General features: G+C 35.3%; 53 protein-coding genes and 1 riboswitch (1 of these 54 running past the window's edge). Of the genes, 26 read left to right on the top strand and 27 right to left on the bottom strand.

Annotated features, from left to right (window positions below; genetic code table 11):
* Positions 1–211, top strand: partial view of an outer membrane beta-barrel family protein gene (locus tag EHC72_RS14640; protein ID WP_131538462.1) — the 3' portion only. 2,168 nt of this gene lie to the left of the window's left edge; 211 of the gene's 2,379 nt are visible here — the last part of the coding sequence; its start codon lies off the left edge, out of view; the stop codon is at positions 209–211.
* Between the two features lie 7 nt (positions 212–218).
* Here EHC72_RS14640 and EHC72_RS14635 read toward each other — a convergent pair whose 3' ends face one another.
* From EHC72_RS14635 to panC, 3 genes are all read right to left on the bottom strand, one after another.
* Complete coding sequence (locus EHC72_RS14635) at positions 219–1,199, bottom strand: lysylphosphatidylglycerol synthase transmembrane domain-containing protein (RefSeq protein ID WP_165585836.1); 981 nt, start codon at positions 1,197–1,199, stop codon at positions 219–221.
* A gap of 4 nt (positions 1,200–1,203) precedes the next feature.
* A complete protein-coding gene (gene panD, locus EHC72_RS14630; protein WP_131538460.1) occupies positions 1,204–1,554 on the bottom strand; it encodes an aspartate 1-decarboxylase in 351 nt (116 codons plus the stop codon).
* 105 nt (positions 1,555–1,659) lie between these two features.
* Positions 1,660–2,502 carry a pantoate--beta-alanine ligase gene (gene panC / locus EHC72_RS14625; RefSeq protein WP_131538459.1) on the bottom strand — a complete coding sequence of 281 codons (843 nt, stop codon included), beginning with the start codon at positions 2,500–2,502 and terminating at the stop codon, positions 1,660–1,662.
* Positions 2,503–2,651: 149 nt separating this feature from the next.
* On the opposite strand from panC, the gene EHC72_RS14620 reads away from it, so the two are divergent.
* The 3 genes from EHC72_RS14620 to glmS all read left to right on the top strand — a co-directional run bounded on the left by EHC72_RS14620 (position 2,652) and on the right by glmS (position 6,898).
* Positions 2,652–3,476, top strand: a complete 825-nt coding sequence (locus EHC72_RS14620) for a glycogen/starch synthase (RefSeq protein ID WP_233167046.1) — start codon at positions 2,652–2,654, stop codon at positions 3,474–3,476.
* 22 nt (positions 3,477–3,498) lie between these two features.
* Positions 3,499–4,914 (top strand): DUF4270 family protein, encoded by a 1,416-nt coding sequence (locus EHC72_RS14615; protein ID WP_131538457.1) that lies wholly within the window; start codon positions 3,499–3,501, stop codon positions 4,912–4,914.
* Positions 4,915–5,059: 145 nt separating this feature from the next.
* A complete protein-coding gene (glmS, locus tag EHC72_RS14610) occupies positions 5,060–6,898 on the top strand; it encodes a glutamine--fructose-6-phosphate transaminase (isomerizing) (RefSeq protein ID WP_131538456.1) in 1,839 nt (612 codons plus the stop codon).
* Between the two features lie 60 nt (positions 6,899–6,958).
* Here glmS and EHC72_RS14605 read toward each other — a convergent pair whose 3' ends face one another.
* Together EHC72_RS14605 and mutY are read right to left on the bottom strand one after the other, a co-directional pair.
* Entirely contained in the window at positions 6,959–7,399 is a 441-nt protein-coding gene (locus EHC72_RS14605) for a single-stranded DNA-binding protein (RefSeq protein WP_131538455.1), read from the bottom strand.
* Positions 7,400–7,459: 60 nt separating this feature from the next.
* Positions 7,460–8,515, bottom strand: coding sequence for an A/G-specific adenine glycosylase (gene mutY / locus EHC72_RS14600; protein ID WP_131538454.1), 1,056 nt, complete (start codon positions 8,513–8,515; stop codon positions 7,460–7,462).
* A gap of 168 nt (positions 8,516–8,683) precedes the next feature.
* Here mutY and EHC72_RS14595 point away from each other — a divergent pair, with 168 nt between their 5' ends.
* The 5 genes from EHC72_RS14595 (at position 8,684) to EHC72_RS14575 (ending at position 14,029) form a co-directional block, all read left to right on the top strand.
* Complete coding sequence (locus EHC72_RS14595; protein WP_131538453.1) at positions 8,684–8,983, top strand: HU family DNA-binding protein; 300 nt, start codon at positions 8,684–8,686, stop codon at positions 8,981–8,983.
* A gap of 11 nt (positions 8,984–8,994) precedes the next feature.
* The gene (locus EHC72_RS14590; protein WP_131538452.1) at positions 8,995–9,870 is read left to right on the top strand and encodes a tetratricopeptide repeat protein; all 876 of its coding nucleotides are present in this window, start codon (positions 8,995–8,997) and stop codon (positions 9,868–9,870) included.
* A gap of 284 nt (positions 9,871–10,154) precedes the next feature.
* Entirely contained in the window at positions 10,155–11,705 is a 1,551-nt protein-coding gene (locus tag EHC72_RS14585; protein WP_131538451.1) for an Rne/Rng family ribonuclease, read from the top strand.
* Positions 11,706–11,856: 151 nt separating this feature from the next.
* Positions 11,857–13,233: a DNA repair protein RadA gene (gene radA / locus EHC72_RS14580; protein WP_131538450.1), complete on the top strand. Its 1,377-nt coding sequence runs from the start codon at positions 11,857–11,859 to the stop codon at positions 13,231–13,233.
* Between the two features lie 331 nt (positions 13,234–13,564).
* Positions 13,565–14,029 (top strand): DUF4920 domain-containing protein, encoded by a 465-nt coding sequence (locus EHC72_RS14575; RefSeq protein WP_131538449.1) that lies wholly within the window; start codon positions 13,565–13,567, stop codon positions 14,027–14,029.
* Between the two features lie 66 nt (positions 14,030–14,095).
* On the opposite strand, the gene EHC72_RS14570 is transcribed toward EHC72_RS14575, so the two are convergent.
* The 3 genes from EHC72_RS14570 to EHC72_RS14560 all read right to left on the bottom strand — a co-directional run bounded on the left by EHC72_RS14570 (position 14,096) and on the right by EHC72_RS14560 (position 18,538).
* On the bottom strand, positions 14,096–16,216 hold the full coding sequence (locus tag EHC72_RS14570; protein WP_131538448.1) for a S9 family peptidase: 2,121 nt from the start codon (positions 16,214–16,216) through the stop codon (positions 14,096–14,098).
* A 143-nt stretch (positions 16,217–16,359) separates the two neighbouring features.
* Positions 16,360–17,424 carry a branched-chain amino acid aminotransferase gene (locus EHC72_RS14565; RefSeq protein ID WP_131538447.1) on the bottom strand — a complete coding sequence of 355 codons (1,065 nt, stop codon included), beginning with the start codon at positions 17,422–17,424 and terminating at the stop codon, positions 16,360–16,362.
* A gap of 148 nt (positions 17,425–17,572) precedes the next feature.
* Positions 17,573–18,538, bottom strand: coding sequence for a tryptophan 2,3-dioxygenase family protein (locus tag EHC72_RS14560; RefSeq protein ID WP_131538446.1), 966 nt, complete (start codon positions 18,536–18,538; stop codon positions 17,573–17,575).
* Between the two features lie 64 nt (positions 18,539–18,602).
* Positions 18,603–18,665, top strand: a riboswitch (Fluoride riboswitch).
* Positions 18,666–18,684: 19 nt separating this feature from the next.
* Here EHC72_RS14560 and EHC72_RS14555 point away from each other — a divergent pair.
* Entirely contained in the window at positions 18,685–19,974 is a 1,290-nt protein-coding gene (locus tag EHC72_RS14555) for a voltage-gated chloride channel family protein (RefSeq protein WP_131538445.1), read from the top strand.
* 977 nt (positions 19,975–20,951) lie between these two features.
* Here the strand turns inward: EHC72_RS14555 and EHC72_RS14550 are convergent.
* Both EHC72_RS14550 and EHC72_RS14545 read right to left on the bottom strand, forming a co-directional pair.
* A complete protein-coding gene (locus EHC72_RS14550) occupies positions 20,952–22,253 on the bottom strand; it encodes an HAD-IB family phosphatase (protein ID WP_131538444.1) in 1,302 nt (433 codons plus the stop codon).
* Positions 22,246–23,214 (bottom strand): NAD-dependent epimerase/dehydratase family protein, encoded by a 969-nt coding sequence (locus EHC72_RS14545; protein WP_131538443.1) that lies wholly within the window; start codon positions 23,212–23,214, stop codon positions 22,246–22,248. The genes EHC72_RS14550 and EHC72_RS14545 overlap by 8 nt, the downstream gene beginning before the upstream one ends.
* A gap of 182 nt (positions 23,215–23,396) precedes the next feature.
* Between EHC72_RS14545 and EHC72_RS14540 the strand changes: the two genes are divergently transcribed.
* Both EHC72_RS14540 and EHC72_RS14535 read left to right on the top strand, forming a co-directional pair.
* Entirely contained in the window at positions 23,397–24,578 is a 1,182-nt protein-coding gene (locus tag EHC72_RS14540) for a formimidoylglutamase (protein WP_131538442.1), read from the top strand.
* 77 nt (positions 24,579–24,655) lie between these two features.
* Complete coding sequence (locus tag EHC72_RS14535) at positions 24,656–25,801, top strand: TlpA disulfide reductase family protein (RefSeq protein ID WP_131538441.1); 1,146 nt, start codon at positions 24,656–24,658, stop codon at positions 25,799–25,801.
* Between the two features lie 109 nt (positions 25,802–25,910).
* Here EHC72_RS14535 and purD read toward each other — a convergent pair whose 3' ends face one another.
* The 5 genes from purD to dcd all read right to left on the bottom strand — a co-directional run bounded on the left by purD (position 25,911) and on the right by dcd (position 33,011).
* On the bottom strand, positions 25,911–27,182 hold the full coding sequence (gene purD, locus EHC72_RS14530) for a phosphoribosylamine--glycine ligase (RefSeq protein ID WP_131538440.1): 1,272 nt from the start codon (positions 27,180–27,182) through the stop codon (positions 25,911–25,913).
* 729 nt (positions 27,183–27,911) lie between these two features.
* A complete protein-coding gene (locus tag EHC72_RS14525) occupies positions 27,912–28,793 on the bottom strand; it encodes an SDR family oxidoreductase (protein ID WP_131538439.1) in 882 nt (293 codons plus the stop codon).
* A 57-nt stretch (positions 28,794–28,850) separates the two neighbouring features.
* On the bottom strand, positions 28,851–29,612 hold the full coding sequence (locus tag EHC72_RS14520) for an enoyl-CoA hydratase/isomerase family protein (protein WP_131538438.1): 762 nt from the start codon (positions 29,610–29,612) through the stop codon (positions 28,851–28,853).
* Between the two features lie 96 nt (positions 29,613–29,708).
* Positions 29,709–32,396 carry a carboxypeptidase-like regulatory domain-containing protein gene (locus tag EHC72_RS14515; RefSeq protein WP_246029433.1) on the bottom strand — a complete coding sequence of 896 codons (2,688 nt, stop codon included), beginning with the start codon at positions 32,394–32,396 and terminating at the stop codon, positions 29,709–29,711.
* A gap of 78 nt (positions 32,397–32,474) precedes the next feature.
* The gene (dcd, locus tag EHC72_RS14510; protein ID WP_131538437.1) at positions 32,475–33,011 is read right to left on the bottom strand and encodes a dCTP deaminase; all 537 of its coding nucleotides are present in this window, start codon (positions 33,009–33,011) and stop codon (positions 32,475–32,477) included.
* A 71-nt stretch (positions 33,012–33,082) separates the two neighbouring features.
* Here dcd and EHC72_RS14505 point away from each other — a divergent pair, with 71 nt between their 5' ends.
* The 5 genes from EHC72_RS14505 (at position 33,083) to EHC72_RS14485 (ending at position 35,951) form a co-directional block, all read left to right on the top strand.
* Positions 33,083–33,724, top strand: a complete 642-nt coding sequence (locus EHC72_RS14505) for a 4'-phosphopantetheinyl transferase family protein (protein ID WP_131538436.1) — start codon at positions 33,083–33,085, stop codon at positions 33,722–33,724.
* A gap of 33 nt (positions 33,725–33,757) precedes the next feature.
* Complete coding sequence (gene lipB / locus EHC72_RS14500; protein ID WP_131538435.1) at positions 33,758–34,480, top strand: lipoyl(octanoyl) transferase LipB; 723 nt, start codon at positions 33,758–33,760, stop codon at positions 34,478–34,480.
* Positions 34,481–34,586: 106 nt separating this feature from the next.
* A complete protein-coding gene (locus EHC72_RS14495) occupies positions 34,587–35,237 on the top strand; it encodes an SGNH/GDSL hydrolase family protein (RefSeq protein WP_246029432.1) in 651 nt (216 codons plus the stop codon).
* A gap of 121 nt (positions 35,238–35,358) precedes the next feature.
* Entirely contained in the window at positions 35,359–35,700 is a 342-nt protein-coding gene (locus tag EHC72_RS23290; RefSeq protein ID WP_131538434.1) for a DUF2752 domain-containing protein, read from the top strand.
* Entirely contained in the window at positions 35,697–35,951 is a 255-nt protein-coding gene (locus tag EHC72_RS14485; protein WP_131538433.1) for a hypothetical protein, read from the top strand. Before EHC72_RS23290 ends, EHC72_RS14485 begins: the two co-directional genes overlap by 4 nt.
* Positions 35,952–36,012: 61 nt before the next feature.
* Here the strand turns inward: EHC72_RS14485 and EHC72_RS14480 are convergent, their stop codons facing one another.
* The gene (locus tag EHC72_RS14480; protein ID WP_131538432.1) at positions 36,013–36,747 is read right to left on the bottom strand and encodes an RDD family protein; all 735 of its coding nucleotides are present in this window, start codon (positions 36,745–36,747) and stop codon (positions 36,013–36,015) included.
* 162 nt (positions 36,748–36,909) lie between these two features.
* On the opposite strand from EHC72_RS14480, the gene EHC72_RS14475 reads away from it, so the two are divergent.
* The 6 genes from EHC72_RS14475 to EHC72_RS14450 are packed head-to-tail and all read left to right on the top strand — an operon-like array spanning position 36,910 to position 42,986.
* Positions 36,910–37,863: a stage II sporulation protein M gene (locus EHC72_RS14475; RefSeq protein ID WP_131538431.1), complete on the top strand. Its 954-nt coding sequence runs from the start codon at positions 36,910–36,912 to the stop codon at positions 37,861–37,863.
* Positions 37,863–38,750 carry a hypothetical protein gene (locus tag EHC72_RS14470; protein ID WP_131538430.1) on the top strand — a complete coding sequence of 296 codons (888 nt, stop codon included), beginning with the start codon at positions 37,863–37,865 and terminating at the stop codon, positions 38,748–38,750. Before EHC72_RS14475 ends, EHC72_RS14470 begins: the two co-directional genes overlap by 1 nt.
* Position 38,751: 1 nt before the next feature.
* Positions 38,752–39,477 (top strand): DUF4129 domain-containing protein, encoded by a 726-nt coding sequence (locus EHC72_RS14465; RefSeq protein WP_131538429.1) that lies wholly within the window; start codon positions 38,752–38,754, stop codon positions 39,475–39,477.
* Positions 39,474–40,655, top strand: a complete 1,182-nt coding sequence (locus EHC72_RS14460; protein ID WP_131538428.1) for a DUF4350 domain-containing protein — start codon at positions 39,474–39,476, stop codon at positions 40,653–40,655. The genes EHC72_RS14465 and EHC72_RS14460 overlap by 4 nt, the downstream gene beginning before the upstream one ends.
* A 2-nt stretch (positions 40,656–40,657) precedes the next feature.
* A complete protein-coding gene (locus EHC72_RS14455) occupies positions 40,658–41,635 on the top strand; it encodes an AAA family ATPase (protein ID WP_131538427.1) in 978 nt (325 codons plus the stop codon).
* A 4-nt stretch (positions 41,636–41,639) separates the two neighbouring features.
* A complete protein-coding gene (locus EHC72_RS14450; RefSeq protein WP_131538426.1) occupies positions 41,640–42,986 on the top strand; it encodes a DUF58 domain-containing protein in 1,347 nt (448 codons plus the stop codon).
* Positions 42,987–43,173: 187 nt separating this feature from the next.
* Here the strand turns inward: EHC72_RS14450 and EHC72_RS14445 are convergent, their stop codons facing one another.
* The 5 genes from EHC72_RS14445 to hutU all read right to left on the bottom strand — a co-directional run bounded on the left by EHC72_RS14445 (position 43,174) and on the right by hutU (position 47,732).
* Positions 43,174–44,232 carry a nucleoid-associated protein gene (locus tag EHC72_RS14445; protein WP_131538425.1) on the bottom strand — a complete coding sequence of 353 codons (1,059 nt, stop codon included), beginning with the start codon at positions 44,230–44,232 and terminating at the stop codon, positions 43,174–43,176.
* A gap of 40 nt (positions 44,233–44,272) precedes the next feature.
* On the bottom strand, positions 44,273–44,776 hold the full coding sequence (locus tag EHC72_RS14440) for a MarR family winged helix-turn-helix transcriptional regulator (RefSeq protein WP_131538424.1): 504 nt from the start codon (positions 44,774–44,776) through the stop codon (positions 44,273–44,275).
* A complete protein-coding gene (locus tag EHC72_RS14435; protein ID WP_131538423.1) occupies positions 44,776–45,282 on the bottom strand; it encodes a GNAT family N-acetyltransferase in 507 nt (168 codons plus the stop codon). The genes EHC72_RS14440 and EHC72_RS14435 overlap by 1 nt, the downstream gene beginning before the upstream one ends.
* Before the next feature lie 206 nt (positions 45,283–45,488).
* Entirely contained in the window at positions 45,489–46,058 is a 570-nt protein-coding gene (locus EHC72_RS14430; protein WP_131538422.1) for a TlpA family protein disulfide reductase, read from the bottom strand.
* 3 nt (positions 46,059–46,061) lie between these two features.
* Positions 46,062–47,732, bottom strand: coding sequence for a urocanate hydratase (gene hutU, locus EHC72_RS14425; RefSeq protein WP_170311731.1), 1,671 nt, complete (start codon positions 47,730–47,732; stop codon positions 46,062–46,064).
* A gap of 68 nt (positions 47,733–47,800) precedes the next feature.
* Here hutU and EHC72_RS14420 point away from each other — a divergent pair, with 68 nt between their 5' ends.
* Together EHC72_RS14420 and EHC72_RS14415 are read left to right on the top strand one after the other, a co-directional pair.
* The gene (locus tag EHC72_RS14420) at positions 47,801–48,133 is read left to right on the top strand and encodes a hypothetical protein (RefSeq protein ID WP_131538421.1); all 333 of its coding nucleotides are present in this window, start codon (positions 47,801–47,803) and stop codon (positions 48,131–48,133) included.
* A 123-nt stretch (positions 48,134–48,256) separates the two neighbouring features.
* Positions 48,257–50,569, top strand: a complete 2,313-nt coding sequence (locus tag EHC72_RS14415; RefSeq protein WP_131538420.1) for a TonB-dependent receptor — start codon at positions 48,257–48,259, stop codon at positions 50,567–50,569.
* A 52-nt stretch (positions 50,570–50,621) separates the two neighbouring features.
* Here the strand turns inward: EHC72_RS14415 and EHC72_RS14410 are convergent, their stop codons facing one another.
* From EHC72_RS14410 to hutH, 6 genes are all read right to left on the bottom strand, one after another.
* Positions 50,622–51,812, bottom strand: a complete 1,191-nt coding sequence (locus EHC72_RS14410; protein ID WP_131538419.1) for a hypothetical protein — start codon at positions 51,810–51,812, stop codon at positions 50,622–50,624.
* A gap of 28 nt (positions 51,813–51,840) precedes the next feature.
* Positions 51,841–52,080, bottom strand: coding sequence for a hypothetical protein (locus tag EHC72_RS14405; RefSeq protein ID WP_131538418.1), 240 nt, complete (start codon positions 52,078–52,080; stop codon positions 51,841–51,843).
* A 13-nt stretch (positions 52,081–52,093) separates the two neighbouring features.
* Positions 52,094–53,095 (bottom strand): SPFH domain-containing protein, encoded by a 1,002-nt coding sequence (locus EHC72_RS14400; protein WP_131538417.1) that lies wholly within the window; start codon positions 53,093–53,095, stop codon positions 52,094–52,096.
* Positions 53,096–53,343: 248 nt separating this feature from the next.
* Positions 53,344–54,408 (bottom strand): NADH:flavin oxidoreductase/NADH oxidase, encoded by a 1,065-nt coding sequence (locus EHC72_RS14395; RefSeq protein WP_131538416.1) that lies wholly within the window; start codon positions 54,406–54,408, stop codon positions 53,344–53,346.
* A gap of 10 nt (positions 54,409–54,418) precedes the next feature.
* Positions 54,419–54,814 (bottom strand): DoxX family protein, encoded by a 396-nt coding sequence (locus EHC72_RS14390; RefSeq protein ID WP_131538415.1) that lies wholly within the window; start codon positions 54,812–54,814, stop codon positions 54,419–54,421.
* A gap of 114 nt (positions 54,815–54,928) precedes the next feature.
* Positions 54,929–56,419, bottom strand: a complete 1,491-nt coding sequence (gene hutH, locus EHC72_RS14385) for a histidine ammonia-lyase (protein ID WP_131538414.1) — start codon at positions 56,417–56,419, stop codon at positions 54,929–54,931.
* A 91-nt stretch (positions 56,420–56,510) separates the two neighbouring features.
* Between hutH and EHC72_RS14380 the strand changes: the two genes are divergently transcribed.
* Positions 56,511–57,497, top strand: a complete 987-nt coding sequence (locus EHC72_RS14380; protein WP_131538413.1) for an alpha/beta fold hydrolase — start codon at positions 56,511–56,513, stop codon at positions 57,495–57,497.
* The last annotated feature ends 174 nt before the right edge of the window (positions 57,498–57,671 follow it).

Here is a 57,671-nt window from a genome sequence, read left to right as displayed (position 1 = left end):
AAATAAGCTTAACACCAAAGTAACGCTTTATGATGCATTTAATACTATAAAAAGAAGAATGATTTTCAGAGAGAAAAGTATTATAAACAATGATTTTTACCACTATTTCGCCAGCCAGCGCTTGGTTTTTAGCCTAACTTATAATTTCGGAAGTTCTACTTATAAAGCTAAAGAAAATAAAAAGAGTGATGAAGAAAGTAGGGCAAATTAAGGGATTATTATCTGATAGGTTTCTTTACTAAAATTCGTGCAAGGCTTAAACTGCCTAATATTAAGATCAATAAAACCTGCGAAGAATGGATAATGGTTGCATAAGCCAAGCCATCTTTAAAACTAATGCCATATAATACTAATGATTGAGCCACCATCCAATGGAAAACACCAATACCACCTTGTACGGGTGCAACCATAGCAAAACCAGAAAACACTACCGCTGTAAAAGCTGCATTTAACTCTAACCCAGCTGTTTTTTGAATGGAGAAAAAGGCGAGGTACATCGAAAAAAAATATAGAAACCAAATACCCAGCGTATAAATTAGAAATAAGCCCTTTTTTTTAAGCTTACTGTAAGAACCGAAACCTTGCCGTAAGCTTACAAATATTCTTAAAAACCTTTTGCTAAATTTCTGTCGGATAAAATAAATTCCTGAAATGCAAACAGCTACAAACCCAACTCCAATAATGATTATCCAGATGTAATTTAAACTTTCAATCTTTTTAACCAAGCTAAGATATATAGTATTATAAAGAAAATCGGAAACAATATGATATTGAAAAACTAGCATAAAAAGCCCGGTAAGGAGCAAAACTAGCACATCAAAAAGTCTTTCGGTAATTACCGTACCTATTGAAGCAAACATGGGCACCTTTTCGGTTTTATGTACAACCGAACAGCGACCTATTTCTCCAAAACGAGGCAACGCCAAATTGGCCAAATAGCCAATTATAACTGCATGATAGGCATTCCAAAAACTAACTTTATATTGGATAGACTGATAAAGCATTTGCCAACGCAAAGCCCTTAGCACGTGCGCAAGCCAAACAGCAAAAGCAGAAGCTATGATCCAAAAGAAATTGGCTGTTTTAATTTCCAGCCAAATCTTATGTATATCTTGTCCCTTAAATGCTAAGTATAAAACCCCGATTCCGATTATTAAAAGGATAAGGTACTTTATTACAGATTTAAGGTCGAATGTCAAAATGCTACTTTAACAAATGATTGTTATCGTCAGGAAAAACCAGGATCGGATTGTATTTTTTAGCTTCTTCGATAGGTAAAGAACCGTAAGACATAATAATTAAAATATCACCCAGTTGAGCTAAGCGAGCCGTAGCGCCATTTAAGCAAATGGTTCCGGTTCCACGTTCGCCTTTTATAACATAAGTTTCAAAGCGAGCGCCATTGTTGTTGTTAACAATTTGCACCTTTTCATTGGCAATAATGTTAGCAGCATCCATTAAATCTTCATCGATTGTAATACTGCCTACATAATTTAATTCGGCTTGTGTTACTCTAACACGGTGTATTTTCGATTTTAATATTGTGATAATCATTTGGCAAAGTTAGTAATAAAGTTATAATGAATTAAAGAATGGTTGAATGAGGGAATGGTTACAAGCATCAGACAACATTCAATTATTTACTCAATCAAAATTCAGTCATTCCTTAATAATTACGTTATCAATCAATCTGGTAGAACCAACTTTGGCCGCCACAAGCGCAACAAGGTTATTTTCATCTTTTGATTTAGCAGGCTCTAAAGTTTCTCCATTGGCAATGGTAAAGTAATCAAGTTCAACTCCTGGTACACCATCATAAAATGATTTTGCTTTATCTTCAAGTTCCTTTAATGAATATTGAGCAAAATGATCCTCAACAAATTTTAAAGATGCACTCAAAACCAGCGCATGAATACGATCATCTGCAGATAAATGTATATTTCTACTGCTCATTGCCAAGCCATCATCTTCTCTAATAATAGGACAAGTGATAATTTTAATTGGCAGTTTGAAATAAGCAAGCATATTTTTAATCATCAGCACCTGCTGGAAGTCTTTTTGACCAAACATTGCAACATCTGGTTCAACGGCATCAAATAGCTTTTTAACAATTTGGGTTACACCTTGATAATGACCTTTTCTAAATTCACCTTCCAGTAAAAATTCGGCATTACCTAGGTCTATATGCCATGATTCCTGCTTAGGGTACATTTCTGTAACATCGGGCATAAAAACAGCACTACATCCTGCTTCGTTAAGCATAGCGAGATCGTGCTCAATAGGGCGGGGGTATTTTTCAAGATCTTTAGGATCTGTGAATTGAGTTGGGTTAACAAATATACTGCATATTATAACATCAGCATTTTGTTGCGCCAATTTTATCAATGATATATGGCCATTGTGTAAAGCACCCATTGTGGGTACAAGCGCAACTTTCTTACCTAAATCTTTTAAAGGTTTAAGATAAGCAGCAAGTTCTGCTTTGGTTTTAAAGATCTCCAATTTCGACAGTCTAAATTAAAGCCGTAAAGGTGTAAATTAATCTAAACGAAACCAAACAAATGCTTGCTATATTGATAAATAGTATTATTATGCTTATCTTTGCAGCTCATTATCTTTTATTTAACTTAATATTTTCTTAAAATATGGAGATGGCAAAAACGAAGCTGCTGATTGTTACACACGAGATGTCGCCTTTCCTCGAGCTTACTAAAATTTCTGAAATCACACGTCAATTACCACAAGCAATGCAGGATAAAGGATTCGAAATCCGTATTCTGATGCCAAAATTTGGTAACATCAATGAAAGAAGAAATCGTTTACACGAAGTAATTAGATTATCGGGAATGAACATTATTATTGATGATAATGATAACCCTTTAATTATTAAAGTAGCCTCCATCCCAGCTGCACGTATGCAAGTTTATTTCTTGGATAACGAAGAGTATTTTCAGCGCAAGCAAGTATTTAGAGATGCTAGCGGTAAATTCTTTGATGACAATGATGAGCGTACAATCTTCTTCTGCAAAGGCGCATTGGAAACTGTTAAAAAATTAGGCTGGGCTCCAGATATCGTTCACTGTCATGGTTGGATGAGCTCTTTAGTACCTGCTTATATTAAAACAACCTATAAAAACGATCCTACATTTAAAAATTCTAAAGTAGTATATTCTATTTACGAGGATTGTTTTACAGAAAAACTACATGCTAATTTTTCTAAAAAGGCTGTAATGGCTAATATGACTGAAGCAGACACAAAAGCTTTTGAAGCTTCTGATTGCAACAGCATGCACATTGGAGCGGTAACACACTCTGACGCAGTTGTTTTAGCAGATGAAAACCTGGATAAAGATGTGTTAAAATTTGTTAAAGATTCTAATAAGCCAACTCTAGCTTATAACTTAACCGAAAATTTTGAAAACTTCTATAATTTTTATGAAGAAATTTCAAATGATGAATTGGTTTCAGTTGCATAATTAGATACTATTAATAATAAATATGAAATTTATAAAACAAGACTTATTAACCCTGTTGATAGGTCTTTTTCTTTTTGCATCATGCAAAAATCCTGACGGTGTTGGTTTAGATGTTGATCCAAATACAGCTATTGTTGGCACCCTGGTAGATAACCAGTTAATTACTTCGCAAACTGTTGAAGAACCAGCATTTAGTACTTTGTCATTAACAAGATATCCATTGGGAAGAATGGTTGATCCAACTTTTGGAACAACGGAATCGAGTTTGGCTATGACGGTAGTACCATATACTACTGGTTATGATTTTGGAACAACTCCTGTTTTGGATTCAGCTATTTTAGTTTTACGTATAGATACCACTAATGTAAATACTAAATTCTATGGAGATACAACAAATTCTGTTTACAATGTTGCCGTTCGTCAGTTAACTAATAAGGTTTCAGACTTTAAAAGTTCTACCGTTCAGCCATATAATAGTCAGCTGCTAGGAACATTTAACAGCAAAATCTATCCAAATACACCAATAAAGATTTATGATATTGTAACTGGCAAGCCAGATACCTTAAAAACAGTTAAGGCGCAACTTAGAATTAAATTAGACAAACAATTTATCCAGAATACAATTGTTAATTTACCGACCACAGGAACATCAACAGATTCAAAATTTATTGAATATTTCAAAGGATTATCTGCAACGGTAACCAATACTAACACTGGTGGGGTTGCGTTTATAAATTTCTCATCTGGTAATTCTTACTTACAATTAGTTTATAAAAAAGTAAACACATCTACAGCAATAGATACTGTAAGTGTTAACTTCCCGATAGTTAACAGCGGTGTAGCAGCAAATGTTAAACATGATTATACAGGAACACCAGTAAAAACACAGTTAACCTCTACAAGTCCAACTACGTTTACAACAACATATTTGCAAGGCTTGGGTGGTGTTAGAACCAAACTTACTTTCCCTAATCTGGCAAACTTTACTTCTACTTATGGCAAATCGATTGTTAATAAAGCAGAATTAGTAGTAGACTTAAGCGCAGGAACTTATGCTTACCCATTCACTCCAGCGCAACGTTTATCTTTATATCGTTGGGATATTGCTCAACAACCTGTAAACGTTCCTGATCATGATCAATCTGGCACAACGGCTTCAGGCACAACTTATACTGGTGATTCAAGAGCTTTAACTGACGCAACATTTGGTGGGTATTTTGATTCACTTAAAAACAGATATGTATTTGTTGTAACTAGTTATATCCAAGATTTAATTGATAAAAAGAAAGAAGATTATGGAACATTCCTTTCTGTAACTCCTTTAACCGAATTTCAATTAACACCAACTGGTGCTTCTGCTGAAAGAGCAATTATAGGTGGAAACGGAAATACAACCAATAAGGTTAAACTGAATATTTATTACACCAAAATAAATTAAAGTAAAAAATTCTTTAAAAAAGCCCTTGTTCATAATTTGAGCAGGGGCTTTTTTTTTATTCACCAAATCTTCATTAAAAAAATACCCTCTAGCTACGCAAACAAACGTTTGTTTATTATATTTGACCCAATTTATTTATAAAAACATGTGTGGAATTGTAGGTTATATTGGCTATAGAGAAGCCTGGCCAATTGTTTTAAAAGGCCTAAAAAGATTAGAATATCGCGGTTATGATAGCGCAGGGATAGCCCTGATGAATGATAGCGGACAACATATTTATAAAAAGGCAGGTAAAGTTGCCGTATTAGAAGAATTTGCTAAAGATCAAGACCTTACCGGATCTATTGGTATGGGGCATACTAGATGGGCAACTCATGGCGTTCCTTCGGATCGTAACTCGCACCCGCATACTTCTAATAATGGCAAACTTTCTATCATCCACAACGGCATTATAGAAAACTATGCTACTTTAAAGGAAGAACTAACCAACCGTGGGCATGAATTTAAAAGTGATACAGATACAGAAGTATTGATTCACCTTATTGAAGAAATTCAAAAGATGGAGCAAATAGACTTACTTGAAGCTGTTCGCTTAGCGCTTAACGAAGTTATAGGCGCTTATGCAATTGTGATTATGGATAAAGAAAATCCTGATCGTTTAATTGCAGCCAGAAAAGGAAGTCCGATGGTTATAGGTGTAGGAGAGGGCGAATATTTTATTGCTTCTGATGCTACTCCAATTATAGAATACACTAAAAATGTAATCTATTTAAATGATAACGAAATTGCTTTAATTACCAAAAATGATCTTCTGGTAAAAAGATTGGATAATGTTATACAAACTCCTTTGGTACAAGAGCTTGAATTAAAGCTTGAGATGCTTGAAAAAGGTGGCTTTGAGCATTTTATGCTTAAAGAAATTTATGAGCAACCTAGATCGATTAAAGATTGTATGCGTGGCCGTATTTACCCAGAAGAAGGTAAGGTACAATTAGGTGGTATTAAAGAATTTGCCGAAAAACTTAAAAATATAGACCGTATTATTATCGTTGCTTGCGGTACTTCATGGCATGCTGGTTTAGTTGGTGAGTATTTAATTGAAGAATATGCACGCATCCCTGTTGAGGTTGAATATGCTTCTGAATTTAGGTACCGTAATCCAATTATTACTGAAAAAGATGTAGTAATTGCAATTTCACAATCTGGAGAAACTGCTGATACTATGGCCGCTATTGAAATGGCTAAGGAAAAAGGCGCTACAATTTTCGGAATTTGTAATGTCGCAGGTGCATCTATCCCTCGTTTAACGCATGCAGGTGTTTACACACACGCAGGACCTGAAATTGGTGTAGCCTCAACTAAGGCTTTCACAGCTCAAGTAACCGTTCTTACTTTGATGGCTTTTTATATGGCACAACAAAAAGGAACAATTACCACTTCAAAAATGATTGAACTTTTAACCGAGCTAGATCATATTCCTGAAAAAATACAATTGGCTTTAGAATCTAATGACCTTATTAAAGAAGTTGCTGCTCAAATTAAAGATTCTACAAATTGTTTATTCTTAGGTAGAGGTAGCGGTTTCCCTGTGGCATTAGAGGGCGCTTTAAAGCTTAAGGAGATTTCATATATTCATGCCGAAGGTTATCCTGCTGCTGAGATGAAACACGGCCCTATCGCTTTAATTGATGAAGAAATGCCTGTTGTATTTATTGCAACCCAAAATTCATCTTATGAAAAAGTGATTAGTAATATCCAAGAGGTAAAAGCTAGAAAAGGTAAAGTAATTGCTATTGTAACTCAAGGAGACACAGAAGTTAAGAAAATGGCAGATTATTGCATCGAAATTCCGGATGCTAATGAAGCATTTTTACCGCTGCTTGCCACTATCCCACTTCAGCTACTTTCATACCACATTGCTGTAATGCGTGGCTGCAATGTAGATCAACCAAGAAATTTGGCTAAATCTGTAACAGTAGAATAGAAATATTATAAAATAAAAAAGTCCCGACAAATGCCGGGACTTTTTTATTTGAATTCCTTTTTAAAAAGGCAAATCACCATTTTCATCTGATGGATTTATCGTAAACTCATCATGTATTTTATTCTCGTTAATAGGTGGCAACACACTCGTTGATGGAGTTTGTTCAAAATCACTCTTCCTTCCTAGCATTGTAAAATTTTCTGCAACGATTTCAGTAACGTATTTTTTCACCTTTTCTTTATCTTCAAAAGATCTGGTTCTCAGTTTGCCTTCTATGTAAACAAGTTTTCCTTTTTGTAGATATTTTGAAGCCACCTCTGCAAGTCCACGCCATAAAACAATATTATGCCATTCAGTTTGCTCTACCCTTTTCCCGTCCTTATTATAAGTTTCTGAAGTTGCTAATGGAAAACTGGCAACAGTTACGCCACCATCTAAATGCCGCACTTCAGGATCTTTGCCTAAGTGCCCTACTAAAATAACTTTGTTAATCCCTGACATAAAATATTTTTTGGTTAGTTTCTACGCAATAATCACCATTACATAAGGCAGTTAGTTACGCTACCTTAATTGATCCAAGTTTTCCACTATAAAATCATGGATTACTTTTGGTTGTGGTAATTCTTCTAATCTATTTAAAGAAACCCAATTAAGTTCCTTTTGTTTACTAAAGTTAAATATATAATTTTTTAACTCAAAAAATTGCACTTGTATAATTTGGTGGGTCAAAATATGCTTTTTAGAACTTATAAGCCTTAAAGCTGTTTCGTTTCCGAATAATTCTGAAATTTTATCCTTAAGCTGGAAATCATCAGGTGATGAAATATCTTCTGTTTCTATACAAGGAAAATCATATAAATGCTGCCAAATATCTCCAGCCTGTCTTTCTCTAACCAAAATTTGTTCATCATCCAGGCAAACTAAATAGTTAAAGAAACGAAGTTTTTTTTCCGCTTTTCCGATTTTAACAGGCAATAAATTAACCTGTTTATGTGCAAAAGCATAACAAGTTTGGTTCAAAGGACAAATATTGCACTCAGGAGATTTAGGCTTACATTGAATGGCTCCAAATTCCATAATTGCCTGGTTATACAAAGCAGGATCCGGGCGATAAAGCAGTTCATTTGCCAATTTAAAAAATTCTTTTTTACCTGCCGGAGAATTAATGGCCGTGCTTATTCCGAAATATCTAGCCAAAACTCTAAAAACATTTCCATCAACAACCGCTCTTGCTTCTCCTGCCGAAAAAGATGATATTGCTGCTGCTGTATATTCACCAATTCCTTTAAGTTTAATTAAATCATCATGTAAGGTTGGAAAAATACCACCAAAATCACTCATTACTATTTGAGCTGTTGCATGCATGTTTCTACCTCTGGAATAATAGCCCAATCCTTGCCATAATTTAAGCACCTTAGCCTCTGCGGCGTTAGCAAAGTCAGAAACGGTAGGGAAATTATCTAAAAATTTATTGAAATATGGCAAGCCCTGTTCTACTCGAGTTTGTTGCAATATTATTTCCGATAACCAGATCACATAAGCGTCTTGAGTATGCCTCCAGGGCAAATCTCTTTTATTTATATTGTACCAGTTAATCAGTTCATTTTGAAATATCATTAGTGCAAATTACGGTGTAATTATTCGTTTTTGAAAAAACTTGCATTCCAGTGATAAGAACACAGATAAAAAAATGATCTTTTATTTCCCTATCTCATTAAAAAGCAATACTTTTGCAACCCCAAAACAGTTATAATATTAAAACACAATATATATAAATAATAAAATATGACTAAGGCAGATATTATTTCAGAAATATCAACAAAAACCGGAATTGAGAAGGTTGACGTACAGGAAACGGTTGAGGCATTTTTCAAAGTTATCAAAACTAGCATGATTGGCGGCGAAAATGTATACGTAAGAGGCTTCGGAAGCTTTGTTGTTAAAAAGAGAGCACAGAAAACTGCGAGAAACATCTCTAAAAACACTGCAATAATTATCCCAGAACATTTTGTTCCGAGCTTTAAACCAGCAAAAGTTTTTGTTGATAAAGTAAAAAATAACAAAAAAATTAAAGTAGAAGCTTAAAATATACTATTGTGAATAGCAGCATCAGATCAAAACAAACCATAATTATAGGAGCGATTTTATTGCTTGTTGCATTTTTATTTACAAGAGATATTAAGGGTTTAGTAAAACCAACAGAAGAAAACGGCAAAATGCCCACTTCAGGTCCAATGGCTGGATCTCAAGCGCCTGCTGCTGGTTCTATAAGCATTACTCAAGCATCAGAGGCTGCTAAAAATGTAATTAATAAAAGTTTAGCTAAAGACATTACAGTTTTAGAAAACAGTTACCAAAATGCTAAGGGTGCTGAGAAAATTGAACTTGCGAAACAATTAGCTCAGAAATGGGATGATGTAGAGCAAATTACTCCATCTGCGCTTTATTTAGAAGTTGTAGCCGAAGGCAATCCATCATCATCAACGTGGTTAGCCTCAGGAAACAAGTTTTTAAGAGCCTTTGAAAGTACACAAGATAGCTTAGCTCAACCTGCTTTATTGCAGAAAGCTAATACATCTTTTAAAAATGCATTAGAGAAAGATGCTACAAACATTGATGCCAAAACAGGTTTAGGGGTTACAATAGTAAATGGCTTAGGCGCACCAATGCAAGGTATTGCAATGCTGCTTGAAGTTGTTGCTAAAGATCCTAAAAACGTTAAAGCAAACATGAATTTAGGATTATTCTCTATCAAATCAGGTCAGTTTGACAAAGCAATACCACGTTTTAATACTGTAATTGCAGAAGCACCAACACCTGAAGCTTACTTTTATTTAGCAACTGCTTTAGAAAATTTAGGCAAAAACAAAGAAGCAGTTGATGCTTATTTAAAAAGCAAAAAATTAGCAGCAAACCCTACATTATCATCATTTATTGATAAGAAGGTAGCTGAACTAAAGAATAAAAATTAATTAACGGATTAATAAAAACATTTAAAACTTAAGACTATGCCAAGCGGTAAAAAAAGAAAAAGACATAAAATGGCTACCCACAAACGTAAAAAACGTTTAAGAAAAAACAGACATAAGAAAAAATAGTTTCTTATTTTGATATAGCTTTTTAAACCTCATGGTAAACACTGTGAGGTTTAAATACTTTTATATGATTTTTTTTATTGTATAAATTCATGCTACATCAATGTTTTCTTATTTACTATCCATTTGTTAATGGGCGAAAGCCTTAAAATCTGTAGCTGTTGGTAAAAGAATTAATTATCAATTCGACTCCTGCCGGAGTTACCATAGCGTTGATTGAAGACAAACAACTTGTTGAGCTTCACAAAGAACAAATCAATAATAACTACGCTGTAGGCGATATTTATTTAGGCCGCATTAAAAAAATTATGCCCGGTCTGAATGCTGCTTTCGTGGATGTTGGTTATGAAAAGGATGCATTTTTGCATTACTTTGATTTGGGGCCTCAAGTGCAATCTTTAATTAAGCTAACAAAGATCAAGCGTAATGGCTCGGTTACAGGCACATTATTAGATAATTTAAAGCTCGAAGCCGATATAAATAAGGCAGGCAAAATTTCTGATGTGCTTAGCAAAAATATGCTCTTACCGGTACAAATTGCCAAAGAGCCTATTTCAACCAAGGGGCCACGTTTAAGCTCCGATCTTTCTATTGCCGGCAGGTATGTGGTACTGGTGCCATTCTCCAATACCATATCCATATCAAAAAAAATTAAAAGTAATACCGAACGTAATCGCTTAAAAAAGATTATTGAAAGTATTAAGCCCCAAAACTTTGGAGTAATTATCAGAACAGTTTCTGAAGGCCGTGGAGTTGCCGAAATGCAAAAAGATCTTTTAGATTTAATTGCCAAGTGGGAAAGCTTCATTAAAAAAGTGCCCGGAACTGAACCTTCAAAAAGAGTTTGGGGAGAAATGGACAGATCATCAACGTTAATTCGTGATATTCTGAATCCTGATTTTACAAACGTTTACGTGAGTACACCAGAGTTGTACGATGATATCCGTTCTTATGTACACGATATTTCTCCAGAAATGGAAAAGATTGTTAAACTGTACAAACAAAAAGAACCAATATTTGAACACTTTGGAATAGAAAAGCAAATTAAAAATGCTTTTGGCAAAACAGTAAACTTACCGGGTGGCGCCTACTTAGTTGTAGAACATACCGAAGCACTACACGTTATAGATGTGAATAGTGGAAACCGCACAGCCAGTAAAGAAAACCAAGAGGAAAATGCTTTACAGGTAAATAAAGAAGCGGCTAAAGAAATTGCCCGTCAATTACGCTTACGTGATATGGGCGGCATTGTTGTAATCGATTTTATCGATATGCACAAGCCAACAAACCGTAAAATGCTATTCGACTATTTGCGTGAGCTGATGTTGTTGGATAGAGCAAAACACACAATTTTGCCTCCGAGTAAATTTGGTTTGGTACAAATTACCAGACAACGAGTTCGCCCGGAAATGAACATTGTTACGGTAGAAAAATGTCCGGCATGTGGTGGTACCGGAGAAATTAAAGCGAGTATCGTTTTGATGGATGATATTGAAAATAACCTGAATTATATTTTAAGAGAGCAAAATGAAAAAGGCGTTACACTTTGTGTTCACCCTTATATTGAAGCTTACATAACGAAAGGAATTTTCAACTTACAACGCCGTTGGTTCTTTAAATATGGCCAATGGATAAAAGTTAAGGCTCAATCATCATATTATTTAAATGAGTTCCATTTTATCTCTTCAAAAGACGAAGAAATTAAGTTATAATTCAAAATAACATTTAGCGGAAAGCCTGATTTTTAGAAATCAGGCTTTTTGTTTTATAGCAAAATTGATCTTCCTGATAAGATTGTTCAAAAAAACATCTGCTTTTCTACATAGTAAAATTTAAATTCGTAAATCTAAAATCTGAAATCAATTGGCAAAATCAAAAACTGCATACTTCTGTCAAAGCTGTGGATACGAATCTGCAAAATGGTTGGGCAAATGTCCTTCATGCAACCAATGGAATACCTTTGTTGAAGAAATTGTAGAAAAAACTTCTGCTTCAATCCCCACGTGGAAAAGCGATACTACAAGTCGAAAATTAAGCAAACCAAGCAAAGTAGACGAAATACAATCCTCAACAGAAAGAAGAATATTAACTGGTGATAAAGAATTAGATCGCGTTTTAGGGGGCGGTTTGGTTGAAGGTTCGTTGATTTTAATTGGTGGAGAACCTGGAATAGGAAAATCTACCTTAATGCTACAACTTGCCTTAAATTTAAAAGGTAAAAAGTTACTTTATATATCTGGTGAAGAGAGTGAACAACAAATAAAAATGCGTGCCGAAAGGATTACAGATCAACCATCAGGCAATTGCTATATTTTAACTGAAACATCAACACAGAATATCTTTAAGCAAATAGAAATTCTGGAACCCGAAATATTGGTTGTTGATTCCATTCAAACCCTACACTCTGCACATATAGAATCTACTCCTGGCAGCGTATCACAAGTAAGAGAATGTACAGCAGAATTACTTCGCTTTGCGAAAGAAACTGGCGTACCCGTTTTTTTAATTGGCCACATTACTAAAGATGGAGCCATTGCAGGCCCTAAAATACTGGAACACATGGTTGATACCGTTTTACAGTTTGAGGGCGACAGACACCACGTATATCGCATTTTACGTTCAATTAAAAATAGGTTTGGAGCGGCAGCAGAGTTAGGTATTTATGAAATGCAGGGAAGTGGTTTACGAGAAGTATCAAATCCTTCAGAAATATTACTATCACAGCGTGATGAAGAATTAAGTGGAATTGCCATTGCCGCAATGCTGGAAGGCGCCAGACCAATGCTAATTGAAACACAGGCTCTGGTTAGTCCTGCTGCTTACGGTACACCACAGCGATCGGCAACTGGTTTTGATACCAAAAGAATGAACATGTTGTTGGCTGTGCTTGAAAAACGTTGTGGCTTTAGGCTAAGTGCACAAGATGTTTTCTTAAATATTGCTGGTGGTATTCGGGTAGAGGATCCTGCTATTGATCTTGCTGTTTTAATTGCAATTATTTCATCACATCAGGACATAGCTGTTTCTTCTAAAAACTGTTTTGCCGCGGAGGTTGGCTTATCTGGTGAGATAAGAGCAGTAAATAGGATTGAGCAAAGAATTGCTGAAGCAGATAAACTTGGCTTTGAAACCATTTATATTTCAAAGTATAATTTAAAAGGTATTGCAATCGAAAAATATACTATTGAAATAAAGGCCGTAAGTAAAATAGAGGAAGTATTTAATCTCATTTTTGGTTAATAAGCAAAAAATAATCGTGGAATACAGGCAACGTTTTTCTACAAATCGAGAAAAAAAACTCCCAATTCCCCAATTCTATTTTTCTTGGCATAAGCACATAAAAAACATAACACGCTAATAACCAGTAATTTAAAATACAAAAAACGACCTATAAGTTTTTGGATTAACATTTGCCTAAGGTTACATGTTGTACATCATGGGATGTGATCTATAACAATAGGGATGATTTTCCTCGTTAGTGAAAGCTAGCGAGGATTTTTTTTGGCATTTTATTTAGAAAAATTTTAAATAACTTTGGATTAGATAACCGGAATTAAATAAAATTAATCAAATGAAAAAAATTATTTTAAGCTTAAGCTTCTGTTTGATAACCGCTTTTGCTTTTGCTCAAACAGAATACAAAGGACAAAAATTTGGTGAAGAAGTTAAGCCAGGCGATGTAAAGCCTGCTGCAAAAATGGAAGCTGCTATGGGCGATAAAAAAGCTGCTGATATGAAGATTGAAGGTAAGGTGGTTGATGTTTGCAAGAAGAAAGGCTGCTGGATGACTTTAGAAATGCCAAATGGCGAACCAATGCGTGTTACATTTAAAGATTACGCTTTCTTTATGCCAATGGATATTGTTGGTAAAAACGTAGTTTTAGATGGCATAGCTAAAAAACAAACCATCTCGGTAGAAACATTACGTCATTACGCTGAAGATGCGCACAAATCTGCAGAGGAAGTAGCCAAAATTACTGATCCTAAAAAAGAACTTGCCTTTGAAGCTAAAGGTGTAGTTATTTTAGATAAATAAGATTTACAATATAAAAAGAAAAGGTCCGACATTTAGTTATCGGACCTTTTCTTTTTATAGGATTATTTATTTTAATAATTCTGCAGGCACTGGTTTATTTAACAGATTTTGATAATAGAAACGGTATCTCTCCGAACGATCGTGAGCTGATTTTACGCCACCCCAGCCATGTCTTCCTCCTGGATAAATCATTAATTCAAAATGTTTATTTGCGTTTTCAAGTTTATCAATTAGTTGTATTGTGTTTTGCATATGCACGTTATCATCCATATCGCCATGCATAATGCGTAGCAAACCTTTGTATTTATCTACATAGGTTAATACAGAACCAGCTTTATAACCTTCAGGGTTTTCTTGCGGAGTATCCATAAAACGTTCAGTATAAACGCTATCGTACAGTTCCCAACTGGTTACTGGTGCACCACCATAGCCAAAATCAAAATAATCAGCTCCGTAGGTTAAGGCCATACAAGTCATGTAACCACCGTAACTGTGCCCCGTAATTAACAATTTTTTATTATCCACCCATGGTTTGGCTTTTAACCATTTTGCGGCTGTAATATAATCGTACATTTCCCATTTGCCTAAATTACGGTGCATTAAAGCCACACCTTCTTTACCAAACTGGCCTGATGCACGGTGATCTACCGCAATTTGAATAACACCTTCATTAGCCCATAACTGATTTGCTGTTCCTTTCCAAGTATTGGTAACTGTACCTGCGTTTGGCCCGCCATACATACTAAATACAACAGGATATTTTTTAGTTTGATCAAAATCTGTTGGGTAAGTAATTACTGCAGGCAAATTATAACCATCATCAGTTGGTATGGTAATCATTTCTGTTTTACCAAAATCATATCCATCAAAATCATCAGCCTTGCTATTTGCAAGTTCTTTTACAATTTTGCCACTATTATCTACCAATGCTCTTTTTTGTGGTGTAGAAACGTTAGAATAAGTTGTAACGAAATACTTTCCATCAGGAGAAATTACTGGTTGGTGAGTGTACTCGCCAAAGGTTAATCTTTTTAAATTTTTACCATTATAATCTACACGATAAAAATCAAGTGTGGTAGAAGCTTCCTTACGTGCTGTAAAATAAATTACCTTATTTTTTTCATCAACAAACTCTAAATCTTTTACCTGCCATTTACCACTGGTTATTGGGTTAATTAGTTTACCATCTAAAGTATACAGATAGAAATGAGCCCAACCAGTTTTATCACTTTTTAAAATGTAAAGTTTATTGTCTTTTAGGTATTCAATACGACCAGCATAATCCAAATCTACCCAGCTTTTTTGCTTTTCATCGTATATTTCCTTTTTAGCGCCAGTAGCTGGATTAACGGTATAAAATTTAAGGTTATCCTGTCCTCGGTTCATCCACTGCACCATTAAACTCGATCCATCAAAACTCCAGTAAGGCATGCCAAAATATTGATCGTCCTTTTCATTAAAATCTGCCCAAACTACCGCTCCGCCTTCTGATTTTACAAAACCGACTTTTACTTCAGGGTTAGGATCACCAGCTTTTGGATAACGGGTTTTCTCTGTGTAACCGTGCTGTCCTGTAGATCCATTTATTGGAAACATTGGCACCTTAGTATCATCAAAGCGCATAAAGGCTATGTGCTTGCTATCTGGAGCCCACCAAAAAGCTCTGTACTTTGTTGGTCTTCCTAAAATTTCTTCAAAATAAACCCATGATGACCAACCGTTGTAAATCACATCTGTAGCATCACTTGTATATCTAATTTCTTTACCACTTTGAACCTCTACTGCATATAGATCATTATTTTTAGTAAAAGCTACATATTTACCATCAGGAGATAGTGTTGGGTTCTTTTCTTCATCAGCATTGTTGGTTAGGCGTTTTGCTTCGGCCTTGCCATATTGAATAAAAACATCTTTGTCTTTTACAAACACATCAACATCGCTTTTTGGCGGTGGTGTATAAGCCGTTCTTTCGCCAGTTTTAATGTCAACGGCGTATTGCTTACGTTCACGCAAATCGTTTTCAATGTAATGTGTATTATCGGCCCAACCACTTACAGGGTTTATTGCTTTGGTAAGGGATGGTTGCGCACCGATAGACTGTTGAAGATTTAATCGCTTTTTCTGTGCCTGAGCATTGTAACTGCATAAAACAGTGGCGATAGAAAGAAAAAATAAAGATTTATTCATTTGTTCGGTTTTATAAGGTCGAAATTTACAAAAGGATAACCTGATTATCTTTTTTGTATTGCTTTTGTTGCTTTATATAAAATTTAAGAAGCATAAAAAAGTCCCGATTTGCATCGAGACTTTCTTATTTAGTATATGTTGAATTACAACACCCAATTCCATCCAAACTCATCGGGAGCTAAGCCATAACGAATATCGTTTAACTTTTTAGCGATACCATTTGATACATTTCTAGTTGCAGAATCTGTAAGTTGATATGTTTTACCCTGGTAGCCAATTTCTCCAATTTGGGTAACGGTAGCGGCAGTACCCGCAGCAAAAGCTTCGGTTAGTGTACCATTTTCTATTCCTTCAATTACTTCCTTAACAGATACTCTACGTTCTTCAACTTCTACACCTTGTTGTTTTGCAAGCTGAATAATCGTATCTCTTGTAACCCCATCTAAAACGGTACTTCTTACAGATGGTGTAACCAGTTTACCATTAATTACAAAAATTAAATTTGCTGTTCCAGCTTCTTCAATAAATTCATGCGTTACTGAATCTGTCCAGATTAATTGGTCATATCCTTCTTTTTTAGCTTCCTCGAATGGATATAATGAACGTGCGTAGTTACCAGCAGTTTTGGCATAACCAACACCACCTTCATCTGCACGGGTAAATTCAGTTTCAATTTTAACTTTTAAAGCTTTACTATAATAAGGGCCTGTTGGCGTAGTTAATAATACAAACTTATAGGTATCAGAAGCTCTAACGCCTAAATATGGATCGGTTGCATACATTACCGGGCGAATGTACAGGGCATAATCCTCTTGTGATGGCACCCATTTTTCATCGATATTAATTAAGGCCGCTAATCCTTGCATAAAAATTTCTTCAGGAACGGTTGGCATAGACATTCTTGTTGCCGATTTATTGAAGCGTTCGAAGTTTTTATTTGCACGAAAAACACTGATTTGACCGTTTGGCTGGCGATATGCTTTTAAGCCTTCAAAAATTGCCTGCCCATAATGTAATGCAGAAATTGCCGGGCTCATTGGAATTGGACCATATGGAAGAATTTGTAAATTTTTCCATTCGCCGTCTTCATAATCAGCAACGAACATATGATCTGTAAAAACTTTACCAAAAGGTAATTGTGAAAAATCTGTAACGGTTAAGCGACTTTCGCCTGCTTTCGTGATTTTTATATCTAATGTTTCGGTCATAATATTTTAATTTTGAATGAGCAATTTTGAGTAGAGAAATAGCAGCGATTTACGCCCCAATTCTTTCCTTCAATCCATCAATCATTCAGTCATTTTAATTTGGGCAAATTAGCAAAAATTGACCGTTTTTTCAATTAAAATTGTCAATTTAATCTTTACTTTTCAGTGTTTTAAGTACACTAAGCACCCATCCCTTACCCCATTCGTTCATTTGTTCCTCTGTCCATAAAAATGGATAAAAGATTCTTTTTTGAAAACGTGGAGGCAAATATTTCTGCCAGTTAGTTCCGCCAGTTGCGGCAACATCTACCGGATCTTTTTCCAGGTATCGTACTGCTGATTTATAGTGAGAAAGTGGCCATTCTACATTTACATATAAATCTAGCTTTCGCAACTCTTCTGCCAATGCGCTAACATCATTGCCTTGTGCTTGTAGTTTATGGTAAAGTGTTGCCAAATTGGTTTGGGCTCTATCTTTTGCCAATTGTAAAAACTGACTGGCATATTTTTGTATAAACTGTTTTAAGGTAAGGGTTTGTTTACCCGAAGCAAGTTCTGTTGCCCCAAATTTCCAATAAATATATTCAAACTGCTCATCTATTGATGCTGCACTTAATTCTTCTCTTTTACTTTTATCTACCAAGCGAATAAAATCTGTGGCGCAAATCTCTATCATTCTATATTGACCGGATTGAAAGCCACTTGCTGGTAATAACGACATTCTAAATTTTAAGAATTGTTCTTTTTCCATTCCATCCACCATAACTTCAAAAGAGGTGGTAAGTGCATTAAAGTAGGCGTTAATTCTTTTCACCCTTGCGGTGATAAAATCAACGGTAAGGTTTTTATGTTCAGCTATTTGCTTTAATTCGTGCAGGCTAAGCTTAAAATATAACTCTGTAATTTGATGGTACATTATAAAAATTTCCTCATCAGGGAAAGGAGTTTTTGGGCTTTGCAAGCTTAAAAGGGTATCCAGATGGATGTAATCCCAATAGGTTAAAAAATCAGCATAAAGCAAACCATCAAGGTATGAAGCCATATCTTGTCCCATAGCGGTATACTTTTCCTGTAACTGGTTAAGTTTTTCTTTTATTTCGGGCGTGAAATCCATTATATAAAGTTAGTTACGCAAATATGATAACATATTTTGGAACAAGTGTTAATTTTTATAAATTTGAACCAATGGCGATGGGGTACCGCCAAAACCGCCCAAACAGGCTGATGACTCCTACGATTTTATTAGAAAATTGAATTAAAATGCCTGTTAAAAACTTATCAGAGGGCTTACCTCTTTCCTTCAATCGTTTTATCAAATTAGAGTTTGGTGTATTATTATTAAATACCCTTAAATGGCTTTTACTTGCAGTATTGCTGGGCTCTATTGTAGGTTCGGCGTCAGCCTTATTTCTTGAAACCCTTAACCTGGCAACAAACTATAGGGAGCAACATGTACAAATAATTGTATTACTACCTTTTGCAGGGCTTTTAATTGGTTTAACTTATCATTATTGGGGTAAAGAGGTAGTTAAAGGAAACAACCTTTTAATTGAAGAATTGCAGAGCCCCAAAAAAGTAATACCGTTAATAATGGCGCCATTAATATTTGCCGGAACTATAGTTACCCACTTATTTGGAGGCTCGGCCGGCAGAGAGGGAACAGCAGTACAAATTGGAGGTGCCTTTGCAGATCAGTTTACTAAAGTATTTAAGCTGAAACCAAGGGATAGAAAAGTAATTTTAATTTGTGGCATTAGTGCTGGCTTTGCCTCTGTATTTGGGACACCTCTTGCTGGTGCAATTTTTGGGCTGGAGGTTTTTGTAATTGGCAGCCTAATGTACACGGCAATACTACCATCATTTATTACAGCTGTAATTGCCGATTATGTTTGCAAGGCTTGGGGTGTTGGGCACACGCACTATTCTATTGGTGTGGTACCCGAAATGAATGGCCTAAATTTATTATGGTCTTTAGGTTGTGGAATTATTTTCGGCTTAGTTGCAAGGAGCTTTTCTGCTTTAAACCACACTTTAACTAACCTTTTTAAAAAGATTAAATATCCTCCTTTCAGACCAGTAGTTGGCGGAATTATCCTAATTATAATTATTTATTTTTTGGGTACTACAAAATATATTGGATTAGGTATTCCTGTTATTTCAGAATCTTTTACCACCCAAGAGCATTATTATACCTTCGCAATTAAACTATTTTTAACCGCCCTAACCTTAAGTGCCGGTTTTAAGGGGGGTGAGGTAACACCTTTGTTTTTTATTGGCGCAACCCTCGGTAGTTTTTTAAGTTTTTTTATTCCTATGCCTTACGGCTTACTTGCCGGAATGGGCTTTGTAGCAGTTTTTGCTGGTGCTGCCAATACACCCTTAGCCTGCATTTTAATGGGTATTGAACTTTTTGGCGCTGCACCAGGTATTTACATTGCTATAGCTTGTGTTACCGCCTACATATTTTCGGGCCATACCGGAATTTATCATGCTCAATCGGTAGGTAGCCCGAAGCATCTTTTATTAAAAAGGCATCCGTTTTTAAAATAACTGTTAGTATTCCCCACTTTAAAAACCTAATAATATATAATTTGGGGTTGTACAACCACTCGGTTCACGTTCTATATATATCGTTTGATGTTCCTGATATATAATTATACCTGATACAGCACCAATGTTGGGGCGTGGAAGCGATCGTTTAGTGTAAAAAATATATAGTTTAACGCTCCGGACTTATAATTATACGTTGCACAACGTAAACGGAGCATTAAATAACATATCCAGACTATTAATTTACTAGTCTACACCTATACGGCAGGCCTTAGCATAAGTAAAACACTGCTTCACATGGTTGCTGTACCCCTAAAATCTTTATTATGTACAGGTTTTTGTTATTTAAACCCGATAGGATGAATGCCGATCTTTCTTCGGCAGAAAGTATAGCGGGGCTTCACCTCGTTAGATGCTTCTCTCCGCTCATTTCCAAATATTTATTTTAAGGTTTTTGGAAAGCGAAGTCTGTAGCTCCTTTGAAAACTGCTTCCTGCTTTCTGCTCTATCCCGATAGAAAAAATCGGGGATACCGCTGTCAATCAGGTTTAAGTCGATCGTTTCTGAAAGTGAAAGCCACATTGATACGGATGAAAAGATTGCTTCGTCGTTCCTCCTCGCAAAGACGTGCGGTTTTGTAATTCTTTTTTTATACGATCGTCATTGCGAACGGAAGTAAGGGGTCTGTTATGGCCTGAAGCCATCTCCTTTATTAGGCTTAACCTTTATTTTTAAACCCGATAGAATGAATGCCGATTTTTCTTCGGTAGTAAGAATAGCGGGACTTCACCGCGTTAGATGCTTCTTTCCGTTCATTTCCAAATATTTATTTTAAGGTTTTTGGAAAGTGAAGTCTGTAGCTCCTTCGAAAACTGCTTCCTGCAATTGAAAACTAGATTGATATGATTAAAACGGTTGCTTTGTACTTTACAAATTGGAATTGCAAAGCACAAAGCAATAATTAAAATACCATTTAGTTAGTACAATACCCTAAACTTTATGGTGTGCTCAATCTTTTTTAGTGATTTAAATAGCTGTTTATCGTATTCGGTATTAATATCGGTAATGGCGTAACCAATTTCTGGGTTCGTCATCAAAAACTGGCCAACAATATTGATGTTATGTTTTGCAAAAACGGTATTAATTTGCGCCATAATACCAGGTACATTTTTATGAATATGAATTAGGCGGTGTGATTTATCTATTTTAGGCAGCTGCAAATTAGGAAAGTTGCTGCTTAAATAAGTTGCGCCCGTATTCATAAAATCAATCATTCTTTTTGGAATAAAATCCAGGTTACGAGGATTGCCTTTAGGGTCATCAAATACAACGATCCCTTGCTTAGTACATAAATCGAAGTTAAATTTATTTCTTGCACTACCTAAATAGCCAATCGTTTTAAGTTTTACCGCATTTTTTATCTGCTCGTTATCTAACTTTTCCCCGTCTGCAAGTAAAATTACACCAACATCTTTAACATATTTTTCTTCAAAAGAAGTTTTATGCCTTATGGATAAACCATCATGTTTTAGCATAGCAATACTTTTAGGATCAACATTACCAATTACAAGGCAAAGGATTCTATTTTTGGGATAAGATATTGCTCTTGGTAAATTGTTAACATATAAAAACTCATCAAAACTTGGCGTAATATGGTCGGCCTTTTCAATAATAGTTTGACGGGCAATATTCTCTGTAAAGGCAAAAAACTTATTAATCATTCCACTTTCGCGAAGCTGGAAATCTGAATATCCATCGCCAATACCAAAAAGCTCACCTTCTAGTTTTAAGTGCTGCAACAATTTTACTTTTCCTCCTTCTTCGCTAAGGGGATTTGCATGATCGTAATCTATAATATTTCCATCACCTGTAGTTACAAAAGTATTGGCGTAAATATTTTCTTTTTTAATATGATACTGACTAACAACGGGGGTAATAAACTCCTTAAAACCACCAGAAACTATTAATACTTCATCAGCATGTTTTTTAAAAAACTCTGCATTACGAGAAAATGATGTAGAAACCTTTTTCTTTAAATGCTTAATTAACTGTTTTAAATGATCTTCGTTAGCTTCAAGCAATTTAACACGTTGTGCTAAACTTTCAGAAAATGAAAGTTTACCTTCCATGGCTAAATTGGTATAATCTTCAATCTTTTGAAAGATAAGTTCTTTTTCCGGGTGCTTTTTTAATGAAATCCGGGCCAGCTCATCCAGTGCTTCTACTTGAGTAAATGTGCTGTCAAAATCGATAATGTAATACGCTTTCTGCTTAGGCATCTTTTAAATGTTGAGTAATTTCCTTTATACTATCTGCAAGGGTTTTAAATTTTATCCCTGTTTCTTTAATAATTTTGTTGTTGTTATAGTAGCTTAAAACTACGCTACTTCGTGCGGCATCTTTAGTTATTGAAGCTTCCTTGCCTGTAATGGCAGATATTAGCGCCAAAGCTCGCCAGGCAATGCCGAGCATCCAGGGTTTGGCTTCCTTTGTTGGGGCTTTAACGTTGAAACCTTCGGCTATTGCGCCAAATAAATCTTTATAGTGGTAATTTTCTGATGATATAATATAACGTTCAGCAGCAATAGTTCCTTCCATTAATAAAATCATGGATGTGGCTACATCTTCAACATCTACCAAACCAGTTGCACCGTTGGTAAAAAAAGGAAAACCACCTTTAACCAATTTAAAAATTGCACCACTGCCCACAAAACCAGCATTTTTACCAATAATTACCGATGGATTTACAATTACAGCATTTAAACCTTCGGTAATGCCACGCCAAACTTCCATTTCGGCTTCATATTTAGATAATCCATAAGCGTGCGCTTTGGCATCATACTCCCAAAAATCTTTCTCGGTAATTTGGTTTCCTCTTTTTGGCTCGCCCAGTGCAGCAACGGAGCTTACATGTAACAGCCGGCAATTATTTTCTAAACAAAGGTTTACAATATTGGAAGTACCATCAATGTTTACGTGAAAAAGTTTCTTTTTATCTTTTGGGTTAAAAGAAACGAAGGCTGCGCAGTGGTAAACTTTAGTAATGCCAATAAAAGCATCTTCTAGCGCCGATGGCTCATTTATATCCGCAGTAAACCATTCTATTGCAGTATTATTTTTAATAAGCTCGGGAATAACAGATTGCGCTCTGCGCAAAGCCCGTACTGCAAAACCTTTATCTGTTAGCTGTTTTATTAATTCAGATCCTAAAAATCCCGTTCCTCCGGTTACCAGTATCATGTTTATTTATCGGGCTGTAAACCTATCTTATTCATCATTTTAAGGCTATGCCTTTTTATTGAATTTGAAAGCTGTAAATGAGTAATTTATAAAAGCCTGCAAAAAAAGAAATCAGCAGAAATTTTATTTTTATATAATATGTGCATTCAAAAATAGATATTTGAGGCGATAGTTTTAAATATATGTCATTAACCGATTTCTTTTCGCCCCTTAACCCAGATCAATTTACCCCTAAACAAGGTTTTTTAACCAGTCAGCTTGGTTTAAAAACCGAAATTTATACGGAGAAATTTCCGGATTTGGAGGAGAATACTTACGATATGGCAATTTTTGGCGTATTGGATGGTAGAAGTGCCGTAAACAATGAGGGTTGTGCTTTAGGTCCTGATTATTTTAGGGAGAAGTTTTACAAGCTTAACGAGGGTGCCTTTAACTGTAGAATAGTAGATTTAGGAAACATTAAACACGGCGCTACCATTGCTGATACTTATATAGCAGTTAAAATGGTGGTTTCTGAGCTGGTTAAAAATGACATTATTCCAATTATTATTGGTGGCGGTCAGGATTTAACTTATGCTCAATACCTAGGGTATGAAAACCTGGAGCAAAAGGTAGATTTAGTTATTGTTGATAATCAGTTTGATATTGATGATGACAACAACGAGGGTATTGCAACACGATCTGACTGTTATTTGAATAAAATTTTCTTACATCAACCCAACTATCTTTTCAATTTCAGCAACATTGGTTATCAAACTTATTTTGTTAATCAGGAGAGCCTGAGTGTAATGGATAAGCTTTATTTTGATGTGCACCGTTTAGGTGAGTTTGCTCAGGATATTACTTTAACAGAGCCAATTATTAGAAATGCGAATATGCTAAGTTTTGATATGGGTGCCATTCGATCTGCTGATGCTGCTGCAAACGCAAATACAACGCCTAATGGTTTTGATGGAGAAGAGGCTTGCCGAATTGCCCGTTATGCAGGCATGAATGATAAACTTACTTCGATAGGTTTTTACGAGTTTAACCCTGCTTACGATAATAACGGACAAACGGCATTTTTGCTGGCTCAAATGGTTTGGTATTTTGTTGATGGTTTTTATGCCCGCAAAAAGGATTTTCCACTTACACCAAAATCGCAATTTATAATTTACAGAACGAGCTTAAAAGATGGTTCTGGTGAAATGACTTTTGTGAAGAGCAAAAAATCAGATCGCTGGTGGATGCAGGTTCCTTACCCTTCGGGCCAATCTAAAAACGAACGTTACCACCTAGTACCTTGCCGGTACGAAGATTATCAAATAGCTGTAAATGGTGATATGCCTGATCTTTGGTGGCGTACCTATCAAAAGTTATCATAATTTTACTCAGTATTTTACGTTTTAAAAAACTACAATCTTATATTTGGACAAGGAACCATATAACTACCTTATTAAACATGAAAAAAATATTATTATCTGCGGTGGCTTTGTTACCATTAGCAGCTATGGCACAGAAGCCATTTAACATTAATGGCGACATTAAAGGCCTAAAAACTGGTGATAAAGTTTATTTGGTTTACCCTGCCGATGGACAAAGAGTTACAGATTCTACAACAGTTACCAATGGAGCCTTTGCATTTAAAGGTACATTAAGCGATCCTGCAAGGGGAAATTTATTCTTAAATAAAAACCCATATGTTAATCCACCTGCAAAAGGCGAAACATTAGATTATTTAACTTTATACCTTGAGCCTGCAACGATTAAAGTAACTGCGGCAGATTCAATTAAAAATGCAACTATTACAGGCTCGCAGGTTAATGATGATGATAAAAAATTAAAAACGTTAACAAAACCTGTAAATGATCAATTAGCTGCTATTAATGCAGAGTTTTCTAAACTTACCGAAGAGCAACAAAAAGATCCTAAAATAAGAGAGGAAATTGGCAACCGTTACGATAAATTGACTGCAGAATTAACACCGCTTTTATTATCATACGCTAAAAATAACCCTAAGTCTTATATCAGTTTATCTGTTATTGGTCAATTGGCTGGAGATCCTGAAAAGATTGCGGAATCGGAAAAAGCATTTGACGGATTAGCTCCAGATTTAAAAAATTCTAACTCAGGAAAACAAATTGCTCAAATTTTTGCTGCAGACAAAAAAACTGCTGTTGGTGTAATGGCAATGGATTTTACACAGAATGATGCTGATGGTAAACCTGTAAAACTATCTGATTTTAAAGGCAAATATGTATTGGTTGATTTTTGGGCTTCATGGTGTGGTCCATGCCGTAAAGAAAACCCTAATGTAGTTGTTGCTTACAATAAATTTAAAGATAAGGGCTTTACCGTTTTAGGCGTTTCATTAGATCGTCCTGGTAAAAAAGATGCTTGGTTAAAAGCAATTGCCGACGATAAATTAACCTGGACACATGTTTCAGACTTAAAATGGTGGGATAATGAAGTTGCTAAAATGTATGGTATTCGTTCAATTCCTGCGAATTTCTTAATTGACCCAACTGGAAAAATTATTGCTAAAGGTTTAAGAGAAGAAGCTTTACAAGCTAAACTTCAAGAATTGTTAGGGAGCAAATCCAAATAATAAACATTCTGTTTAGATGCTGAAATCAATTTAGCTCTACGAAAGGATGCAATAAAAAAGGGCGGAGATTTATGAATCTCCGCCCTTTTTTATTATGCTATTTTAATGATTACACTAAATCAAAACCAATATCTTCTCTGAAATATTTGCCATCAAAATAAATTCTACCTGCATCTGCTGTAGCAGCTTGCAAAGCTGTAAATAAATCTTTTTGTAGGCTGGTGATTGCAATAACGCGACCGCCATTGGTTTTTACCACATCGTTTTCTAAAAGTGTTCCGGCGTGGAAAGCATTTGAATGGCGTAGATTTTCGATACCAGAAATGGCTTTACCTTTTAAATAATCGCCAGGATAACCACCAGCAACAATCATTACGGTAGCTGCAGTTTGCTCACTAATTTCTAGTTTAACCTGATTTAATGTTTTATTGGCGGTTGCCATAAATAATTCTACCAAATCATTTTCTATACGAGGAATAACGCTTTCTGTTTCCGGATCGCCCATTCTCGCATTATATTCAATTACATAAGGTTCTTCTCCAACTTTAATTAAACCGAAGAAAATAAAACCTGTATAATCAATATTATCTTTCTTTAAACCTTCTACTGTTGGTTTAATAATTCTTTCTTCTACCTTACTTAAAAACTCAGCAGATGCAAAAGGAACAGGAGAAACAGAGCCCATACCACCAGTATTTAAACCTGTATCGCCCTGCCCAATTCTTTTATAATCTTTAGCTTCAGGTAAGGTAATATAGTTCTCACCATCTGTTAATACAAAAACTGAAAGCTCAATACCGCTTAAAAACTCTTCTATTACAACTGTTGCTCCGGCAGCACCAAATTTGCCTCCTAGCATAAGCTTAAGCTCTTCTTGCGCTTCTACAGTTTCCGTACAAATTAAAACACCTTTACCCGCAGCTAAACCATCAGCTTTTAACACAACTGGCAATGCATGGTTTTCTAAATAAGCTAAGCCATCTTCTAAAGTTTCAGGTGTAAAAGATTGAGATGCGGCCGTTGGAATGCCATGGCGTTGCATAAATTGTTTAGAAAAATCTTTACTTCCTTCTAAAATGGCACCCTCTTTTTTAGGTCCTATAACTGGAATATGTGCAATGGTAGAATCTGCAAGAAAAAAATCGTGAATCCCATTTACTAAAGGTTCTTCCGGTCCAACAACAACCAGATCAATCTTTTCGGCAATTGTAATTTTTCTAATTGCATCAAAATCATTAACGCTGATATTAATATTGGTACCATAAGCATTTGTACCGCCATTTCCAGGTGCAATAATCAGTTTATCGCATAGCGGAGATTGGCTCATTTTCCAGGCAAAAGCACTCTCTCTGCCGCCCGATCCTAATAGTAAAATGTTCATAGCGGCAAAGATAAATAAAAATGTAAGAGGGAGGATGGAAAAGGAAAAAAGGATGTAAGATGATAAATAAGCTTCTTAAAGCTGGAGATTGCAGCACAAGCTTGGTTAAATAAACCTTATTGTAGTGGAAGCCCATTCTGTGTTTTCAACAGACATGGCTTTTAACGGAAAGAAGGGCTGGATGAGCCGTGAAATACTGACATTCATTTCCTAATCAAAAACATTAATTATTTGGAAAGCAAGGTTCGGTTTTCTTTTGATAATCCTGTCCTGCTTTACGCTGTATCCCGACAGAAAAAGTCGGTATGCCGCTTCAATCAGGTTTATAGATGAAGTTTGTATATTCCAAAATAAATCTGCATGATTGGCTCGATTATTTTATAGGTTTCTTAGCAGAATCCCCACTTAAATAAACCTTATTGTAGTGGAAGCCCATTCTGTTTTTTCAACAGAAATGGCTTTTAACGAAAAGAAGGGCTGAATAAGCTTTGAAATACTGACATTCATTTCCTAAGCAAAAACATTAAGTATTTGGAAAGCAAGGTTCGGTTTTCTTTTGACAATCCTGTCCTGCTTTACGCTGTATCCCGACAGAAAAAGTCGGTATGCCGCTTCAATCAGGTTTTATGGATGAAGTTTTGTACATTCCAAAATATGCATACAGGAAAATATAGAAGGATATAAGATTAAAATTCGACTATTCAATTTTTCTTATATCCTTCTAACTTGCTAACTTCCTTTAGCGTTTCTGGTCATTTGCTCCAGCATATCCCACATTTCACTTGGAATAGCTTCTAAACCATTAAACTGACCTGCTCCTTGTAACCATTCGCCGCCATCGATACTAATTACTTCTCCATTAATATAGCCAGAGAAATCACTAATTAGAAAGGCTGCAAGATTGGCAAGTTCTTGATGATCGCCAACTCTTTTCAAAGGAACGCGATTTTTAAAATCGAATTTTTTAGCTAAATCTCCTGGCAGTAATCTTTCCCAAGCTCCTTTTGTTGGAAACGGACCTGGAGCAATGGCGTTGGTTCTAATTCCATATTTGCCCCACTCAACAGCTAATGATCTTGTTAAGGCCAAAACTCCACCTTTAGCACATGCCGAAGGCACAACATAGGCTGAACCTGTAAAAGCATAGGTGGTAATAATATTTAAAACGGTTGCTGGTTGTTTTTCTTTAATCCAATGTTTACCAAAAGCGAGGGTACAATTTACAGTACCTTTTAATACAATATCTATAATTGATGAAAAAGCATTTGCCGATAAGCGCTCTGTTGGTGAAATAAAATTTCCGGCTGCATTGTTTAATAAAGCATCTACAGAACCAAATTTTTCTAAAGTTTTGGCTAATACGTTTTCTATTTGCGCTGTATCTCTAACATCACATGCTACTGCCAAAACCTTCCCCCCGGTTTTCTCTTCCATTTCATCAGCTGCCTTTTGCAATACATCTTGCTTACGACTGGTAATAACTAAATTGGCACCGAGTTTTAAAAAATATATGCCCATTGCTTTCCCTAAACCTGTGCCACCACCGGTAATAACAATGGTTTTCCCTTTTAGGGCATCTTCTCTAAGCATGGGTTGATTAAATGCAAACATAATATTGAATTATAGCGTGAGTGAATGATTGATTGATTTAATGACTAGCCATTGTGGTTACTTTCTCTGTAGGTTGGCTAATATAGTTTTTAAGATATGGCGTGTTGCAGGGGACCACCATTGTGCTAACATTTTTTCTAAGGTTGCCGATTGATCTGCTGTAACTGCTGCAATTAATTCTTCGCGAATATTTAGCTTACTTTGAGACCAAGTATTACCTTCTAGCTCCATAAACTTTTTAATTTTTCGCTCTGCAGTGGTTAGTAAAACTTCATTTTTAACAACATCATCTACTAAACCCACTTTTAAAGCTTCTTCTGGGCTATAAAGCTTTCCTGAAAGTAAGCTTCTTGATGCTTCTGCGTTACCAATCCAAAAAGCATATAATTGGAAAATGCTGTTTGGCACTATAATTCCAACAGGAACTTCATTTAAACCAATAATATATTGGCCTTCTGCCATTACCCTGTAATCGCAGGCTAATGCCATTACACAGCCACCAGCCGGACTATGCCCACTGATTGCTGCAACCATAGGTTTTTTAAAAGAAACCATATTAGCGGTGAAATTTAAAAATAGCTCCCAAAAAGATTTTGCTTCTTCTTCGTTATAGTTATAAAGTTCAATCAAATCTAAACCTGCTGAAAAAAATGGTGCTGTTCCAGTTAATATTACGCCGCCAACATTATCATCGGCGGCAATATTTTTCAGCATATCATCTAATTCAGTAATCAATTGGCGATTTAAAGCATTTGATTTACCTCTATTGAGCGTTATGGTTGCTAAACGATCTTTTACACTTACTTTTATTGTTTCCATTGTTAAATAGTATCAAGATTTAAATATCAAACGGTATGCTAACTGCGCACAGCATAAACTATGCATGCATACTATTTCAAATTTATCTATTTTTCCCTATTTAACATCATAAGTGTAAACTTTTCTTGCCAAATGCCCTGCTGCATCTATACCTTCTATTACCACACGGTATTTGCCGGCCTCATTTGCATTATAAAATTCAAACTTTGCTTTACCATCTTTGGCTACTACTTGTGGGTTCCAATAAATAGTTGTTCTATAATCTGCAGTATTAGGATTACTTGCTTGATCGTATTTAGGGGCATAGAATTCACGCGATACTGAGAATCCTTTTGGGCTAATGCTTAAAATTCCTGGTGCATAACGGTTGTAACTATAATCACTGCCGCCACGCTTAGTTGTTATAACGAGTACACCACCACCGCCTTGTCCGCCATAGATGGCTGTATTAGCTCCACTTTTTAACAGTTCTATTGTTTCTACGTCATTAGGATTAATATTATCCAAAAACTCAGGTTCTACTTGCATTGCATCCAAGATTATGGTCATTGGCGTACTTTGGCTTCTCATTAAATAAGGTGTAGAGCCTCTGAAAATTACACCTGGTAGACGCCCTTGCAAACACTGAGATAAGTTAACGCAAGTTGATAATTGATCTGCTTTAAGTATGTAATCAGCATTACCAGCACCATTTAAGTTAGATGAATATTTAACAGGACTACGTTTTTCGGTTATGGTTACCTCATCAAGCTTAATTGTTCGTTCTAATAAGCCGAGCCGTGTCATTTCATTAAAGTAATTATCGCTTTCTTTTATGTACTTCATTAAAGCGTTGTTAACGTTTACTTCAACATCTGCTCCGTTTTTGTTTTTGGTTACAATTTGATTTGGTACAACATCAAGGTTTATATCAACAAATTTACGGTCGGTTTTTGTTCTTGCTTGTACTACAAACTTGGTACTATCATTATATTCTAAATTATCGAATACAAACTTACCCGCGGCATTTGTTACTGTATCTAAAATAAATATGGTTCCTTTAGTTGCCATTAACATTACTTTACCGCCAACAACGGGTTTATTACCTTTCATTACGGTACCTGTTATGCTTAAAGATTCTTCCGGTTTGTAAGTAATATTTGGGCTTAGATTATTAATAATATTTTTCCAGGTAAATCTTCTCCAGCCTTGTGTAAGCATTAAGTTATCAAGCTCTTTTTGAGTTTTAACATCATCGCTTAAAAAGTAATGATTAGGTTTTTCTACATAACCTACCAAATCGGATGTTAGCAGTAGTGAGGTAAAAATGTTGGTTTCATTATCCTCGTCTGGCGCCACTTTACTGGCATTGGTAACCGCTACAGAAAAACTCCCCAGTATAGGTTTCTGTTCATTTGAGGCATCAAAAGTAAAGGTAGATTTTCCTCTTTTTACACCTGATGCTGATGAGGTATTTAAAGCAACGTCGATAAAATCGCTCTTATTCTGATTAAAAATTAAGCGCTCTGCTAATGGCTGATTAGTAGCCGAGAATAACGTGAATTGTACAATTCCGGCAGGTAAATTTTTTCTAGGAATATTGGCCACCAATACCTGTTTCTCCATTTTGGCTTTAGAAACATAATATACATTGCCACCTTGCTGCGCTACAACTTTAAGTTCATCTCCATTGGCCATATCTTTGGTAGCCATAATTTTTAACGAAACTTTGCCTGTATCAAGGTTATTAGCTGCTATTGTATAACCACTTTTTTGCGCCAGTGGAAGTTTAAAATCTTTAGTGGAGCCATCTTTAAATTTAATTTTGGCTGTAAAATTACCACCCGGCTGTATATTAAAAATAAAGTTGCCCATTCCTAAATAGCTTGTTTCAAATGTGGTGATTTCATTGCCGGCGGCGTCTAAAATAGATCCTTTCACATCTTCGCCCTGCCCAGCAGCATTTACAGCTTTAATTGCTATTTTTTGAGGCAAATCCTCTATTAAACTTCCTCCTTCTGCCATAAACTGAACATCCACATTATTGGATGTTGCAGTGATAGGAATTGTTTTTACAATTTTTTGCTTATTATCTAGTGTAATTGTTGCTACAATTCTTCCTGTTTTATTGTTTGCTATTTGTGTGTTTGCGAAACTAATTAAAGCATCGCCCGATAAGTTGGTTTTTGTTCTTCCTCTTGTAACCGTTTTATAATCGAGTTGTACTTCATAACTCACATCATTTTCTTTGTATCCAACTCCATTTTTATCCTCGAAGTGAATTGTTGAATTAATTTTATCGATATTATTTTCTTTAACAAAAGCGTATTGGGTATTTGTAAAAACTTTGTTTGCCCAACTGTTGCCTATTTTGATGGTTTTATCAAAGAAAAAATCCGTTCCAAAATTTCGCATATACTTGGTGTAGGCTCTAATTCTATAATTACCTTCGCTTAAAGAATCGGTAAGTTTGAAATCGCCCCAGGTAATACCGCCCATTATAGGCAGTTTAAGTTGTTTTTTTACAGAGTCCTTTTCGTTAATCAACTCCACGTACAAAATTTTGCTAATGTTTGATGGACCTTGTGTTTTGGTATTTGTTATATAAGCTTTAAACCAAATATCATCGCCAATGGCGTAATATGGTTTATCCATATGTAAATGGACTTTTTCCTGCGGATATTTGTTCGTGTATTCATCTAGTTTTTTTAGCAATTGACTAAATGGATCATCATCCATTTTAAAGGCCATAAAACCAATAACGATAAAAATAAAGCTGATTGCGAGAGTAATTTTGAGTTTCATTGTGCTGTGTACAAATAAAATATGCCTCAAGGTACAAAACCAGAGGCATATATTTATGAAGTTAAAATGAATTTTGATTTAGAAGTTATTCTTCCACATCATACTCTCAACTGGTTTGGTTGTTTTATTGTTATACTTAGCATTTCCTTTAGAGTTGTACATCGTTTCGATATTCCCTTCTACTACAAAGTAAATTAGTTGCCCAATGGGCATACCTGCATAAATTTTAACAGGCTGCGCTACCGAAATTTCTAAAGTCCAGGTGTTACAAAAGCCTACATCACCTTTACCCGCAGTTGCATGAATATCGATCCCTAGACGGCCGGTACTGCTTTTGCCTTCTAAAAAAGGAACATGGCTATGTGTTTCTGTATACTCCAAAGTTACGCCGAGATAAAGTGTTCCAGGCTGCAAAACAAATCCATCTTTAGGAATTTCAAAATGATCGATCTCATTATGCTGCTTTGCATCAAGCACTCTATTTTTATATGTTGCTAAATATTTACCCAAGTGCACATCGTAAGAATTGGTTCCTAAACACTCCCGATCAAAAGGTTCAATAATAATTGTGCCCTTATCAATTTCCTCCAATATCCTTTTATCCGATAATATCATTTTTATGCTTATTTTTGGCCTAAATTATCATTTATTTAAGATAATTTTGCATGTTAATCCTAATTTTATAAATGCCCATAGTTTATAATAAAAATATTGATGAGCATTCGGTTCTGGCCATTTGGAAAATCGAAGAAACGGAATCCGAATTGTTTGCCGGATTACAGCTTAAACAACACGAACTTGATGTTATTTCTACGTTCAATAATGGCAAAAGACTTTTACATTGGCTAAGCACAAGGCTGTTGCTTAGAACTATGCTCAACACAACTGAATATATAGATTGCCAGTTTGATGACCATGGGAAACCTTACTTAGTTGATTCAGAATATTCTATTTCTCTCAGTCATTCTTATGATTATGCCGCGGTAATGATTAGCAAAGAGCATGCTGTAGGTGTAGATATTGAACTGATTAAGCATAAAATAAAAAGCATAAAGCATAAGTTTTTGAGTGATATTGAACTTGCTCAAAAACAAATTGGAGATAATACAGATGGCTTATATGTTTGTTGGTGCGCTAAGGAGGCTATTTATAAATGGTACGGAAAAAAAGGTTTAGAGTTTAAGCAACATATCCATATTAAACCCTTTAAACTAAAAAGTGAGGGCAGCTTAAATGCCATAGTAGAATTACCCGAAGGTACACGCTCTTTAACGGTAAACTATTTTAAAACCAAAGATGGTTACATGCTTGGTTATGTGGTTGCATAGCCAAAATGTTTTTCGAAAAAATAAAATAAAGAGATGAGTGATATCAGTAAAGAATCGGTTAAAAATACAGTAGTTAATTTTGTAGATTGGGGCTTAATCGATTATCAGCAGGCCTGGGATCAACAGGAAGATTTACTGAATAAAACTGTTGCCGTTAAAACTGAAAATAGGATTAATGCTACGCACTTACCAACGCCTAATCATCTTATTTTTTGCGAACACCCTCATGTTTACACCTTGGGCAAAAGCGGTCATCCAGAAAATTTATTGCTTGATGAAGCTGGCTTGAAAGAAAAGCATGCAACTTATTACAAAATAAACCGCGGTGGAGATATTACTTATCATGGTCCGGGCCAACTTGTGGGTTACCCTATTTTAGATTTAGATAATTTCTTTACCGACATTCATTTATACCTTCGAACGCTTGAAGAAGCTGTTATTTTAACGCTAAAGGATTATGGAATAGGAGCTGGCCGTTACCCTGGTTATACAGGGGTTTGGTTGGATGCAGATAATGAAAAGGCTCGAAAAATTTGCGCAATGGGCGTTCGTTGTAGCCGTTGGGTTACAATGCATGGCTTTGCCTTTAACGTTAATGCAGATTTAAACTATTTCAAAAACATTGTACCTTGTGGCATTGATGATAAAGCGGTTACTTCTTTAGAGCACGAATTGGGTAGAAAACTGAATATAGAACAAGTAAAAAATACATTAAAAAATCATATCGCCGATTTGTTCGGAATGAAATTAGTTTAATAAAAAAATCGCTTGGATGAAGTTTTTCGTAGTTTATACTATGAAAGTTTTATTCTGCTCTATTTTATTTTCTTTACTAACTTCGGCTTGCTCAAAACCTAATAATATGCCTGCCTACCAAGCTACTGATACACCTTTAAATAGCAAAAGCTATACTTATTTAGCGTTAGGTGATTCTTATACCATTGGCGAACAGGTAAAACAGGAAGAATCCTTTCCTTTTCAATTGCAAAATGCTTTAAAAGGAAAAAATCTTAATGTAAAATCACCTAAGATAATTGCAACAACTGGCTGGACAACAAATGAACTTCAAAGTGCAATTAAGCAAGCTAACTTAACAGATAAATATGATTTTGTTACCCTGCTTATTGGTGTAAACAATCAGTATCGCGGTTATCCGATAGAGACTTATAAAAAAGAATTTTCGGAATTGTTGCAGCAGGCTATAGTATTTGCAAATGGCGACAAAAGCAAGGTTTTTGTAGTATCCATTCCCGATTGGGGCGTTACTCCATTTGCAAAAGGAGGTTCACGAAGTGCACAAACCATTGCAGAAGAAATAGATAATTTCAATGCAGCAAATAAACAAATCACACTTGAAGCGGGGGTAAGCTATACTGATATTACACCTGGATCTCGAAAGGCGGTTACTGATCTTTCTCTTGTTGCACCAGATGGTTTACACCCTAGCGGAAAAATGTATGGCGAATGGACTGCTGCATTATTACCAAAAATAACTGCAGTTTTAAATAAATAAGCTAAAAACAATTTTAATTTAATATTATTGCTAAACGAATTAGATTTAATCAATCTGATTAACCAATAAACTAACGCTCAAATTAAGGTTGCTATTTTTTATCGACCTTAAACCGCTCTAAATGAAATTAACTAATCCAGAAACAACCTTTGCATTCAAAATAGTTTGGATTATCATTTCAGCTTTGGCTATTTTTATTATCCTTTCCAGCAAGTTTGTAAATCCTGATTACTTCAAACTTATTCCAGTATGTACTTCCAAATTAAATAACCAAACATGCAGTTTTTGCGGCATGACGAGGGCTTTTATTCAGATTGGGGCTTTAAATTTTAAGGAGGCTTTTGTTTTAAACAAGGGCAGTATATTTTTATTTATCGCTATGCTACTTAATAGCCTGGTATTTTTTGCTTATTCAATATTTAAATTAATAAATCACTTTCAAACAAAAAACAGTAAATTATGAAAACAGTAGGATTGATATTTGGCATTTTCTCTGTATTGGGTATGCTTTTAGGTTTTATTCCTTGCTTTGGGGCATTTAATTGGCTAAACATTCCTTTTGCAACACTTGGCCTAATTTTTAGCATTTTAGGATACAATCAAGAAAGTCAAAAAAACATGCCTACAGGTACGGCAGTAACAGGCATTGTATTATGTGCTATTGCCATTATATTTGGCGGAATAAGATTGATTTTAGGCGGAGGAATTGTTTAACAATCAACCTAAAAAAGCAATAAAAAACTCTCTTTACTTTCCTTAGTAAAGGGAGTTTTATTTAATCAATATTGGCTGTTGTATAATTATAATCTTTCATAACAGTCTCCAAAAACTTCAATTCGTGCATCCCAGTGGGGATAACAATACTTAAATGATCGGAAACTTTATTCGCCATTTGATAAATCAGCGTATGATTTCCAGTTTTATAATAGGTAACTAAAACCTCGTGTATCAATTCAATATCGCGATCAGTCATAAAGTTTACGTTATCAAAAACAGGTATATATTCTTCAGCAACGGGGTGAAATGCAATTTGCTGAAATGCTGTTGCAGGTTCAGTTTTAATTAAGGTTGTTCCAGCTACCAAATCACCAAAACGCTGCTTATTATCTGTAACTGCTACACAAATTAAACCGCCTAACTGGGCTGTTAAAACAAAATCTACAATTCTAAATACCCAACGCATAAAATATTGCCCTAAACTTGCTTGCGCTCCATCAATACTTATTACTCTAATTTTCATTAATCTTTTACCCACACTTTGCCCATTCATAAAAATTTCACAAAGCAAATCGTAAAAAACAAAGCCAATACAATAAATAATTAATAGAATAAATGGGAATATGGATATTTCATTTAAAATCCCCAACATGGAAAATAACAATAGAAATACGAAAAAAATGATGGCAAACATCCCCAAATCTATTAATCTTGCTGCCACACGTTCTCCTAAACCGGCTACGGCATAATCTATATCAACGTGCTGGCTGGTACTAATTTTAATTGTTTCCATATCTACCCAAACTTAAAAAAATTGTTTTTAAGACAAGCTAGTTGAGCATAATTTTATTATTATCGTTTTAATAAGCAGTTCAAAATAATAAGCTTACATATTCCATTGACTAATAAGATTTTTGTTTTATTTTAACCAAAATTTAAAACCGGAAAATTCTTTATGAGAGAAGCGCTGTTTGTGAAGCAAAATTCTGAAAAGTGGAAGGGCTATGAGCAAATGCGCACAGATAATCCTGATGAATTGGCTCATCGTTTTATCGATATTACGAACGATTTAGCGTATGCCAAAACATTTTATCCAAAATCTAAAACCACAGCCTATCTAAACGGTATTGCTTCGGTTTTACATCAGGCCATTTACAAAAATAAAAAAGAAGAAAGAGGTCGCTTTGTCCGTTTCTGGAAATACGAGCTACCGTTATTATTCCATCAATACCGTAAACAACTTTTATATTCATTTATTTTCTTCGCTATTTCTTGCTGTATTGGTGTACTTTCTGCAAAGTACGACGACTCCTTTTTGCGCATGTTCTTTGGCGATCAATATGTAAATATGACGAATGAAAACATTGCAAAAGGCGACCCTTTTGGGGTATATAAGCAACAGGGTGAGTTTGAAATGTTTTTAAAAATAGCTTCAAATAACGTTTGGGTAATGTTATTGATGTTTGCCAGCGGTGCCTTTTTTTCAATTGGCCCTGTATTTTTTCTCCTCAGAACTGGGATAATGATTGGTGCTTTTGAATATTTTTTCTTTAGCAAAGGCCTAGGTGCTCAATCCGTTTTAGTTATTTGGATTCATGGCACTTTAGAAATTTTAGCCGCGGTTATCGCTGGTGGTGCTGGCTTAGTTTTAGGAAGTGGATTGCTTTTCCCGAAAACACATACCCGTTTAACCGCCTTAAAAAATAGTGCAAAAGATGCTTCTAAAATTGCGTTAGGTATTATTCCAATTATTTTATTAGCAGCCTTTTTCGAAAGTTTCGTTACCCGCCATACAGAAATGCCTATTTGGCTTAGTGTTTCCATTTTAGGTGGCTCACTTGCTTTTATGATTGGTTATGTAATTATTTATCCAAAAAAACTATTTAAACGTACTCAACAAGAATTATAATGGCAGAAAAAGTAGAATTTAGAAAAATACGTGAGTTTGGTGAACTTATTGGTGATACTTTTCTATTTATAAAACAAAATTTTAAACCTTTAGGGAAAGCTTTTATTTACATCTGTGGCATTTTTATTTTAGGTGGGATAATTAGCTCAATCTTAACGCAACTCCAAATAATCGATTTCCAAAGCACCAGCTATCCTAGCTCTTATCGAAATAATCCATTTGACGCGTTTTCAAAAGTTGGTTTTCCGTATCTCTTGGTTATTCTTTTTATGATGCTTTCTTACACAGCCATATACATTACAATTTTAAGCTACATAGCACTATATGTTCAAAAGGGAAATGTTGCTCCAAGTGTAGAAGAAGTTTGGAGCTACTTTAAGTTTTACTTTTTACGCATGTTAGGTAGTGGTATTGTAATGTCAATTTTTGGCGCATTATGCTTTATATGCTGTGTTATTCCAGGCATTTACGTGTTTCCTGCCCTAACCATTTTTTATCCTATTATGATTATAGAAAACGGAAGTATTGGATACTCTTTCAACCGATCATTTAAATTAATAAAGGATGAATGGTGGATAACTGCCGCAGTAATCATCATAATTTGGATCATTACTTACGCCTGCATGATGCTTATTCAACTTCCTTCAATTATTGTAGCTATGGTTGGTGCCTTTACCAATGTTGGCAACCCAATAACAAAAACTTATATTTTTTTATCTTCTATTTTACAATACATAGCGTATATACTTACAATTATTCCGCTAATATGTGGAACGTTAATTTATTTTAATCTGGTAGAACGTAAAGAAAGTAGCGGTTTAATAGATAGAATTGGGAGTTTAGGCCAAGCAACCGATCAAACTAATATACACCCCGAAGAATATTAGGATGCGCTTACTGCTTTTTTTAATTCTCTTTTTTAGTCTTCCAATAGCACAGGCAAAACCTGAGCAAAAACCCGTATTACCTAAAAAAAGCATTGTTTTAAAAATAGACAGCAGTAAAATTGAAATCAGAAAGTTTAATAACCAGGCAGTAAAAACTTATAGCAAGCAAAAGGATTTTATTTATGATGATGTAGCACCAGAAACTTTAAGCTGGTGGGATCGTTTCTTAAACTGGCTAGGTAATTTATTGAGCAAAGTTTTCGGTAAAACTATTGGTGGCGGCTTTTTAAAATATTTGTTGATTGCTGTAGCAATTGCATTAATTGTATTTATTGTAATGAAACTCATTGGAATAGATTTTAAGGTTTTAACTGGAAAATCAAAAATGCTGGAAGTTCCATTTGAAGAAAGCCTGGAAAATATCCATGAAATAAATTTTGATGAGCAAATTGAAAAAGCACTTCAAAGTAATAACTATCGCTTAGCTGTAAGACTTTTATATTTAAAAACGTTAAAGAAATTAAGCGATCATCAGGTTATTATCTGGCTACCCGAAAAAACCAATCAGGCTTATATTCAAGAAATTAAACAAGTAGATAATCAAATAGCATTTTCTAAATTAACCCAACAATTTGAATATATCTGGTATGGAGAATTCTTTATAGATCAGCAAAATTTTGAACGTATAAATCAGTCTTTTCATCAATTTAACCAAAAAATAGGATGAGCGGATTGAGAAAATATTTAATTATTAGTGCTGTACTTTTGGTTTTATACTTGTTTGTGCAATATTTTAAGCAAAAACCTACCAACTGGACACCAACTTATTTAACAGAAGATAAAATTCCTTTTGGCACCTATATTTTACGCCAGCGTATAAACGATATTTTTCCTGCTGCAGAGGTTAAAAAATCACGAAAGCCTATTTACAATACGCTTAAGGATAAAATTGAAGGCACTTCAAATTACTTTATCATCGCCTCTTCCGTTAAAATTGACAAACTTGATTACCAAGAAATGGTAAAGTATATGGAAAGTGGCAATAACATTTTCATCGCTTCCTTCGAAATTTATGGCAAACTAAGTGATACCTTAAAGCTTGATATTTCCTCAGATTTTGCACTAGGCAATAAGGATAAAATTTCTATTAATTTCACCAATCCTTCCTTAATTAAAAGTAAAGGCTACTATTTTGATAAAGGAATTAGTCAGCAATTTTTTCAAAAGCTTGATTCTGCAAAGGCGATTATTTTAGGAAAACGAGATAATAAAGAAGCCAATTTTATACAATATAAATTTGGAAAAGGATCGTTATTTATTATTCCAAATCCGCAGCTACTCACCAATTATAGTTTGTTAAAGCCCGATGGGTTGGATTACGCTTCAAAAGCATTGTCTTATTTACCAAAGGCTAAAACAATAGTTTGGGATGAGCATTTTACCAAGCCGTTTGAAGAAGATACTTCCCCATTACGGGTGATTTTTAATAACCCACCACTAAAATGGGCTTATTATATCGCTATGTTTGGCTTACTGGCATTTGTTCTTTTTGAAATTAAAAGAAGGCAAAGAATTATTCCTGTAATTAGCCGATTAAATAATACATCGGTAGAATTTGTAAAAGTAGTTGGTCGAGTTTATTACCAACAGCGAAATAACCGTGACATAGCAGAGAAAAAAGTAAAGTTTCTATTTGAATATATAAGAAACAAATACAGGCTAAAAACATTAGATCTTAATCGGGAATTTAAAGAAAAACTGATACACGTTTCTGATGCAACTCCAGAAACTGTAGAAAACCTTTTTATTGAAATTTATCATTTGGGAAGAGGGCAAATGGTAAGCGATCAACATTTAATTAACTTGAATAAAGCAATTGAACAATTTTATAAACAAGACCAATAAATATGGAACAGGAAATGTTTAACCAACGTACAGATTTGAGTCAGTTAAACGCGGCTGTGCAACAAATTAAAGAAGCGCTGGGCAAAATCATAGTCGGGCAGAAAGATACAATAGACCTCTTAATTGCGGGTTTGCTTGCCGATGGACATCTTTTATTGGAAGGTGTACCTGGAGTTGCTAAAACATTAAGTGCAAAGTTGGTTGCCAAATGTATTTCGGCGGTATTTTCTCGTATTCAGTTTACACCGGATTTAATGCCATCTGATGTATTAGGAACCGCAGTATTTAGCCCTAAAACTGCTGAATTTCAATTTAGGCAAGGACCAATATTTGGTAACATAATTTTGGTTGATGAAATTAACCGCGCTCCCGCCAAAACTCAATCAGCCTTATTTGAAGCCATGGAAGAACGCCAAATTACCGTTGATGGGCATACCTATCATTTGGAAGAACCTTTTATGGTTTTGGCAACTCAAAACCCGATAGAACAGGAGGGAACTTATCGTTTACCAGAAGCGCAACTGGATCGTTTTCTTTTTAAAATTGAAGTAAAATATCCTTCACTGGAAGAAGAAATAGAAATCTTAACTAATCAGCATCAACACAAAACGGAAGATCAATTAAATGAAATTAAGCCCGTTCTATCTGTTGAGCAAGTAAAATCACTGCGGGCAACCATTAAAGCATTGTTTGTAGAGCCTAAACTATTAGCCTATGCAGCACAAATTACCCACGAAACACGCAACAATAAATCTTTATATCTAGGCGCATCTCCACGAGCATCTTTAGCAATGATTAATGGCGCAAAAGCTATTGCAGCAATGGCAGGCCGTGATTTTGTGACACCAGAGGATATTATAAAAGTAGCCACTCCAGTACTTGCACATCGTATTATGTTAAGTCCCGAAAAAGAAATGGAAGGTCTTACTCCTGCGGATATTATTGCTCAGATTATTAAAAAAATAGAAGTGCCGAGATAGAAACATGAGAAACTTTTTAAGAAAATATTATACAGATCTTTTCCTCGGAAATCGGTTATTTATCGCCCTTGGTGTGTGCGTTTGCCTGTTTGTATTTTCTTTTTTCGTTTCCTTTTTAGGCGATTTACCTTATTTCTTTTTTGGAGCCCTGCTTGTATTAATTCTCCTTGATTTCATTTTATTATACCGAAATAATAAAGGTGTGTTTTTACGCAGAGAAATACCCGATCGATTAAGCAATGGCGATGATAATGAACTAAAAATATACCTTGAAAACTTCTATCCTTTTCAGGTTAAGATTGGCATTATTGATGAAATTCCATTTCAGTTTCAAAAACGAGATTTGTGGTTTAATACTTCTCTAGCTTCCAAAGAGCAGAAAATTATAACTTATTTCCTGCGTCCTACCAAACGTGGTGAATATGATTTTGGTCAAACCCGCTTATATATTCAATCTCCTTTAGCTTTATTAAGTCGTAGGTTTAACATTGGAATAAATAAAACTGTGCCGGTGTATCCATCGTTCTTAAAGCTCAGACAATATGAACTTTTAGCAATTTCTAATCGTTTAACAGATGTCGGAATTAAAAAAATGAGAAGAATTGGGCATAGTATGGAATTTGATCAGGTTAAAAATTATGTAGCCGGAGATGATTACAGAACCGTTAACTGGAAAGCCACAGCCCGTAAAGGCGAATTAATGGTTAATGCCTACACCGATGAAAAGGCACAGCATATTTATTGCATTATTGATAAATCGAGAGCAATGAAAATGCCTTTTGATGGTTTAAGCTTATTGGATTATGCCATTAATGCCAGTTTAATTTTAAGTAGCGTAGCCTTGGTTAAAGAAGATAAGGCGGGTTTAATTACCATTGCAGAAAAAACCGGAAGCATAGTTCCTGCAGACCGTAGGCCAACGCAACTGAATAAAATTATGGAAGTGCTTTACAAGGAAAAAACCCGCTATTTGGAAACGGATATGGAAGCCTTGTACATCAGTGTGCGTGCAACACTTAAACAGCGAAGTTTGGTGGTTTTCTTTACCAATTTTGAGAGCATGTCTTCATTAGGAAGGCAAATGCCTTTCTTAAAAAGGATAGCGAAATTCCATCTCCTTTTAGTTGTATTTTTTGAAAACACCACTTTAAAATCGCTTAGCGAAGAACCAGCAAAGGATGTTGAAGGGATTTACATTAAAACCGTAGCAGAGAAATTTGCCTATGAAAAAAAGCTGATGGTAAAAGAGTTAGCAAAACATGGCATTATAAGTCTATTAACTCCTCCGCAAAATTTAACCGTAAATGTGGTTAATCAATATCTGGCATTAAAAGCACAGCAAAAGATTTAGAGCCTGTTTTTAAATTTTGTCTAAAAATGATCGTCATTCTGAACTTGTTTCAGAATCTATCCTAAAAGACTCTGAAACAAGTTCAGAGTGACGGAGTATAAAATTTAAACAGGATACTCTTAGGTTTGAATCTAGAGTTGAGCATATTGATCGCGACTAAACCTCAGGACTGCTAACTCCAAACTCTTTACTCCTCTTCTCTAAAGAAAACTTTGTAATAGTTCATTAGTTTATCATCATCATAGCCCTTTTCAATCAGTTCTTTGTTACCATGAATATAAATATGGAAGTTCTTATCCAACTTTAAAACACTTTTATAGGCACGGGCTTGTTTTTTTACGGCAGATTCAGCTATTTCAAAATTATCGGCAATTGGACTTTCGTATTCCTCTTCGTAATTTTTCTTATAGTTTTTAAAAGATTCAATCCCTTCAGCATTGCCAATTACTTCGTTACCGAATTCTTCTATATCAAAGGTTTCCTTTTCCTTAAAATATTTCATTGAGCGGTTTAAAAGATCAATTTTATCTGCTTTGCTGATTTCGTAATCATCATCCAATTTTTGCGTAACGAAGTTTTTGTAAACTCCAAGCACATTATTGGTTTGGTTATAACTATCGTTACGAATCTTCAATTTTAAAAATTCATCTTTCCAATACACCGCACTTTCGGTACTTCTATTGGTTTGATCCAGAACCACAACTTTATAGCCCTCAGTTTGATCTGCATTAAAAATTAAACACCCTTTATCCAGTTTATTAATGCTGATCGCTTCTTGCTCAAAACTCATCCCAAAACCATCATCTTCAGGATATACCTTTAAATAAGTATCTTTTGTTTCAGATTTGAAAATACCAACTACATCAAGTTGCTCTCCTTCAATTTGAACATTATGAAAAAATGCGACATAAAATTCGCCTGATTTAATTTTTGGGTGGTTGGCTACATCATGTAAATGCTTAGCCAGTTGCTGAGAATTTTCGTGGAAAAGTTCATTATTCTCAAAAATTTCATTTACGAAATGATACACTTCATTAAGCTGCAAATTATCATTTGGATGATAAAAGCGATAAACTTCATTCACCTTTTCGAAGGGTTTTAAGAAATACTGCATCAACAAATTACTCAAAACCTCATCGCTAATATTTAGCGGTTTATCAGAAAGTCTGTAATATTCATCCAATAATTTATTACCGGTATGGTGAATGGAAAGTTGTTTCAGCGAAGCTTCGAAGAATGAAATCATGGCGACAAAAGTAGTAAAAAGCCATGGCGTTTAAAGGTTTTTATTCATCAGTTTTTATCACATCATCAGGAAAATAATCCTGCGCCCTTTCCAGGAAACCTTTCTGCTTTAAACCATTTTCTACTTCAATAATGGCATTCATCAGGTTGTTTTGTGTATTGGTAATTTCTGCTGTAGCTTTTATAATTACTTCCCAAACAGGCTCCATTGTTGATAGTAATGCCGCACCTTTTTCGGTAAGCTCCACCAAACGTTTTCGGGTATCTAATTTATCTTTTCTGGAACGGATAAGTTTTTCTTTTTCCAATTCTTTCAGCAAACTAATGGTTGAGGGATGAGCATAGCCAATTTCTTCGGAAAGTAAGACTACGCTCATAGCGGCTTTTTTATACAATGTATACAATACCGGAAACCATTTGGGCTGAAAATCAATACCAAAGGCTTTGTAAATTAATGCACCATCTTTACGAATTTGATCGCTTAAACGCTGTAATCGCGTAGAAATTGCAAGTAATCCAGAAGCATCAATTACGTTTTGTTCCATTATTGAACCGTGTTTAAACTGAGTTTATAAAATACGTTGTCTACTTCCATTCTTGGGAAATAAACCGGCAAACTTTCCATTGGAATTTTCACAAATCCATTACGCTCATAAAAACGACAGGCAGCTTGCAATACATCTTTTGTACCCAAATATATCTCATTAAAATCATTTCTATGGCAATAATCTATCAGTGTAGTGAAGAGTTTTTGTGCAATACCAAGTTCTTTACCTCTAAAATCTTTTTTAACAAACATCTTACGAATTACACCCGTTTTATATTCAGGTATGGCAATTAAAGCAATGGTACCAACAAGCTCTCCATCTATTTTTGCACCCCAAAAAGCGCCACCAGTACCATCATAGTTGCTTTCAATATCCAAAAGATCTGGTTGAGCACTTAAATCTATATCTACCTTAAATTCTATTTGTTGAATGGGTAAAATTAACCCGATAATCTCTTCACAAAATTGATTATCCAAACGTTCTATTTTAAATTCCTTTTGCATGACTAAATATTATAAAGCAAATATATGTAGTTAACTACATATATTAAAAATTAAAATATCATCCAAAAATCAAATTGTACTTTTAATTTGATGAATATTTTAAAAACAAGCAATTATTGCAAGGTAGTTCCTGCCTATCAATTAGGAACAGAGTAGATTAAAGGAAAGCCTATTGAGGCCAAAATATTGTAGAAACAATAATCTAGCTACATATTTTTCAGTTTATTGAGAAAATCTACAAATTTCTTATTTGAATAATCTGCAATCCCCTCGTTCCTGAAAGACAAACGACCTTGCTTATCAAATATAACTGTAGTAGGCAAAGCACTTTCGAAAATTGCCTTAGGTATATCGCTTTCAATTTTATAAACTGGCATTTCGAATTTCCTATCGAGCATAAACTGGGATGATTTTGATAGATTTCCATCTGCGTCGGCAAATATGAAAACAATATTTTTATCGTCTTTAAATTGATTATAAAGTTTACTTATCGACGGCATTTCAGCTCTGCACGGTGGGCACCAGGTTGCCCAGAAATTCAGGAATATTACTTTTCCTTTCAAATCGCCTAAATCTACCACTTCGCCTTTAAGATTCTTAAACTGAATACCATTTAAATTGCTTACACTGGCACTGGTTTCTTCTATTTTAGGTGTATAAAAGCCCACCTTTATTAATCCTTGGATGAGCATCGATTTTGCATCGGGCACGAACACAATTACCAGAAGCAGAACAATGAATAAGACGTTAAAGATGTGTTTTTTAATCAATTTCATTTATTATGGTTTTAATCCTAATCTAAACTTACGGGCAGTATCTTTTGCAATATCGTAACCAGCATCTGCATGACGAATTACGCCCATCGCAGGATCATTGTGCAAAACTCTTTTCAGGCGAGCCGCAGCTTCATCTGTTCCATCAGCCACGATAACCATTCCTGCATGAATAGAATAACCAATGCCAACACCGCCGCCATGATGTAGCGATACCCAACTGGCACCACCTGCTGTATTAATTAATGCATTTAAAACCGGCCAATCTGCAACAGCATCTGATCCATCAAGCATGGCTTCAGTTTCCCGGTTAGGGGATGCTACCGAACCGGTATCCAGATGATCGCGACCAATTACAATTGGTGCTTTTACTTTGCCTTCGGCAACTAATTTATTAAATGCAAGGCCAGCCTTTTCTCTTTCGCCTTGTCCTAACCAACAAATTCTGGCAGGTAAACCCTGAAAAGCAATACGCTCTTGTGCCATTTTAATCCATCGGTGCAAACTTTCGTTTTCAGGGAAAAGTTCTAAAATAAGTTTATCTGTTTCATATATATCTTGTGGATCGCCACTTAAAGCTGCCCATCTGAAAGGGCCTTTTCCTTCGCAAAATAAAGGACGAATATATGCTGGCACAAAACCAGGGAAATCAAATGCATTTTCTACACCAGCTTCTAAGGCTCTTCCACGCAGGTTATTTCCATAATCAAAGGTAATTGCTCCACGTTTTTGAAGCTCTAGCATTTGTTTTACATGCTTCGCCATAGTTGCGTAAGATTGCCTCACATATTCATCAGGATTATCCTTACGTAAAGTCGCAGCATCATCAACGCTTAAACCCTCAGGGAAATAGCCAATCAAAGGATCGTGTGCTGAAGTTTGGTCGGTTAAAGTATCTGGGGTAATGCCACGATCAATTAACCGTTGCAATAATACTACTGCATTACAAACTACCCCAATAGAAATGGCTTTTTGATCGTTTTTATAAGTTAAGGCTTTATCAATTGCCTCATCCACATCAAAAATAATTTCATCAATATAACGGGTTTCTAAACGTTTACGTATGCGCCATTCTTCAACATCGGCTGCCAAACACACTCCTTCATTCATCGTTATGGCTAAAGGTTGCGCTCCACCCATACCGCCTAAACCAGCTGTAACATTCAACTTACCTTTCAAGCTGCCATCAAAATGCTTTTTAGCAAGCGCCGCATAAGTTTCATAAGTACCTTGCACAATACCTTGTGAGCCAATGTAAATCCATGAACCTGCAGTCATTTGGCCATACATCATCAAGCCTTTATCTTCCAGCTCATCAAAATGTTTTTGAGTAGCCCATTTTGGAACCAGTTGTGAATTGGAAATTAAAACCCTTGGCGCATCCTTATGTGTAGGCAATACGGCTACAGGTTTGCCTGACTGAACTAAAAGTGTTTCATCATCTTCCAGTTCCTTAAGTGCTTTTATAATTAAACTTAGCGATTCTTTGTTTCTGGCTGCTTTACCGCGACCACCGTAAACGATTAAATCTTCGGGTCTTTCGGCAACATCAGGATCTAGATTATTTAAAAGCATGCGTAATGCGGCTTCTTGAATCCAGCCCTTGCAATTTAATGCTGGCCCAGTTGGTGTTTGTTTTTGGCTTAAATTTAAACCGTTGGTTAGAATTGTAGTCATATTCACTATAAAAGCAATGTTACGCTTCAAAGATATATATTTGCATACTATTTACTACTTTTGGCTCATTGAAAAAGCAAAAACAAAATATTAAAAATTACTTATCAGCAATTATGCTGTTTGTTTTTGCTATTGCTTTAACCCCATGGAGCCTTATACATCATCATGATACGGTTCCAGTTGCGCCAAAAGAAATTAATTGCAAACACTTAACGCATGTACAGGCACATGCCGAAAATTGCTTAATTTGTAATGCAGGCTTTGAAAAAAACTATGTTCAAACACATCATTTATATAAAATATTTCTTTCGGCTAAATTATTCAGTCAAACAGAACCTGTTTTAAAGAGTTTTTATACCGAATTAAAGAGAACAACTTTACGAGGTCCCCCATTGGCTTAATTTTTCCTGTTTTAGCAAATAATTATTATTTGTTTTCCATTATTTATTAATGTAATACTTTAAACGTTTTGTTTTACACAGCGTTTTTGGCTATTCCATTTTCCATTTTAAAAAATTTATAACATGAAAAAATTACAGCTTATTGGCCTTGTAATTCTATATACAATATTTTCAAATACTGCTTTTGCAGCGGTTTTAAAAGACATTAAGGGTAAAGTAACTGATGCAAGTAATCAACAAACGTTACCTGGCGCAACCATTTTTATTCCTGATTTACGCGTAACGGCAGTAACTGATAACAATGGTGAATTTACACTAAACAATTTACCAGCTAAAGGCACTTATTTGGTTGAGGTGCATTATGTAGGTTATAAAACAGCAACCAAAACGGTTAATCTGGCAAGCACCGCAAACCTAGACTTTAGTTTGCAACCTACCGCTATAGAAACTAAAGAGGTTGTTATTACCGGAAGTTTAATTAGTAGTACGAGCAGAAGAAACAGTGCATCATCTGCTGTGGTGGGCAAAGACCAGCTTTTAGCGCCTTCAACTAATTTAATTGATGCTTTGACAAAAATCCCTGGAGTATCACAAATTACAACCGGTCCATCCATCTCTAAACCTGTGATAAGAGGTTTGGGTTATAACAGAATTGTAACTTTAGACGATGGAATTAAACAACAAGGACAGCAATGGGGCGATGAACATGGTATAGAAATCGATCAATTTAAATCAGATCGTGTTGAGGTATTACGTGGCGCTGCTTCTTTAATGTATGGTTCTGATGCTTTGGGTGGCGTAATTAACTTACTAGAGCCAAGTAGCCCACCTGAAGGACAAATTAAGGGTGAATTTATTACAAATTATTCTACAAACAATGGTCTTACCGCTAACTCTTTAATGCTAAATGGCAATGAAAATGGTTTTGTTTGGAGAGCACGTGGTACTTATAAAAATGCCTATTCTTTTAAAACTCCAACAGGTTATTTTCCCAATTCTGGATTTAATGAAACGGATTTAAGTGGAATGGTTGGCTTGAATAAGAGTTGGGGTTATACACATTTAAATGTATCCAACTTTAGAAATAACATTGGTTTTTATGAACCTACTTTAGATGCTGATGGCAATTTTGTTAAGGAAGACGGTGATCCTTTTACAAATTCAGACTATAAAAACAGAACGCTTGAATATCCTCGTCAGGATATAAGACATTTCAAAATTGCTTTAAATAACAACTTTATTTTAGGCAACGGAAACCTGAAAGCGGATTTTGGCTATCAACAAAATCAACGTAGGGAATTAGATGGACCAGATCCTGCTTTATTCTTCGACTTGAAAACATACAATGCAGATTTAAAATATTACATCCATGAAATGAATGGATGGCAACCTGTTTTTGGTGTTAGTGCAGATGCTGGTCATAGTCAAAATAAAGGAACAGAATTTTTAGTTCCTGCATATGATACTTATGGAATTGGTGTATTTGCTTACGCTAAAAAGAACTGGGATAACAATACTTTTAGTTTAGGTGCTCGCTATGATTTCCGTAAGAATAATGGTAAACAATTATTTGATGATGGTGAGGAGAGGTTTGCTCCTTTTGAGAACAAATTTTCTAATGTAAGTGGTGCTTTAGGTTTTACACATCAGTTTAACGATGAATGGAATTTTAAAGCAAATGCAGGTTCTGCATTCCGTGCTCCAAATCCTGCTGAGCTAGGCTCAAATGGTGTACATGAAGGCACTTTCCGTTATGAGGTTGGTAACCCGAACTTAAATCCAGAGCGTAGTTATCAAATTGATGCTGCTTTAGAATATGAGGGCAAAATAGTAAGTGCAAGCGCTAGTGTATACAATAATTATATCCACAACTATATTTATGCTTCAAACAATGGAGAAGTAAGAGAGGTAGATGGAGATCAGTTCAATGTATATCATTATGGGCAGGTAAATGCGAACCTTTACGGAGCTGAAGCTAGCTTAACGATCCACCCAGTTCCTTTTATCCATTTTGAAAATACTTTTGGTTATGTGCATGCACAAAACACCTCAATGGATAAGCCATTATCGTTTATACCGGCGGCAAATTTAAGAAACGAACTGCGATTTGAGCCTAAACTTAAAGGCACAAATGATGCATATTTATCGGTAGGGATTACCTCTGCTTTTAAACAAAATAGAATAGATCAGGATTTTGAAACTAGAACCAGTGGTTATACTTTATTAAATGCTGGCATTGGCGCTACCTTTAATTTAGGCAAGCAACCAATTAAATTGTCTGTATCGGCAAATAACTTGTTAGATCAGAAATATTATGATGCTTTAAGCAGATTTAAACCAGGTAGGTTTGATTCAGAAAATCCAAACTTAGGCGTTTACAACACAGGAAGAAACATTACCTTCGGCTTGTACATTCCTTTTACTTTGGTAAAATAGCACAAAAAAAGCCCCTGCTGATTAATCAAGCAGGGGCTTTTTTGTAATATGATTATTCGTTTCTAGCTATTTGATAATCGTATAAAATTTTCCCTTCAGGAGAAATGATGTAAACCCCGCTTATGTAATCCATTTCTTCGCCAGCAAAATAATGTACAGCAAAACCCTCTTTACATTTAGTTGCGATTCTATAATTTAAAGGCTTGCCAGGTAAAACCCACAAAACCTTTCCTGTATTTACATCCAGACTTTGTAATGTTAGTGGAGCCCTATCGCTAGCATTAGCGTTCATAGAGATAAGTAAACTTGTTTTATCCTGATATATAATTTCCGGTTGAAAATATTTCCGATCTGGCGTAAAATTTCCTGGTTTATTTTTATCGTAATCCTCTCCGGGCAATACTTTGGATAATTTATCAGTGTAATTAAAACTAAAATAAGGCTCAGTAATTAGCTTATCTCTTGCTGTTTCAAATGCTTTCCAATCTTCATCTTTAAAAAGTTGATCTGAGGCAATAAGGTAATTGAATTTATTGCCCTCATTGGTTAAAATAACCAGATTATCATTGTTAAAACTAATTTTAGCAATACCTGCGCTTATTTCAGGATGATTTTTAAACATAGTTTCTGTTATATCAACCAAAGTATTTGCAGCTTTATCGAGCTTAAAAAGTTTTGATTCATTATAAACCATGTAAATTGAATGATCTGACGTTATTTTAAAATTTGAAGAATGATCGTCAAGGCGCCTTATTCTATTAAAAATAATTTGATCCTTAACCTGCTTTTTCGTTATCGGATTTACAACTACAATGTGTGTGTTCACGAAATCATAATTGCCATTTTTCTCTCTCAAATGTTCTCTGGCTATCCTCATATACATCACCTCATTGGATACGGAATTCATATAAACAGCATTATCTATACTTGAATAATCATATTTTTCTTTTTCTTCAATCTTATCGGTCTTACTTTTTTTAGAACTAGGGATCAGGAAGAAAAATACCATCAAAACAAACATTACAAGAGCACCAAAAATGAGCGCCACTTTTTTTGATGTTTGCTCAGGAGTTAGTATCGGTTGAGCAGAATTATGGTTGTAGTTTACGTTAACATTTATATCGTCATTATCTAAGTAATATTCGGTTTGGCAGCTATCGCACCTAAAGTAATCGGGTTTAATCTCTGTTTTATGGATACTGCCACAGTTAGGGCATTTTATTGCTTTAATATTTTTAGCCATAGGAGCGTTAAGTTCAATAATATTTTAATTAAAGTTTGGGTTGTGCCTTGCCGCCAGTATTTTTATTATAACCGGCACTTTGGTTTCTGAAAAAGAAGCCATATGCAATAAGTAAAACAACTATTAATACAGCAAGCAAAATTAAGGTTAAGCTACTTTTTAAGATATTATCTAAACCTATAATAGAAATACCCCAAACCCTCACAATAATTATTGCTGCAAATGCTATAACTAAAAGGGTAATTAGAATGCCAATAATCTTTTTCATAATAGAGGTTTAACTATAATTTATCTAACCACTCTTTCTTTTTACCATCAAATTCTTCCTGCGTAATAATTCCTTCAGTAAGTAAAAGTTTTAGTTGTTGTAGTTTAGCAACAGGATCTACATTGTTGTTATTTAGCTGTAGATCTTTTTCAACATTAAATGCCTTTCCAAGCTCCATTCCCGCTCCAAACTGTAATCCAGCACCTGCAAGCCCCCCCTCATTTCTTGCGGCATCTCTAAGTGCTTTCAGTTTCTCAAGTTCTACATACGTTAAACCACCTTGGTCTGCTGCCATTGCATCAGCAGTTATATTGGCAATTTTGTTAATTCTTTCTTTGGTACTTTCATCAAACACAGTTCCATTCAGTTTAAAATCTGTAAGTTCAAATCCCAACTTATCAAGCTCTACATTAAGCTGTACTTTTAAACTTTCTGATAATGTAGCTAATTGCGTATCTATTTGCTGGTAAGAAATGCCTGCTGTAGCCAATACAGAGGCTAACGTTTGCGGGAAACGGCTTTGTAATAGTTGCCGTGCCTCTTGAACCGAATAAACATCTTTTGATCCAACCACTTGGGTAAAAAGATGTAAGGCATTGCTAATTTTGAAAGAAAAACTACCATTTGCACCTAGTTCTACCGGGAAGTGATATACAGGATCTACATATTTTATAGCTTGAGAAGTGCCCCAACCTTGATTTACATTTTCTGAAGTTCGGAAAAAATAGATCTTAAGCTTATGCTCGCTTTCAAAATTGGTCCTTAATTTTAATAATGTAGTAATAAATGGATGGTTATCTGTTTCCAGGTTGTAAATGCCCGGAGTTGTGATATGATCGGTAACTGTTCCTTCGTAAACAAGAATGGCTCCTTGACCTGGCGATACAATAAGCTTGCCTGCGTTTTTTATTTCATCATTTTCTGAAGGGAACTTATACACCAGCAAGTCGGTTTGTTGATCATTCCACTCTATAACTTGCGATAATTGCCTTTTAAAATATTCTTTTAAGCCCATAATTTTTAATTTTTGATTAGTATTCCTGATAAAAGCAGGCAATTCGGCTTTATATAAAATAGTTTACCGAAATGATGAGGCTGTTTTAATCGAGGACGTTTCCTTTAGTTAATCAATTTATAGCAAAGATTATACCCATTTTAAATTCGCTTAAAAATCCGTTTGGAAAACTCCAATCAAGTTTTGGCTTTGCCATATAACAATAAAAGCCGATGGATATCGGCTTTTATTGTTTATTTCTCAGATAATTATCTTTTAGCACGTACGTACTGATTGGGCCAATCTATCTCATCGCCTAAAATTTTTGCAGCATGCGTTGGAAAATATGCATCACGTAAGGATTGTCGTGCAATGAAAATTAAATCAGCCTTTCCCTGCTCCAAAATATCTTCTGCCTGCTGGGCTTCTACAATAACGCCTACTGCGCCAGTTAAAATTCCAATTTCATTTCTAATTTTATCCGCAAAGGGAACCTGATAATTCGGACCTGCCGGAATAACTGCATCCGGCACATTTCCACCTGAAGAAGTATCAATAAGATCAACGCCTCTATCTTTTAAAACCGCAGCAAGATGTACAGAATCTTCTTCATTCCAGCCACCCTTCGTCCAATCTGTTGCTGAAATACGCACAAAAACTGGTAAATTTTCTGGCCATACAGACTGTACAGCTTCCACAACATCAATAACTAAACGGATTCTATTTTCGAAACTTCCTCCATAAATATCTGTTCTTTTATTACTCAGCGGACTAAAAAACTGGTGTAATAAATAACCATGTGCGGCATGGATTTCGACTACCTTATAACCGGCATCAACAGCACGTTTGGCAGCAGCTCTAAAAGCAAAAACAATATCTTGTATCTCTTTAATGGTTAATTCATGTGGTAAAACCTGGCCTTCTTTAAATGGAACGGGAGAAGGACCCACAGGCTGCCAGCTTTTTGGACCTTCGGCAATTTGTTCGCCACCATTCCAAGGCAATTCACAGCTCGCTTTTCTACCGGCGTGTGCAAGCTGAATCCCTGCAATGGCTCCATTTTCGTGAATAAAGGAAACTATTTGTTTCAATTTTTCAATATGCTCATCTTTCCAAATACCAAGATCGCCGTAGGTAATTCTTCCATCTTCTGTAACAGCTGAGGCTTCCTGAATAATTAATCCTGCACCACCAACAGCACGGCTTCCCAAATGAACCAGGTGCCAATCGTTTGCAAAACCATCTACCGCAGAGTATTGGCACATTGGCGATATAACCAGACGATTTTTTAGAGTAACGTCTTTTATCTTTAAGGAAGAAAATAATTTCGACATATAATTATGATTATCTTTTAATAAGTTTATCTACCGCATAACTATTGTGCGGCAGGCATGCCAATAACACGGATAAAAAAGCCACGTGAATTAATTGAGAGGGCAGTGCTTCCCAATTCTCAATCATGGTTGTACCAAAAATAAGTGCTAGCGAAACTAAGCCTGCCAAAAGCAATCCTTGACGCGTAAATAAGCCGACTACAATTAATAATCCTGAAATAAATTCCAGAATGGGCAGGGCGTAACTAAAAGGAACAACCAATGCTTCCGGTAGCATAGATTTTGAAAACTGCGCAACCATCCAATGGCTAAATCCTTCTAATTTTGGCAAGCGAACAAGTCCGTGCCCAAAAAAACTAAGTCCAACAGCTAAGCGACTGATTAAATAAGCCCATTTTTTATCCATAAAACCAGAGTTATTATACAAACATACAATCTGCATATTAAGGATGTTTTAACCGAGCTAACATTATCCTTTATTTTACAGAAGTGTTATAATATTTGGGCTAAAAACTTAGCTTTAATCTATCTGTTGAGCTTTCATGAAAGCTACGGAGTTACGAATATCTGTAGATAAAATTCTGTCGGCTTCGTTAAAGCTAACTTTTTCTCTGTATGCAGATATAATTTTTTCAATTGTCGGTGATGATTTTAACGGTCGGCGTAAATCCAAAGCCTGTGCCGCCGTTAGTAATTCAATAGCTAAAATATTTTCGAGGTTCCGCACCACACGAAGGCATTTGGTAGCGCCATTTGCACCCATACTTACATGATCTTCTTGCCCGTTACTACTCACAATACTATCAACGGATGATGGTGTGCAGAGCTGTTTATTTTCACTTACAATGGATGCAGCGGTATATTGAGTAATCATTAAGCCAGAATTTAAGCCAGCATCTTTAACCAGAAAAGGCGGCAAACCCCTCTGCCCAGAAATTAACTGAAAAACCCTACGTTCAGAAATTGAACCAAGTTCTGCCAACGCAATACATAAAAAATCTAAACTTAAAGCCAGCGGTTGTCCGTGGAAATTCCCGGCAGAAATAATTCGGTCTTCATCAGGAAAAACATTTGGGTTATCCGTAACAGAGTTAATTTCCGTTTCAAAAACTGTAGTAATGTAAGCAATGCTATCCTTACTGGCTCCATGAACCTGTGGTACACAACGGAAAGAGTATGGATCTTGTGTTTGTTTGCCTTCTTTTTGAATAAGTTCACTTCCTGCCAGCCATTTACTAATATTAGCCGCTGTTTCTAATTGCCCCTTATGCGGTCTTATTTGGTGACTTAATTGATGGAAAGGATCAATTCTACAATCAAAAGCATCAATAGAAATAGCTGCAACAGCATCTGCCCATTTGCTTAATTTTTGAGTTTTTAAAAGAATATAAATTCCATAAGCACTCATAAACTGTGTACCATTAATTAAGGCCAAGCCTTCTTTAGATTGTAATGAAAGTGCTTGCCAGTTTAAGGTTTTATATAATGATTTGGTATCTATTCTTTTGCCCTCGTAAAACACTTCGCCTTCACCAATTAATGGTAAAGCTAAGTGTGCTAACGGAGCTAAATCTCCTGATGCCCCTAAAGAGCCTTGCGTGTAAACTACAGGTAAAATATTGTGGTTATAAAAATCAACCAGCCTTTGCACCGTACTTAATGCAACAGCAGAAAACCCATAACTTAACGATTGAATTTTTAAAAGCAACATTAACTTTACAATCTCTGCAGGCACTTCTTCTCCAGTTCCACATGCATGAGAAAGCAAAAGATTGTGCTGTAATTTCGTTAAATTTTCTTCCTCTACTTTAATATGCTGAAGATAGCCAAAGCCAGTATTTATCCCATAAATTGGGCCTTTATGGTGTTTTAGCTTATCATCAAGGTAATTTCTACATTTTTCAATTCTTCCAATAGCTTCTTTACTTAAGGCTATAGTTTGTGCTTCAGAAATAATTTTAGAAAGAGAATTTACGGTTAAAAGTGATTCTCCAAGGTAAAATACAGGCATGATTTTTAATCTATTTGGTTGGTCAAAAATATAAATTAAGTCTTAAATTAGGCCGATTAGCTTTCGTTATTACTCATAAATTATAAAAAACATGAAGAGATTTTTCATTTTACTCGTTATTTGCATCGTCACATCATTATATACTAAAGCACAAAAAACTGATACGCTGTCTATTACGCTCGAAAACGTAAAATATCCATATCCAATAAAATATTTACCGATTAATACAGAAGGGCAAGATATTAAAATGGCGTATATGGATGTTGCTCCAACTATTGCTCCAAATGGACGTACAGTAATTTTATTTCATGGTAAAAACTTTGGCGGTTATTATTGGGGAAATGTTATTAAGGCCTTAACTTCAAATGGCTACCGGGTTATTGCACCTGACCAAATTGGTTTTGGAAAATCATCAAAGCCATTTATTCACTATAGTTTCCATCAAATGGCGGCTTGGAATAAAAAGCTATTAGATACACTAGGGATTCAAAAAGCTTCTGTTTTGGGCCATAGTATGGGCGGAATGCTGGCTACTCGATTTGCATTAATGTACCCAGATAAAGTGGAGAAACTACTTTTGGAAAACCCAATTGGACTGGAAGATTATAAAACTTTTGTTCCTTACGTTAACACAGAACAACAATACCAAACGGAGCTTAAAACAACTGCAGAAAGTGTTCGTAAATACTATCAGAGTTCTTATTTCACTTTGTGGAAACCCGAATATGAAAGCTTAGTTGATGTGGCTGCAGGTGTTACTTTTAGCGCCGATTACCCGAGATGGGCAAAAGTTGCTGCTTTAACTTTTACCATGATTTACGAACAACCTGTTGTTTATGAATTTCAAAATTTAAAAGTTCCAACCATTTTATTTATCGGAAAAGAAGATAAAACTATTGTTGGAAAGGGCTTATTAACACCAGATCAGCAGGCATTGCATGGGCAGTATAAATTTTTGGGCAAGCAAACAGCTGCTAAAATTCCAGGGGCTAAAATTGTAGAATTTGAGGCCTGTGGACACATTCCGCATATAGAAATTCCGACAGAATTTTTGGTTGCGTTGACGGGGAGTTTGTAAGCACCCGTTTTTTCGGAAATTGTATTGCGCTAATCTTAACCTTTGTATCTAAACCCGTATTCTATGGTTAATGCAAACAAAAAGTTAATTATTTTTTGAGAAGCATTACTTTAGAATTATTTATGCTGCTAGGTTTGATATGTAGGGTGTTCCTCTTTTTACTGCAGCAAATGC

The organism is Pedobacter nototheniae (genome assembly GCF_004335085.1).
Taxonomy (GTDB): Bacteria; Bacteroidota; Bacteroidia; order Sphingobacteriales; family Sphingobacteriaceae; genus Pedobacter; species Pedobacter nototheniae.
Note: the sequence above shows the minus strand (reverse complement) of the source record. Positions and strands in the feature narration are given on the sequence as shown.

Coding starts and splice junctions, on each gene's coding strand:
- EHC72_RS14470 (WP_131538430.1), top strand. CDS start 37,863: ATGGCAGAAAAAGTAGAATTTAGAAAAATACGTGAGTTTGGTGAACTT.
- EHC72_RS14485 (WP_131538433.1), top strand. CDS start 35,697: ATGAAAACAGTAGGATTGATATTTGGCATTTTCTCTGTATTGGGTATG.
- EHC72_RS14535 (WP_131538441.1), top strand. CDS start 24,656: ATGAAAAAAATATTATTATCTGCGGTGGCTTTGTTACCATTAGCAGCT.
- EHC72_RS14565 (WP_131538447.1), bottom strand. CDS start 17,424: ATGACCGAAACATTAGATATAAAAATCACGAAAGCAGGCGAAAGTCGC.
- EHC72_RS14430 (WP_131538422.1), bottom strand. CDS start 46,058: ATGAAATTGATTAAAAAACACATCTTTAACGTCTTATTCATTGTTCTG.
- EHC72_RS14475 (WP_131538431.1), top strand. CDS start 36,910: ATGAGAGAAGCGCTGTTTGTGAAGCAAAATTCTGAAAAGTGGAAGGGC.
- EHC72_RS14540 (WP_131538442.1), top strand. CDS start 23,397: ATGTCATTAACCGATTTCTTTTCGCCCCTTAACCCAGATCAATTTACC.
- EHC72_RS14410 (WP_131538419.1), bottom strand. CDS start 51,812: ATGGCTAAAAATATTAAAGCAATAAAATGCCCTAACTGTGGCAGTATC.
- EHC72_RS14440 (WP_131538424.1), bottom strand. CDS start 44,776: ATGGAACAAAACGTAATTGATGCTTCTGGATTACTTGCAATTTCTACG.
- glmS (WP_131538456.1), top strand. CDS start 5,060: ATGTGTGGAATTGTAGGTTATATTGGCTATAGAGAAGCCTGGCCAATT.
- EHC72_RS14380 (WP_131538413.1), top strand. CDS start 56,511: ATGAAGAGATTTTTCATTTTACTCGTTATTTGCATCGTCACATCATTA.
- dcd (WP_131538437.1), bottom strand. CDS start 33,011: ATGATATTATCGGATAAAAGGATATTGGAGGAAATTGATAAGGGCACA.
- EHC72_RS14450 (WP_131538426.1), top strand. CDS start 41,640: ATGAGAAACTTTTTAAGAAAATATTATACAGATCTTTTCCTCGGAAAT.
- EHC72_RS14570 (WP_131538448.1), bottom strand. CDS start 16,216: ATGAATAAATCTTTATTTTTTCTTTCTATCGCCACTGTTTTATGCAGT.
- EHC72_RS14390 (WP_131538415.1), bottom strand. CDS start 54,814: ATGGATAAAAAATGGGCTTATTTAATCAGTCGCTTAGCTGTTGGACTT.
- hutH (WP_131538414.1), bottom strand. CDS start 56,419: ATGCCTGTATTTTACCTTGGAGAATCACTTTTAACCGTAAATTCTCTT.
- lipB (WP_131538435.1), top strand. CDS start 33,758: ATGAGTGATATCAGTAAAGAATCGGTTAAAAATACAGTAGTTAATTTT.
- mutY (WP_131538454.1), bottom strand. CDS start 8,515: ATGATATTTCAAAATGAACTGATTAACTGGTACAATATAAATAAAAGA.
- purD (WP_131538440.1), bottom strand. CDS start 27,182: ATGAACATTTTACTATTAGGATCGGGCGGCAGAGAGAGTGCTTTTGCC.
- EHC72_RS14415 (WP_131538420.1), top strand. CDS start 48,257: ATGAAAAAATTACAGCTTATTGGCCTTGTAATTCTATATACAATATTT.
- EHC72_RS14400 (WP_131538417.1), bottom strand. CDS start 53,095: ATGGGCTTAAAAGAATATTTTAAAAGGCAATTATCGCAAGTTATAGAG.
- EHC72_RS14595 (WP_131538453.1), top strand. CDS start 8,684: ATGACTAAGGCAGATATTATTTCAGAAATATCAACAAAAACCGGAATT.
- EHC72_RS23290 (WP_131538434.1), top strand. CDS start 35,359: ATGAAATTAACTAATCCAGAAACAACCTTTGCATTCAAAATAGTTTGG.
- EHC72_RS14555 (WP_131538445.1), top strand. CDS start 18,685: ATGCCTGTTAAAAACTTATCAGAGGGCTTACCTCTTTCCTTCAATCGT.
- EHC72_RS14575 (WP_131538449.1), top strand. CDS start 13,565: ATGAAAAAAATTATTTTAAGCTTAAGCTTCTGTTTGATAACCGCTTTT.
- EHC72_RS14405 (WP_131538418.1), bottom strand. CDS start 52,080: ATGAAAAAGATTATTGGCATTCTAATTACCCTTTTAGTTATAGCATTT.
- hutU (WP_170311731.1), bottom strand. CDS start 47,732: ATGACTACAATTCTAACCAACGGTTTAAATTTAAGCCAAAAACAAACA.
- EHC72_RS14455 (WP_131538427.1), top strand. CDS start 40,658: ATGGAACAGGAAATGTTTAACCAACGTACAGATTTGAGTCAGTTAAAC.
- panD (WP_131538460.1), bottom strand. CDS start 1,554: ATGATTATCACAATATTAAAATCGAAAATACACCGTGTTAGAGTAACA.
- EHC72_RS14605 (WP_131538455.1), bottom strand. CDS start 7,399: ATGTCAGGGATTAACAAAGTTATTTTAGTAGGGCACTTAGGCAAAGAT.
- EHC72_RS14520 (WP_131538438.1), bottom strand. CDS start 29,612: ATGGAAACAATAAAAGTAAGTGTAAAAGATCGTTTAGCAACCATAACG.
- EHC72_RS14620 (WP_233167046.1), top strand. CDS start 2,652: ATGGCAAAAACGAAGCTGCTGATTGTTACACACGAGATGTCGCCTTTC.
- EHC72_RS14615 (WP_131538457.1), top strand. CDS start 3,499: ATGAAATTTATAAAACAAGACTTATTAACCCTGTTGATAGGTCTTTTT.
- EHC72_RS14525 (WP_131538439.1), bottom strand. CDS start 28,793: ATGTTTGCATTTAATCAACCCATGCTTAGAGAAGATGCCCTAAAAGGG.
- EHC72_RS14515 (WP_246029433.1), bottom strand. CDS start 32,396: ATGAAACTCAAAATTACTCTCGCAATCAGCTTTATTTTTATCGTTATT.
- EHC72_RS14480 (WP_131538432.1), bottom strand. CDS start 36,747: ATGGAAACAATTAAAATTAGTACCAGCCAGCACGTTGATATAGATTAT.
- EHC72_RS14560 (WP_131538446.1), bottom strand. CDS start 18,538: ATGGATTTCACGCCCGAAATAAAAGAAAAACTTAACCAGTTACAGGAA.
- EHC72_RS14495 (WP_246029432.1), top strand. CDS start 34,587: ATGCCTGCCTACCAAGCTACTGATACACCTTTAAATAGCAAAAGCTAT.
- EHC72_RS14545 (WP_131538443.1), bottom strand. CDS start 23,214: ATGATACTGGTAACCGGAGGAACGGGATTTTTAGGATCTGAATTAATA.
- EHC72_RS14550 (WP_131538444.1), bottom strand. CDS start 22,253: ATGCCTAAGCAGAAAGCGTATTACATTATCGATTTTGACAGCACATTT.
- EHC72_RS14465 (WP_131538429.1), top strand. CDS start 38,752: ATGCGCTTACTGCTTTTTTTAATTCTCTTTTTTAGTCTTCCAATAGCA.
- EHC72_RS14505 (WP_131538436.1), top strand. CDS start 33,083: ATGCCCATAGTTTATAATAAAAATATTGATGAGCATTCGGTTCTGGCC.
- EHC72_RS14395 (WP_131538416.1), bottom strand. CDS start 54,408: ATGTCGAAATTATTTTCTTCCTTAAAGATAAAAGACGTTACTCTAAAA.
- EHC72_RS14460 (WP_131538428.1), top strand. CDS start 39,474: ATGAGCGGATTGAGAAAATATTTAATTATTAGTGCTGTACTTTTGGTT.
- EHC72_RS14445 (WP_131538425.1), bottom strand. CDS start 44,232: ATGATTTCATTCTTCGAAGCTTCGCTGAAACAACTTTCCATTCACCAT.
- EHC72_RS14435 (WP_131538423.1), bottom strand. CDS start 45,282: ATGCAAAAGGAATTTAAAATAGAACGTTTGGATAATCAATTTTGTGAA.